A 57,249-nucleotide genomic window follows, 5' to 3' on the forward strand; every position below is an offset into this window, starting at 1 on the left:
GGTGTCTGCGTCCGCATCCTGCAACGCCTGCTTGCGCTCACCGCCGCGATCTGGCACAACGACACCACCAACGCACCGATCCACCGGTCACTGACCGCCTACGATCACTGACCAGCGGTGAGACCCACCGCTTGGAATCATTCATCTAGTGGCCGCTGTGACTGTTCAGTGGCTACGCCGCCTGGGCTCGGAGTCAGATCTACTCTCATCGGCATTACCGAGCACTACAGTTGACAATAGTCAGGCTGGATTGGGCGTTGCGATGAAGGCGGCTGACGTGTGTGGGACACGTCGGCGGCCATGTCGGCGTGTCGGGTGATCACGGCGGTGTCGGGCCGCGATGATCGCGGGTTTGTGTCGATCCGATCCGTGCCGCCGGTGCCGAAGTCGTTGCAGCCCTTGCTGGATGCGTTCCGGCCGTGTTTCACCGCCCCCACCTTCTCCACCTTCGTCGCGCTGACGGTCGAGTTGATCGCCGCCCCGGCGCGGCGGACGGTGTGCGGTATGTTCACAGCCGCCCGATCGGGAGGACATCACGCTCGCGCGCACCGGTTCTTCGCTTCTGCGCGCTGGAACCTCGACCAGGACGGGCTGGTGATGCTCGGCCTGGTGGTCGGCTGGCTCACCCCGACCGGCGCCCCGCTGCTGATCGCGGTCGACGACACGTTGTTTCGGCGCAGCGGTAAGAAGGTGCACGGCGCGGTGTGGGCCTACGACGGTTCCCGTCAGGTCGCCAAAGGTCAGGCCAAACTGTCGCGCGGCACAACCTTCGTGGTCGCTGCGGTAGTGGTGGCGCTGCCCTTCGCCGAGCGTCCGATCGCGTTGCCGGTGCTGTTCAGGCTGTGGCGACCCGGCGGGCCGACCAAAACCGTGCTTGCTCGCGAGCTGATCACCCGGATCGCCGCGGCCCGCCCCGACCGCGTCATCGACGTGGTCGCCGACAGCGCCTACGTGTGCAGCACCCTGCGGCGGCTGCCCATGAACGTGACGTTGACCGGGCCGTTGCCCCGTAACGCCGCCCTGTTCGAGGTGCACCCCGACGTCGACGACCCACCCAACATGCGCGGCCGGCGAGGTCGTCCCCGCACCCGGGGCGCGAGGATCGGCACACCGGCCGATCTGGCCGCCGCGCCCGCGGGTGAGCAGGTCGTCGTGACCCGGTATGGCCGCACCGCGACCGTGACCGTGCACGAACGCCGCTGCCTGTGGTACGGCGCGTTCAGATCCCAACCGGTGCGGGACCTGGTGGTACGCGAGCCCCGCCGCCCCGGCCTGGCGCTGCTGACCACCGACACCACCACACCCGCCGCTGAGTTGATCGAACGCTACTCGAAGAGGTGGTCCGTGGAGCTCGCATTTTTTCAGACAAAGCACGTCACCGGGGCCGGGGAGGCCCGCAACCGCACCCGGGCGGCGGTCGAGCGGACCGTCCCGTTCGGGATGCTCACCCAGACCCTCGTGGTCCTGTGGTACCACCTCGCCGGGCATTCACCCGCTGTCGTCACCGAACACCGCCAGCGGTCCCGCTGGTACCTCACCAAAACCCACCCGAGCTATTCCGACATGCTCGCCAAGCTGCGCCGCACGCTCATCGCCGCTCAATATTGTGCCGACCTACCCTCTGACCCGACCCCCGAACAAATTCGGACTATCCGCTTGGCCTGGGAGAACGCCGCGGCCTGACCGCGAAACACGAGATGGTGAATACGAAGACGAGGTCGAAGAACAGTTCGAGCGTCGAGGCCCGCACCTGCCCGCCGGCGGCGGACAGCTCCGCGCTCTGATTGGTCACGGCGGGAGCCTAGAACGCGGGGCGTCACTCCGCGCGTCGAAGCCGAGGTGACCCTGACTGTCACGAGGCGGACATCGTGCGCGAACCAGGGAAGAAATGGGGATGCTCCCGGATGTGTCGTGGCACCGCCGTTTTCTACCGTCATGCCATGTCGTCGAATTCCCAGCCGCGCACGTGGCGGCGGTTGCTTGTCGTCCTCGTCACGTTCCTGACGTTGCTGGTACTACTGATCGGCGCCGGCGTCACATGGGTGTACATCGAGGCGACTGTGTCCACCGTCGGCAGCACGCGATTCGTCGACGAACTCGCTATCCCTCCGCTGGCGCCCTCGCGAATGGAAGCCGACGGGACCCGCACATTCGAACTCGACATGCGCTCGGGGCGAAAGGGATTCCTGCCCGGCCAGGCCACACAGACATGGGGATTCAACGGCGACTATCTCGGGCCGACGCTGCGGGCCAGGCGCGGGGAGAAGGTGGCGGTCGCCGTGCGCAACAACCTGCCGGAGGCGTCCACCGTGCACTGGCATGGAATGCACCTGCCCGCCGCGATGGACGGAGGTCCGCACCAGATGGTGCAGCCCGGCGCCACCTGGACGCCGCACTGGACCGTAGATCAACCCGCAGCGACGCTCTGGTACCACCCACATCCGCATGGCACGACCGAAACGCACGTCCGGCGGGGGCTGGCCGGCATGTTCCTGCTCGACGACGACGTGTCCGCATCCCTCGCCCTCCCCGACACCTACGGCGTGGACGACCTACCGGTGATCGTCCAGGATGTGAAATTCAACGGCGCGGCGTTCGATTCCTCCCACGCGATCTTCCGAGACGTCGGATTCCTCGGTGATCGGACTATGGTCAACGGGACGCTGACGCCATACCGGAACATCGTCGACGAACTCGTGCGCCTGCGCTTGCTCAACGCCTCGACCGCGCGGACCTACACCTTCGGATTTTCCGATGCGCGCCCGTTCTCCCTCGTCGCCACCGACGGCGGCCTGATAGAGCATCCGATCGCACTGGATCGGCTACGGCTCTCCCCCGGCGAGCGGGCCGAGATCGTAGTACGGGTGCGGCCCGGCGAACGAACGGTGTTGCGCAGCAATGAACTCGACGCCGGACTCGGCTTCTGGACACAGCGATTCTCCGGAGGCGACGACACATTCGACATCCTCGAGCTGCGTGCGGCCGACACGCTGCGGCCGTCACCGGACCTCCCAGCAACGCTGGCGCGCCCCGTCGCGCCGGACGGCACCGATTCGGTGCGGGAACGGCGCTTCGAGATGAATCTCGCCGGAATCAACGGCACGCCGATGGCGATGAACCGCATCGATTTCACCGTCACCCGTGGCACTGCGGAGACCTGGGTGGTGCACAACAACGACGGCATGCCGCACAACTTCCATATCCACGACGTCCAGTTCCGGGTGCTCACGGTGGACGGCGGCGCACCGCCCGCCGCGCTGAGCGGCCCGAAGGACACCGTCTTCCTGCCACCCGACGGCACGGTGCGGCTGGCCATGCGATTCGACGGCCCGGCCGATCCGAACTCGCCGTATATGTATCATTGCCATCTGCTATGGCACGAGGACCAGGGAATGATGGGCCAGTTCGCCGTCGTCGAGCCGGGCGAGAGAGCGGGGACGACACCCACTCACCACGGCCACTGACCTCCGGGGACAACACGCGATCGACGCTTGCCCGTTCGTCGCGCCCGCGCTAAATTCATCACATAGTGAATTCAACACTCGATGAATTGAGGCGACGATGTCGCAACCGATGCGAACCCCGGCCGTCGACGTCCGGAACCTGCGAGTCTCCCGCGGCGGCCGCGAAGTCCTGCACGACGTGTCGCTGACCATCCCGCGCGGCTCGATCACCGGACTGCTCGGCCCGTCCGGCTGCGGTAAGACCACGCTGATGCGCAGCATCGTCGGCACCCAGATCGTCGAATCCGGCGATATCTCCGCGCTCGGCCGCCCGGCGGGCTCGGCGGAATTACGCCACCGGATCGGCTATGTCACCCAGGCGCCGAGCATCTACTCCGACATCAGCGTCCGCGAGAACGTCGCGTACTTCGGCGCGCTCTACGGCCGCGACCGCGACGCCATCGACGACGCCATCGTGGCGGTCGGCTTGAACACCCACGCCCACCAGCGCGGCGACGAGCTCTCCGGCGGCCAGCAGACCCGAGCCTCGCTTGCCTGCGCCCTGGTCGCCCAGCCCGAGCTGCTGATCCTGGACGAACCGACCGTCGGCCTGGATCCCGTTCTGCGCGTGGACCTCTGGAAGCAATTCCGCGAATTGGCCGCGGGCGGAACGACATTGCTGGTGTCCAGCCACGTCATGGACGAGGCCGAACACTGCGACCGACTGCTGCTGATGCGCGACGGGCACCTGCTCGCCCAGCTCAGCCCCGACGAGCTCCGCGCGGAGACCGGCGAACAGAACCTGGAGACCGCCTTCCTCACCCTGATCACGATGGGACAGAACGCATGACCGCCACCCTCGAACCCGCGACGCGGCGCATACCGACGCTGCGACCCTACGCCGCGACCACCGGCCGCATCCTGCGACAGCTGCGCAACGACCACCGCACCGTCGCCATGATCCTGGTGGTCCCCGCGCTGCTGATGTCGCTGCTGTACTTCATCTACAAGGACACCCCGACCAACCCGCTGAACTCGGTCTCGCTCTTCGACCGGGTCGGTATCGCCATGCTCGGCATCCTGCCATTCATCGTGATGTTCCTGATCACCGCGATCGCCATGCAGCGCGAACGCACCTCGGGCACGCTGGAGCGGCTGCTGTCCACGCCGTTGTCGAAGCTCGATCTGCTCGCCGGGTACGGCACAGCCTTCTCGCTGGCCGCGGCCGCGCAGGCGGCCGTCGCCTGTCTGGTCTCGTTCGGCCTGCTCGGGCTCGACTCGGCCGGCAGCCCCGGCTGGGTCGTGCTGATCGCGGTGGTCGACGCGGTGTGCGGCGTCGCCCTCGGTCTGCTGGCAAGCGCCTTCGCGCGCACCGAATTCCAGGCTGTACAGTTCATGCCGGTCGTAGTGGCGCCGCAGATCTTCCTGTGCGGCTTGCTCGTTCCGCGCGGCCAGCTGCCCGATTGGCTGGAGGCGATCAGCAACGTGATGCCGTTGAGCTACGCGGTCGACGCGCTGCAACAGGTTTCCTCGCACCCGGAGGTGACCAGCGAGATGTGGCGCGACCTGGCCATTGTCGCCGGGTTCACCATCGTCGCCCTGTGCCTCGGCGCGGCGACGCTACGACGGCGGACGGCGTGACCACAGACAAGGGATCCGACGGCGCCGACCGCCCCACCCGCTCCGGTCGCAGACCAGGACAGTCCGGCGCCCGCGCGGCGATCCTCGCGGCTGCCCGTATCCGCTTCTCCGACGCCGGTTTCGACAAGACCTCGGTCCGCGCGATCGCCACCGATGCCGGTGTCGATCCGGCCCTGGTGCACCACTACTTCGGCACCAAACAGGGGCTCTTCGCCGCGGTGGTGGAACTACCGGTCGACCCGGACACGACGTTGCGGATCATCGACTCGGTGCCGCTGGACCAGTTGGGCGAGAACATCATTCGTGCGGTGGTCGCCGTATGGGACTCCCCAGCGGGTCCCGGGATCGTCGCGGTGGTCCGCAGCATCCTGGCAGGCAACGACGACCCATCGCTGGCCAGGACGTTCATCCTCGAGGTCGTGTTGGAACGAGTCAGGCAGCGCATCGCCACCGCGGACGACGACGGTCGCGCCCGGGTCGCGCTGGTGGGGTCGCAGATGATCGGCGTCCTGGTGGCCCGCAAGATCATCGGCGTCGAGCCGATGGCATCCATGCCGGCCTCTGACCTGGTCGCAACGGTGGGGCCCACGCTCCAGCGCTATCTCACCGGCGACATCGGTCAGAAATCGTCATGATTACCGTGTGGTTGGCACAGACGCGGCGGACCGGTCACTCCACGACTTCGACAATGTCACCGGGATTCAGATACTCGTAGAACGCCTTGGCACCCTCGTGGAGCATCCGGACGCAACCGTGCGACTTCTTCTCGATCGGTCCCACATGGAAAGCGATGTCGCCGTTGAAGAAGACCGCATACGGCATCGGAGCGTTGTGCATTGTGCTCCAGTGGAACTCACGCTTGAACGAAACGCGGAAGACACCGGGCGGTGTCTCATATCCCGGCATCCCGTGCGAAACCGGGGTCGGGCCGTAGGTCACTCGGCCGTCATCCATCAGCCAGGCGTCGTCGGTCGAGAGCCGCAGGCACGCACGGGCCGCCGAAGAGCAGGGCGCTGTGGCCGGTGGGGGCGGTGGGGACGGAATCAGCCCGGGGATACCGGGAATATCCGGGCCGCCCGGCCAGAGCGGTTCGGCCTGCGCGGGCACCGCCATGGCGAATCCCACTGACACGACACCGAAGACGATCGCACATCGAGCTGTCCAGTTACGTAAACGCAAGCTGCTCATTACGCTCCTGACTTCTCTACCCTTTCGCGGCCTGCATCGCTCACCAGGCTGGTCGGACGCCCCTGCACTGGAGCGTCCGGACCTTCTCGAGGTGTAAATGATCATGGCGGACCCCGCTTCGCCCGGTCAATGGCCGCACTCGAACGTGACGGATCCGTTGCCGAGGGGCGTCCTCGCCCACAATCGCGACAGGCGACTCACGGCGAAACAAGGGTGGATGGGCGGGTAGCGGCAGGCTGCGATCGACCAGGAGATGTCTCGAGCAGGGGTCAGGTGTCGGCCTGCGCAGCGGTGAACGCCTCGTGTTCGACGTCGGTCACGTCCCTTGCTTCGTCGGTGAGCAGCACCGGGATGCCGTTCTCGACGGGGTATGCCCGCCGCAGGCGCGGGTTGTAGAGCAGCGTGCTGCCGTCGGCGGCACGGACCAGGTGTAGCGGGCCCTTGTCCTGCGGGCAGGCCAACAGGCTCAGCAGTGTGGCGTCCAACGTGGTGTGCTCAGGCATACGGTGAACCTACCTCCCGTGCACGTCCGGCCGGGAACCGTCCGCGGTGGCCGCGGGCGCGCGGCGAAACGAGATGTGCCGGTGCCCGAAGAAGCTCGCGGCCGCGACCAGCGCCATCACCACGACTGCCGACGGAATGCTGGGCAGGTGCAGGACCGACACGGCTAGCTGGAGCAGCAACATATTCAGCACCAGCCCACCGGAGTTCACGCCGACGAAAGCGAAGAAATCCCGTACCAGGTGCCCACGCACCCGGAACACCAAGGTCCGGTGCAGCACGAACGCGACGACCACGCTGATGCTGTAAGCCGCGGCGGGCGCTACGGCAGCAGGTAGCCGGTCGCCGAGCACCGCGAGCCACATCACCGTCAGGAGCATGCCGAGGGCGGTGTTCGCCACACCGACCATGGCGAACGCGATCTCCTGCCGTCGCACCATCCGCAACAGCGGCCCTGAATCGACGGCCACGGGCGCGGCGAGGTCGACGCCGTCCGGCTCCGCATCTGCCGATTGCGGCGCATCCGAAGCAGGCACAATCCGCGCCGCCTCGCCCCGGTGCCGCCCGTCCGCCGCGCGTGCGCCGACCGGGTCCGCCGCGCTCATCGGACGGCGTCCGCCAGATCGGGCTCGGTGCGTTCCGCGGCAGCGGTGTTCTCCGGCGTCGGCTCCTCGCTCGGTTCGGCGGACTCGTTCGTGCGTCGCCTGCCGCGCACAGCGGCCCACTCCAGCGCGCCGACGCCGAGCAGCCCGAGCAGTGCGGCTGCGCCGCCGATCTTCCAGCCCGGCGGCCGCCAGGTCAGCACCAGGTCGCCGGCCTTCGTACCCGCCGGGATATCCACAGCCACAAAGGTTTTCGCGACCACCCGGAAGGGGATGTCACGGCCGTCGAGGGTCACGCGGTAACCAGGCCAGCCGAGCCGCGCGAACACGACCCAGCCGCCCTCGTCCGAACTCACGCGCACCCGGCTGGTCATATCCGATTCGGCGACCGATGTGGCGGTGCCACCCTGCACAGTGGCGACCCGGCCGTTCCGGGCCGAGATCAGGCCATCTTCGCGTTCCAGCACCGCGATGTACTTCTCATGCCCCGGGTAGTCGACCCACTTCCAACCGGGCGGCGCAGGCTGGTTTCGCGCGTCGGGGTACAGGGCGCGCTGCAACACGACACGGTCGACCATCATCAGGTCGACGATGGTCCTGCCGGTGGTCGGCTCGATCGCGAAAGCGCGCCGGTAGGCGTCGGGGCAGACGCTGGTGTCCCAGCGCATGCACAGCATGTCGCCGAACCAGTAGTGCCCGTTCGGGGTATATCCGCTGACGTACGTCAGCTCGAGGTCTTTGGCGTAGTTGCCGAACACCAGCGACCCGTACGCACCCTGCAGGGTCCGCTCGCCGGGCTGGATCAGCGCACGATCGGCCAGTTGCAGGGTGGTGCCCGGGAAGTCGGGGAAGGCGGCCTTCATCTCTGACCGGTTCTCCGGCAGGTTCCAGCTCATCGGCGTCGGCTGGGCGGCCCACACTTGCAGATACGCGATCGGGAACACCGAAACGATCACCAGCGCACAGGCCGCGACCGTTCCCCGGCTGCGCCCGAGCCACACCACCGCGGCCCCGAGCGCCACCACCGCCAGCGCCGCGACGACGTGCCACACCACCTCGCGGGGAGCCGCCGAGAACGATCGCGCCCAGAGCAGACCGATGAGCACCGCGGCGGCGACACCGCGCCGCCGCCACCCGTCGAAGGTCGCGAACCGACCGAGCAGCACGCACACCAGCACCAGCAGGCCAAGCGCCACCATCGGCAGCACCCGAGCGGGCCAGCGCAGGGGGCCGATGGTGCCGGGTCCGGCGGTCCACATCAGCGCCATCACCGCGAACAACGCGGGCGCGGTGAGCTCACGCGCCGAATCGAGCGCTTTACGCCAGTCGACGAAGGCCAGCGCCGGAATCAGGAACCAGGCGATGTAAACCACCGGCATCGGCTGCACGTAGCCCCACCAGGAGCTGAACGCGGGCAGCGTGCTGGGCAGGCTCGCGTTGAGCGACTCCGACCACGGCACGGTGAGGAACTGATCGTTGTTGATCTGCGCCGTGCCCCGCCAGGTCACCTTCGCCGACAGCATGCTCGGCAGATAGGTCGCAAGACCGGCCAGCGCGGCACAAACCGCCACCGTGAGCAGGCGCAGCGGCGGACGCCATTTCTTCTGGAAGACGAGTTCACCGACCGCGACGGCGCCGATCATCAGACCGGCCTCGACCGCCGGGAAGATGTACTGCACCGAGATGGCCAGGTAGAGGAAGACGAACGTCGGAATCGGCCCGTTGTGTCCACGCGCGTAGCGCACACCGGAGGCCCACGCGTGCACCAACCAAGCCGTGCCGGTCAGCGCGGTCATCCAGCTGGCTTCGTCGAAGAACAGCAACCATCCGGTGAACGGGATGGCACTACCGGCCACCGCCGCCCACGGTGCCTTCGCGCCGTAGGCCAGACAGATCCGGTAGACGCCGAGCCCGAGGATGATGGCAAAGATCAGTTTGACCACGGTGGCATACAACGCGAGGTTGCCGACGGAGGGCGCGATCAGATCGATCAGCAGCTGCGGCGGATTGAGTAGGCCCGCCTCTTCGATGGCGTAGTTGCCCGCCATCCAGTGTTCGGGAACCAGCGCCGGGAACTGCCCTTCGCGCAGGTGTCTGCCGAGCATCACCCACAGCGGCGCGTACTGCGACTCGGTGTCGTCGGTGTAGAAATGCCGGACGTTGGCCAGCAGAACCGCGCCGTACCCCGCGATCACCCCGAGCGCGGTAATGAAGCCCCATGTGTAGACGTCTCGCGAAGCAAGGGTTCTACTTTCCACCACGAGTCACAGACCCTACAGGCAAGCCCTCGCGATGGCACCGTCCGAGGACGCAAAGTCGATGTCGCCGTAGGCTCGGTGACCGCACCGGCCGCGGCACGGGGCGCGCCGGATCGCGTGTTAGAGTTCACGGCGGCTCGGGCTCAGCCACCAGCGACGAGTTCCTGGCACGCCCCGTCGTCGAAAGTCGATCTCGCAAATGCCGATTCCTTCCGCACATACTCCCCGAACCAACCTGGTGGCGTCGAACGTCCTGCCGCCTGCCGGGTCGGATCGTAATGTTTCGGAGCGGGTGCATTCGGTCTCCGTCGTGGTGCCCGTGTACCGGGGCGAACAAACGATCAGCGCACTGGTCGAAGAGCTGGACCGCTACGGCCGGCCGAGTCGCACCAGTGGTGACATCTCGTTCGTCATCGACGAGATCATCCTGGTCCACGACAACGGACCGGATCGCTCCGATGTCGTTGTGCAACGTCTCGCGCGGGAGTTTCCCCAGGTCCGCGCGGTGTGGCTGAGCCGCAACTTCGGCCAGGACGCGGCGACCATCGCGGGCATGGCCGCGGCCAGGGGCGAATGGATCGTCACGATGGACGAGGACGGCCAGCACGATCCCGTCTTCATCGCCGACTTCCTGGATGCGGCGCTGGCTGGACGCGCCGACCTCGTCTACTCCAAGCCGAGCAACACGCGGCCGCACGGCTTGCTGCGGAATCTCACCTCACGCGGCGCGAAGATCGTGCTCGCCACGGTGTTCGCCTTTCCCGATTCGACCAGATTCGAAAGCTTCCGGCTGATTCGCGGCGACATCGGGCGCCAGCTCGCCGAGGTCGCCGCCAACGGCGCCTACCTCGATGTCGCGCTGACCTGGGTGGTCGGCAACACCATCTCGGTACCTGTAGTGCTGCGTGCCGAGGGGCGTGAGGAGTCCGGCTACAACTACCGACGACTGTTCTCGCTGTTCTGGAAGATGGTGCTGTGCAGCGGAACTCGTGGCCTGCGTCTGGTCAGCCTGCTCGGTGTCACGCTTGCGCTGGCCGGCGGGGTCATGGCGGCGGTCATCATCTTCCAGGCATTGTTCGGCGCGAACAACGACCCCGAAGGCTGGGCTTCGATGATCGTCGTGCTGCTGCTCTGCTCGGGTGCGATCCTGTTCTCGCTCGGCCTGATCGCCGAGTACCTCGGCGTGGCACTGCACATCCTGGTCGGCAAGCCGCTCTATCTCACCGTCGACTCGCCCACTCCGCGCCCGGAGGGCATCGAACGGCCGGACAACTTTCAACATCCTGTGACCGAACAAGACACCGCCGCCATAGCAGCGGCCGCGACGGAGAAGGATCAGGGGGAGTGACGACGGACCGCATCATATTCAGTCGGCCGTTCCGCGCCAGCCGCGAGCTTGCGAACCTCGAGGCGGTCTTGAGTTCCGACCACAGCCATGGTGATGGGCAGTTCACCAAGTCGGTCACGGCGAAGTTGAAGGAGATCACCGGCGCACCGCACGCGCTGCTGACCACCTCGTGCACGCATGCCCTCGAACTGGGCGGGCTGTTGCTCGAGCTGGGCCCGGACGACGAGGTCATCGTGCCGAGTTTCGCGTTCACATCGGCCGCGACCTCGGTGGCGCTGCGTGGCGCGACCTGCGTCTTCGTCGACATCGACGAGGAGACGGGCAACATCGACCCCGCCGCCGTCGCCGACGCGATCACCGAGCGCACCAAAGCCGTGCTCGTCATGCACTACGGCGGCGTCGCAGCCGATATGGAGACGCTGCTCGCGGTGGCCGAGCGGCACGGGCTCGCCCTCATCGAGGACAACGCGCACGGACTCGGCGGCACCTGGCGCGGCCGCAAGCTCGGCACCATCGGCACGATGGGCACGCAGAGTTTCCACGACACCAAGAACGTGCACTGCGGCGAGGGCGGCGCATTGCTGCTCTCCGACGACATCCTGATGGCGCGCGCGGAGATCATGCGGGAGAAGGGGACCGACCGGGCCCAGTTCCTCCGCGGTCAAGTGGACAAGTACTCGTGGCAGGACATCGGCTCCAGCTACCTGCCGAGTGAACTCAACGCCGCGGTACTCGACGCCCAGCTGGACGAATTCGACATGATCCAGCGGCAGCGCCACCGGGTATGGGACACCTACGCGGCCGCGTTACCCGACTGGGCCCGGCGCAGGGATGTCCAGCTCATGCGGGTGCCACCGGATCGCGAGCACCCCGCGCACCTGTTCTACCTGCGGATGCCGACCGAGGCGAGCCGCGACAGCATGATCAGGCACCTGGCCGGGCAGGGCATCGTGGCGCCGTTCCACTACATCCCGCTGGATTCCAGCCCGGCGGGGTTGAAGTACGGCCGCACACCGGTGCCGTGCACACGCAGCGCCCGGTTCTCGGCGACGATCGTGCGGTTGCCGCTGTATCCGATGCTCACGACCCAGCAACTCGACCGCGTCATCGGCGGCGTCACGACCTACACGGGGTGAACCGGGTGCTCTGACCGATCCGACCCCTGCCGCAGTTCCCGGGCAAGGGGTCGGCTTCGTTCCAGGCGCCGACGCGTCAGCCGCCGAGTACGACGCGCGCCTGGTCCTCGGTGAGGACCTCATAGGCCTCCGACGCCCGGTTGTACCACCAGGTGTCGGGCCCTGGCCGCGGCCGACCGGCATCTTGCACCACCCGGGCGGAGGGTCGGTAGGACGCACTGCGCGGGATCTCGTCCACCACGTAGACCAGGTCGGGACGCTGGTCGGGGTCCAGCGCCCGCAGCGCCTCGGTGAGGTCCTCGGGCTCGAGCCGGAAACCCTTGCGCACGGTCACGGCGCCCACCGCGATGCACTGGTCGCCGACGCCGAGCCCATAGGCGCCCTCCATGTCGACGGCGGTGATGTCGTTGAGCACATCGACGATCGGCTGGCCGAAGACCGGCCCGCGGCGGGTGCGGATCACCGTGTCCGTACGGTCCATCAGCCAGTAGTCGCCGTCGCTGTCGCGGCGGAACAGGTTCTCCGTCGGCATCCACGAGTCGCCCGGGGCGAACACACCGCGCAGACCGCCCGCCGAGAGGTCGACGCCCTCGGAGGCCTTACCGATCAGGAGACCGACCTCGTTGTCCGCGCAGCGCAGGGCGAAGCCGGACCGGTCGACCAGGATCCGCTCGGTGACCGGGTCGTAGGCGACGAGTTCGACTTTCGCGGTGCCTGGCACGGGCCTGCCTTTGCAACCGCGCTTGGCACCGGTCACGTTGGCGAGCACCACGTCGCCCTCGATCGAGGCGTAGAACTCGAGCACCCGAGCAGGCTCGAACTGCTCGACGGTGCGCCGCCACAACCCGGGCGGCATGCCGGAGCCGATGAACAGACGGATCGGGTGGCGATGCCCGGCCGGGAAGACCCCCGCATCCAGGATGTCGCGCAGCATTGTCCAGGTGTAAGTCACTACGGTGACGCCGTAACGGTGTACCTCTTCGGCGAAGCGTTCCGGGTCGAGCGAACGGGCCAGCGCGATCCGGCTGCCACCCGCGACCGCCCCGCCGAGGCTGACCAGCAATCCGGACGAATGGTGCAGCGGCGCAAGGCAGTACACCGTGTCCCGGTGGTCGAGGTCGGCGGTGGTCGCGGTGCCGAACGCCGACAGCGCCCAACGGTGGTTGGTGATGTACTTCGCCTCCAGCCGGTTGCCGCTGCCGGCGACGAGCACGAACGCCAGCTCCCGCGCCAGACCGGGATCCGGCCGATACCACGCGGGAAGCTGCACCTGGGTGGGGTCGATCTGCTCCAGGTCGATCACCTCGTCGCCGCTGGGGATCGCCAGCTCGCGGGCGTCGCCGCCACCGAGCACCAGCACCCGGGCTCTGGTCGCGGCGGCCTGCCGCAGGTTCTCCGGGTCGGCGACGAGGGTGTCGACACCGGTGAGCTCGATCGCCCGATCCAGTTCGCTGCCCGGGGCGAGCAGCACCGCCACCGCGCCGAGCCTGGACAGCGCCGCGACCGTGGCGAGCGCGCTGGGCCGGGTCTCCATCACCACGCCGATCCGCATCGCAGGCCGCACTCCGACCGAGATGAGGCCGCGCACCACGCTGTCGATACGCACGTTGACGGCCGCGTTGGTGTGCACCCGGTCGTCGAACAGGAACAGGTCTTTCATCGGTGCGCGGCGCGCCTGCTCGGCCAGCAGCCGCCCGAGCGAGATCCGGGTGTGCGGCTGGATCATGCCGAGGCGGGTCAGCCGGGGCAGCGCCCGCGCGGCCTCACCGGCCAGCTCGATCGACCCGCGCACCGTGTTGCCCGCGATGCCTTCCAGTGCCTTCCCCACCCCGGCGCCCGCCTCGGCGAGGGTCGCGGCGGTGTGCACGACGCGGGTGGCCGCCGAACGTGGACGATTGTTCGCCACGTGCTCGGCCATCGGGACGATCTCTGCCGGCAGCGGCTTGTCGCGGCTCATCCAGTCAACCCACTGCCGAACCAGCGGCCAGGTGTGCTTGGTCGCCATACTTCCCGCCACCAGGCCGAAGTGCCCGGTGGGCAGGGTTGCCTCGTACACCTCCGCGTTCGGGGCCGCCCGCACGATACCGCGGACCGCCGCGGGTTGGCCGATGTCGTCGACCTCGCCGAGGAACGCCAGGATCGGGCATTTCAGTTCGGCCAGCGAGATCGGCTGATCACGGATCACGAATCCGCCGAGCATCAACCGGTTGTGCGCGACGAACTGCTTGAGCAGATCCGCCGCGGCCGGACCCGCGTAACCGACCCAGCCGTCACTGTTGAGGAAGCGGCGTTGGCGCTCCTTCGGCAACAGGGCCTCGCGGTCGTGCAGCTGGCGCAGGAAATCGATCCTGGACTTGGCCGTCTTCATCGGGTCGAGCAGCTGGAAGCCGATCCGCACCATGGCGTCGGTGATCGGCAGCCGCGTGACCACGTGGTCGGCCAGGAAGTCGGCGACGTCGGAAACCATTCCGTAGGGCAGCCCGAACGGCATGCCCGCGACGATGTCGACCGGGCTGCCGAAGGTCACGATGCTGTTCACCCCCTTGCCGTACCGGTAGGCAGTGGTCTGGTAAGCGAACATGCCGCCCTGCGAGTACCCCATCAGGTGCACGCCGCTGCCGGTGGCCTCGGTGACAGTGTCGATGGCACTGCTGACCGCGAGCACGTGGTCGGCGAGGTCGCGTTCCCAGCCGCCCTCCTCGCTCGCCGGCGAGCCGAAATCGACCACCCAGCAGTCGATTCCGCCGTGATGCAGGATGCCCACAGCGCCGTCGTCGGCGTTCACGTCCCAGATGTCGGCGCTGACCATGAGCGGGGGAACGAGCAGGGCGACGGGACGGCCGGGGGTGGTGTCGTCGGGGAAGTAATGGCGCAACCGGTACATGCGTCTGCGCTCCACAACCTCGAACGGAGACGACTCCACGTCATTTGTCAGGCCGCCGAAGCGGATGACCTCGAGGCCGTTCTGCGCGGTCGACATCAACCGCTGCACGGACCCCATCACATCCTTCGCACTGATCTTCACGATCGCTCCTGGCCCTACCCTAGAAAGTGACCCATATCACACACCCTGGTGTGTTCAGACGAGCTTGCCACACCGCATGTCCATTATGTGTCCGCTGTGACCCGATCCATGCCAGATAGCCCATGGTCAAACCGCTCGAGACGTTGATGGACTTGGTTTCCAACGCTTCGGACCACGATCTTCGAGTACCAGGTCGGCTTCACCATCGGTCCGGCTGTGTGGCTGAGGAGGTCTACCGGGTGAACAGATCCCGGCACCTGCTGATCGCCGCCGATATGGTGGGCTGGTGACCGAGACCATCGCCCATCCGATCGCCGACCGGGAAGCCCTGCTCGTCGAGCTCGTCGATGACGCAGGGCGCGCCGTCGGCACGTGCCCGGTCGCCGAAGCCCATCGAGCGCCGGGACGGCTGCACCGCGCGTTCTCCGTGCTGCTGTTCGACTCGACGGGTCGGGTGTTGTTGCAGCAGCGTGCGGCGGTGAAGACCCGGTTCCCTTTGCTATGGGCCAACACCTGCTGCGGCCATCCCGCTCCTGATGAGCCGGTCGCCACCGCGGCAGCGGTGCGGCTTACCGAGGAGATGGGTCTGACCGCCGCGCTCACCGAGGCGGGGATCTACCGCTACTACGCCGAAGACCGGCACACCGGGCGCGTCGAGTTCGAATGGGACCACGTGCTGATCGGACAGCTGGACATCGGCGCGCCACGACCCGAGCCGGCCGAGGTCGCCGACTACGCGTGGGTCCAGCCGGACGCGCTGCGCGACGCACTGGCCAGCGACCCGGACGCTTACACCCCGTGGCTGGCCGGAGTCCTCGACATCGCCGACCACGCTCGGATCACCGGGACGTAGCTTCGCCGGCCTTCCCGACGCCCGCCCGAATTCCGGTGGCGGAGCAGCCCACGTCCTCCGTGCCGCTCTGAATCCCGCTGTACGGGAGCGTGATGTGAGAGCGAGCATCGAGATCGATGTATCAATGCGCATATCGGCGTAACGAAATGTTCCGAACCTGAGAGAACTCATAGGAACGGCACAGGCTTCGACCAGGACCGTTCTACATCCTTGACGGTGTACGAGTTCTCGATGAAGTGAGGTGCCCGATGGTCGAGTTCGAGGTCACGGGAACGACAGTGACGGTCCACGTGGTCGGTGCGCATCAGCTACTCGCGCTGCGCGAGCAGCTGACCTTCGATCTGTCCGACATCATTGCACTCGGCAAGGCCGGGGTGGACCGCCGACCGCCGTGGGTGCGCGCACCCGGTACGTTCTTCCCCGGCGTGATCGCAGCGGGCACGTTCCGCGGCAAGGGCCGTAAGGAGTTCTGGGACACCCGCTTCGACGGTCGCGCGATCCGGGTCGACCTGGCGAATGCGGAGGTCACCCGCCTCGTTGTCGACGTCGCCGACCCGGACGCCGAGCTACGCAAGCTCGTCTCCGCCGTGGCTGCCTGATCTCGGTCAGGAACCGAACGACCGCAGCGGGCCGGTGTACGGCTTTGCCGGCGGCGTGGCGAATTCTCCCCTCCCCGACTTCCGCAGGCCGAGGGTGATCAGCGATTGCACGGTCAGCGTCGCGGCCGCCACGCCGTCGACCACCGGCACGCCAACCTCGGCGCCCAGGAACGCGCACAGTTCGGCCATGCCCGCGCATCCCAGGACGATGGCGTCGGCCCCATCCGCCTCCACTGCCTCCCGGCACGCCTCGGTGACGATCTTGCGCGCCTCCGGATCGCTGTCCAGCGCGAGCACCGGGATCTCACACGCGTGGATACCGCGGCAGAACCGTTGCATTCCATAATGTTCCACCAGATCGGCGGCCCGGCCGACGGTCCGCCCCAACGTGGTGACCACGCTGAATCCGCGACCGAGATGACTTGCCGTGTGCATGGCAGCCTCGGCGATGCCGATCACCGGTCCCCCGGCCACTTCGCGGGCGGCATCGAGGCCCGGATCACCGAAACAGGCAAGCACATAGCCATCGACCCCTTCGGCTTCCCCGCGCCGGATCGCGGCGAGAAGGCCGGGGACGCTCAGCGCTTCGTCGTAGTGACTCTCGATCGAAGCTGGTCCCATCTCCGAGGTCACCGCATCGAGGAGGGTGCCGGGGCCCGCGACGGCCCTGGCGCACTCCTCGATCATGTCGGTCATCGACCGGGTGGTGTTCGGGTTGATCACGCGGATGCGCATCAGGCCGGAATTCCCTGCACCGCCAACCGTGTTCGGGTGGCCAGCGCGTAGTAGGCGACGAACCCGAGGCCGCAGCCGATGAACCAGCTGTACTGCGCCGCGGTGTACATGCCGGTGACGTCCTTGGCCAGCACCGGGATCACGGCGACCAGCGCACCGATCGCCGTCGCGATGACCGCGGCAGGGTTGTACCCCTTGCGGTACCAATAGCTTCCGGTCGTCGACATGGTGAACAGGTCGGCCACTACCACCCGCTGTTTGCGCACCAGGTAGTAGTCGGCGATGAGCACGCCGAACAGCGGGCCGATGAACGCACCGAGCACCTCCAGGGTGTAATGGATGACCTCCGGATTGTTGTACAGGTTCCACGGCGTGATCAGCACCGAGCCGACTGCCGCGATCATGCCGCCCGCGCGCCAGCTGATCCGCTGCGGGCTCACGTGCGAGAAGTCGAAGGCCGGCGAGATGAAATTCGCGACGATGTTGATGCCGATGGTGGCGACGGTGAAGGTCAGGGCGCCGAGCACGATCGCGAACGTGCTGTCGATGCGCGCCACCGTGGCGACCGGGTCGGTGATCAACTCCCCGTAGACCGGGACCGTCAGCGAGGCGGTGATCACCACCAGCAGCGAGAACAGCAGGAAGTTCAGCGGAAGGCCGAGCAGGTTGCCTCGGCGCACCGCGGCGAAGGATTTTCCGTAGCGGGAGAAGTCGCCGAAGTTCAGCATCGGGCCGGAGAAGTAGGACACGACGAGCGCGATAGCGCCGAGCATCACCGGCACCGAATCCCATCCGGTGTACCGCACCGCACCGAGGCTCAGATCGATAGCGCCCCAGCCGGCTTTCGCGAGCAGGTAGCCGCACAGCAGGAACATCACCACGTACACCGCGGGCCCGCAGAAGTCGATGAACCTGCGGATGGACTCCATACCCCGCCAGAACACGCAGGCCTGCACTACCCACAGCGTCAGGTAGCTGCCCCAGCCGAGCAGCGAAAGGCCGAGGAAACCGTAGTCGTCGGCCACCGCGTAGGGCGCGAGCGACGGAAAGAGCTTCACCAGAACCACGTCCAGCGCCGCCGAGGCGAGAAACGTCTGGATCCCGTACCAGGCCACCGCGATCAAGCCGCGAATGATGGCCGGTATGTTGGCACCGAGTACGCCGAACGCGCTACGGCAGATGACCGGATACGGCACACCGGTGACCTGGCTCGGCTTCGCGACCAGGTTGCAGAAGAAGTAGACCACGGTGATGCCGATCAGCAGCGCCGCGAGCACCTGCCAGCTGGCGAGGCCGAGCGCGAACAGGCTGCCCGCGGTGACGTAGCCGCCGACGCTGTGCACGTCCGACATCCAGAACGCGAAGATGTTGTAGGAGCCCCAGTTCTGCGTGTGCAGCGGCGCCAAGTCCTTGTTGGTGAGCCGCGGAGCGTACTTGTCAGGCGGTGCGGTGCGGGCCGGCACGGCGCGTGGCGCCACCGGGGCGATGGTTTCGGTCATTGGCGTTTCCGATCCGAAGGGTGGAACTGTGATCGACACGACGGTAGGAACCGGCTGTTGCCCGTCCGTTGCGCTGTTATTTCCCGGCTATTGCGCCGCAGATATATCTTCCGGCGCCAGCAGCCCCCTGTCGGTCGGCAGCGTCTCGATCACCGTCTCCAACCTGCGGTGATGCCCTTCGGCGATGAGCAGCAGGCGATCGACGTCCCTGGCGAGGAACGCGTCGAGCATCAATGCGTGGTCGGTGTGCAAGCGCACCCGGTCGGCCGGGCCGATGTGCACCATCGACTGCACCGGCTCGGTGACATTCCATGCCGATTCGAGCATGTGCAGCAGCCGGAACATCCGCGACGGCCTGGTCAGCGCGACGTGGAAGACGCGGGACTGACGATGGTAGGCAACCGGGTCGTCGTCACGGATGGCCTGTTCGAGGCGCGCGTTCACCTGCAGCAGCTGCGCACGGTCGGCGTCCGAGTGGTTCATCGCCGCCGCGGCCAGTGACGCCGTCTCCAGGGTTTCGCGCACAATGTACATCTCGCGCAGTTCGGTGGCGGTCAGCTGGGCCACCGTGTACCCGCTGTGCGGCTCGTGCGTGACCAGGCCCTCCCCGATCAGTGTCTTGAGTGCCTCGCGCACCGGGATATGGCTCACCCCGAACAGCTCCGCCACCTCGCGCAGCGGGATGACGGTGCGGGGCGGCACCGCGCCGTCCAGGATCACCCGGCGTAGTTCGCCGAGGATCACTTGCGGCCGGCCGGGTTCATCGACGACCAACCTCGCGAGCAGCGCCGAACGTCGTCTCGATGGCATGGCAACACGCTAGGCGAGCCGTGTTGCGTTCCTGGTCACCTTTGTGACGGTCAGGAAACGTCTTCACAGTACCGACCGGTCGCGTGGAAGGGTGCGCAGCGCCGTGCCGCGGGCATGCGATGCTGGAACGGACCGGTGTCGGCCTTCGGCCACTTCGGGCTCGGCGGCTCGGGCGGTTTTGCCGACCCCACGACCGGGATGTCGCTCGCCTTCATCACCAATCGCCTCGGCAGCAGGGTCACACCGCTCGGCGACGCTCGCATGGCGCGGCTCGGCACACTGGCTCACAACCTCGCCAAGACCGCCTGACACCGAGGCCGTCCACACCCAGGATGGCAGCATGGCGGCATGGAATTGGTCGAGATGGCGAGGGTCGAGGCGGCCGCGGAGTTGCTCGCTCCGGTGATCCGGCGGACGCCGATGGTGGCGTCTCGGGTGTTGTCCGAGCGCGTGGGCAGCGAGGTCTGGCTGAAGTGTGAGAACTTGCAGCGGACGGGGTCGTTCAAGCCGCGTGGTGCCTACAAACGAATCGCGAACCTGCCGCAGGACGTGCGAGCGCGCGGTGTCGTCGCCGCGAGCGCGGGCAACCATGCGCAGGGGGTCGCGTGGGCGGCGACCTCGCTCGGCATCGCGTCGACGGTGTTCATGCCGATCGGGGCGTCATTGCCCAAATTGGTGGCGACCAAGGCGTACGGCGCGGAGGTGCGCCAGGTCGGCGAGACCGTCGACGACTCGCTCGACGCCGCGCTCGACTTCGCCGACCGGACCGGAGCGACGCTGATCCACCCGTTCGACCATCCCGACATCGTGGCAGGCCAGGCGACGGTCGGCAGGGAGATCCTGGACCAACTGCCCGAAGTGGGCACTGTGCTCGTCCCGACCGGGGGCGGCGGATTGCTGGCCGGTGTCGCCGTCGCGCTGCACCACCTGGCACCACACGTGCGCGTGGTCGGGGTGCAGGCGGCGGAGGCGGCCGCGTGGCCGGATTCGCTGGCAGCGGGCCAGCCGGTCCGGGTCGGCCGGATGTCGACGATGGCCGACGGCATTGCTGTCGGACTGCCGGGCGCCGTGCCGTTCGCCCATGTCGCCGAATACGTTTCGACCATGCTGACGGTGGACGAGGAGGCGCTGTCGACGGCGCTGCTGCTGTGCCTGGAGCGCGCGAAACTGATCGTCGAGCCTGCCGGAGCAGCGGCCGTCGCCGCGCTGATGAGTTTCGCGCGGGACGAACTCGATCTCCGCGGGAAAGTCTGCGCGATCCTGTCCGGTGGCAATATCGACCCGCTGCTGCTGACCCGTCTGATCGGCCACGGTTTGAGCGCGGCGGGTCGCTATCTCGCTGTGCGCGTGACGATTTCCGACCGCCCCGGCGGACTGAGCGCGCTGCTCGCGGTGGTCGGCAAGACCGGAGCGAGCGTCGTCGACGTGGCGCACTCGCGGACGGGCACCCGGCTGGCGGTCGACGAAGTGGAAGTGTCCCTGACCCTGGAGACCAGGGGCCCCACCCATCGCGACGACGTCCTCACCGCACTGGCCAACGCGGGATACGCCGTCCGCGTGGCGGATTAGCGCGACAATGATCGGCGCAGAATATCCGGCGGTAAATTGCTGAGCAGGCATAAAAGATCAGCGCCATCGGCACCACCGGCCAATTGAGCGCAACCATTGTCGGTGCCGCGAACACGCCGATCGTTCTCATTCTCAGCAAACGGCGCAGGCATGTCCTGACGGCCTCACGAGCACGTCGATCGACCGCTTCCCGACAGAGCACGAGATAGCGATATGAACGAGGGACAGTGCCGCATACGTCGCCGCTGGCGCGGTGGCCAACGCTATCGGCGATCCACCCGGTGGCGAGCGGGATCAGCGACACTTGGAAGGTGCGCGAAATTCGACCACTCCGGGCCGCGGCGACGCCGCCTGCACACAGGCGAACAGTGGTCGCGGTTGACCCGAATGGTGGCGCCGCGATATCACCTGATTCCGGCCCCTCGCGTGCGTGCGCAGGACTGCCGCGTCGGAGGGGCCTCCGCTCTGTCGCGCCCGCAACGAGCCAAAGCTCGGCCACGGCGTCGGCGATATGTTGGGACAGGATTCGGGCGGCAGGATCATCGCCCCAGCGCTCGATGGCGGTGGCGACTCCAGCGGGGGCGTCGACGCAAGCGCACCCGCCGCGTCGTAGGTATCAGGCGCCAGAGGTAGCGGGTGCCGTTGACGACCGGGTGCAGAACCGACCCTCGGAGGGGTTGCCGCGCCGTGCGATGTCGATCGTCAGCATCCAGACCTGTGTCAGATATTCCGGCTCTCGCTACCTGGACAGACTGCGGGGGAAGACTATTCTTGGCGTCGTGCCGGTAACGCCTGGTGAGCTCGCCCATAATCGGGCATGGGCAGCAAGTGATTTCGTGGGTCGTGAGGATGAGCTGGACAAGATCATCCTCATGTTGGTGCATTCGACGAGGTTGATCACCTTGATCGGTTCGGGTGGTATCGGGAAAACCAGACTGGCAGTGCAGGCTGTCGGCCGTTACCAAATGTCCAGGCATATGTCGGTGCATTGGGCCCGGCTGGCACGTCTGCCCAAGGATTCGGATGCCTCCGCGGTCGAGGAAGAAATCGCCCAGTCGGTGATCGGTCCGGATTTCTCCGGGCGATCGGTCTGGGAGGCACTTGTCGACACATTCACCGAAAAAGACGCAGTGGGGCGATACCAGCAGTCGATATTGGTGGTGGACAATTGCGAGCATGTCCTGGCCGGTGCTGGTGCCGTTATAGCCCGGCTATTGGAGGCAGTGCCGGGGTTGAGCATTCTGGCGACCAGCCGTGAACCGATCGGGTGGGTCGATGAGCATCTGACGGTCGTGCCGCCGTTGTCGCACCGACAGGCTCTGACGTTGTTCCGGCAACGATCCGAGCTCACCGGTCACCCTGTCACCGGCGCCGACCAGATCGGCACAGCAAGCCTGATCTGCCGGCACATGCAGAATCATCCGCTGTACATCCGACTGGCCGCGGCACGACTGGTGCGCCAACCGTTGGCGGCGATCCTCAGAGACCTCAGCGGTGGCGAATCCGACGACAAACGTATGCGATGGTCGCCCGGGCCCAGCGTAGGAGCCGATCCCCGACATCGAGGAGTCGGGGATGTGATCGCCTGGTCCTATGACCTGTGCACCGACAAGGAACGCCTGCTGTTCGAGCGCATGTCGGTATTCGCCGCGGGATACGACACCAATCCCGAAGACGACCACGGCGGCGCTTCCCTCGATGTGGGAGCAGAACTCGACGCGATCGAAGGCATCTGCGCCGACGACCGGCAACCCGGAGAAGACCGTAAACCGGGAGACGACGACGACCCCGCGGCACTTTCCGGTGATGGGGCACTGAGCCTGGCGAGAGAAGAGATCGAGGGTCTGCTCGATCGCCTCGTCGATCGGTCGCTGGTCACAGCGCATTTCACGCCGACCACAGTCCGGTACTCGCTACTCGAAAGTCTTCGGATATTCGCTCGGCGACAGCTCGAGCAACACTCCACCGCTCGAGCCGACGAATCGGCACGACTGGCCGAACGACACCGCCACTACTACCGCGACAAAGTCGCGTACGCCGCAGCCAACTGGCTGGGTCCCGCGGAACACGACCTGCTGGACTGGGCTCGCGCGGCGTGGGACAACATCCTCACCGCTATCGACACCAGCATCACCACACCCGGCGAATCAGCAGTCGGATTGGAGATCTGCTCCGGGCTGCTCACCCTGCGATTTCCCTTCATGAAAGGTCCATTACGCGAGTTGCGGCGGTGGACCATACGCTCCTTGCAGGCCACTCGGGTGTTGGACCCGCAACCCGCCGAACTCCAGATCGGGGCGATGGCGATGATCGTATGGCTCACCCTGTGCCAGGGCGAGCCCGCGGACGCCGAACGGATGCTAGAGGACTGTGTCACCGCCTGCATCCCGGACGCTCACAGTAGACGGAACTGGCGACTGACCGCCGAGACCGATATCGGCCTGCCCGCGGTCGTCGAATTTGCGTGGGGCATTGAATTGCTGCTGGCCCACGGTGATGCACGAGCTATCACTGTTCTGATACGAGCCCGCGAAAAGTGGCATCGCCTCGACAACTATGGCGCCGCCGTAATGGCTGACTTGTGGGCGGCACTGGCGGCGGGTGTACTCGGAACCGCGCAACAAGCTCATCAGATCGCACGACATCACCTCGACGACGCGAACGCTTCGGGTGCTTTGTGGGTGAAGTCCTGGGCTCAGCTGGCTTGGGCGCTCACTTTGACCAGACACGGCAATCCCACCGCGGCATTGGACTTCGAACGGCAGGCACTGACACACCAGCTGCCCGCCCGTGATCCCTGGGGGAGATTCTGGGCGGTCCAGTTTCGGGCTTGGTCATTGGCACAATGCATCACCGACGCCATCGCCGCCGGGAACCCCGACCGCGACGCGCTCACCACATGGGCCACCGAGATCGCGCAACTCGCGGGAGGAACCAGAACGCAACAAGCCAAGTTCGGCATCCGCCTCGAAACGCTGGGGCCCTTTGCCGATGCAGCTGACGAAGCCGTCGCCGTGGCCCGTCGGACACTCGGCCCCGAGGCGTTCACGGCAGCGGAAACCCAAGGATCACGGCTGCGTCCCGAACTCGACGAGGTGCAACAACTCGCGATGGGCACACTGTCCATCAACACTCCGGCAGTATCCCCTCGGGCAGGCGGAGCCGCCTCGCCGTACTGGAACGAGTTGACCACCGCCGAGCACGAGGTCGCGATACTAGCTGCGGCCCGGTGGACCAATGCCGCGATCGCCGCGCGCCGCGGAAACTCCGTCAGAACCATCGACGCACAGATGACCGCGATCCTGCAGAAACTGAACGTCACCTCACGCGAAGACATCATCGAATTCGTCCCCGAAGACATCCTCGACAATGTCCGAGCAGAAACCGCACGGCGCCCACGCCGGCGGCGAACAACTGATTTCGGGGCGTAGTTCGTCCGACCGCGCCGATGGATGCCACATCGCTGGCCCCGGTGACGATGCCGACCGATCGCATGTGCCGACTGGAGCGCGCGGCGCTTCCGGTCGGCACGTTCCCTCATCAGGCAGTCAGCATGTGCGCTTATAGAAGTACCTGGCGTTGGCGTCCATGTCGACATGAGTGATCGCGATCATCGCGGTCTGAATGTTCCTGGTGACCGGCTTGCCCTCGAGGGCGGCGACCGCCTGGTCGACGCCTTCGGCGCCGATCCCCGCCGGGTCCTGGGCGATGAGCGCTTGTACGGTACCGGCTTTCAAATCCTCGACCTGCTTCGGGCTCGCGTCGAAACCGACGAGCTTCACCTGTCCGAGCTTGTTGGCGTTGCGCAGTCCGGTCGCCGCGCCCTCCGCCGAACTCAAATTGGTGGCGAACACACCCGCCAGATCGGGGTGTGCGGCGAGCGTCGCGGTGACGATCGACGCCGCCTGCGCCGCATCGTTGTTGTTGTATTGCACACCGAGCGAGGTGATGCCCGGATAGCTCTTGATCGCCTCTTCGAAGCCCTGCGCCCGCTCATCGGTGGTGGAAGTGCCCGCCTTGGTGTTGATCACCAGAACCGGACCCTTCTGCTCGACCAGCTTCGCCAGCGTCGCGGCCGCGAGCGCACCGCCCTTGCTGTTGTCCGACGAGATCGACGACACCGCGATGGACGTGTCGTCCATCGCGGTGTCCACCTCGACGATCTTGATGCCGACGGCCTTGGCCTGCCGTAGCGGATTGGCCATGGCGGTGGCGTGCGTCGGCGCGATCAGGATGCCGCCGGGTTTGGTGGCCACCACACCGGTAAGCACCGGAGTCTGCGCTCCGGCGTCGAATTTCGTCGGGGCCTGGGTGTCGAGGCGGTAGCCGAGCTTCGCGGCCTCATCCTGCGCGCCGCATTGCATGGAGATGTAGAACGGCTCGTCGGCGACGCCGGGGATCAGCACCAGCCGCTTGTTGTCGCCGCCCGAATTGCTCACCTCCCCACCGCAACCCACCACCAGCGCGCCGATCACGACCAGCGCGCCGATCACGACCGCATTCCGCTTCGCCACCCGCATCCGGCACCTCCGATACTGTTTTCTGTTGTCGAGGAACTTCTACTTCCGGTCCCGCGCCCTGCGACGGGCTTGGTCGAACCAGACCGCGGCGACCAGGACGACGCTCACCGCGATCGGCTGCCAGAACACCGGCACCTGCGCGATAACGAAGCCTTTCTTCAGCACCGACGGGATGAATACGCCGATGACAGTGCCCACGATCGAGCCGACACCGCCGAAAAGGCTTGTCCCGCCGATCACCACGCCCGCGATGGCGTCCAGGTTGTCGGTGCCGTGTCCGCCGATGGTGGTGGTGCCGAAGTAGGCCAGGTTCATGAATCCGGCAAGTCCGGCCAGCAACCCGGTGAGCAGATACACGAGCACCAGATGCCGGGCCAGCGCGATCCCGGAGCGGCGGGCGGCCTCCTGATTGGAGCCGATCGCATAGGTGTAGCGACCGAAGCGCGTAGTGTGCAGGACCCAGGCGGCCAGCACCGTCACGGCGGTCGCGACCAGTACCAGGTTCGGCACTCCCCCCAGCGACGTGCCGAAACCCAATGAATCGCGCAACTTTTCGGGCACGGTCCTGGTGTCCACGCCGCCGGTGATCAGCTGGGCCGCACCCAGCGCCGCGCCGAAGGAACCGAGCGTGACGATCAGCGGCGGAATCCCGGCCTTGGCCACCAGAAGGCCGTTCAGCAGGCCCCAGAATCCGCCGCCGGCGACCGACAACAGCAACCCGACCGCGATGACGCCCCAGCCCGCGCCGGTGGCGTCCTCGTGCGGGCTCAACCACTCCATGGATTTCGCGCCGAGCACACCTGCGAAGATCAGCACCGTCCCGACCGAGAGGTCGATGCCGGAGGTGATGATCACGAAGGTCATACCGACCGAAAGCACCAGCAGCACCGACGTTTCGATCAGCAGAGTCTGCACGGTGAACCGGGTGGGGAAGGCGTCGGGCCGGATGAGGCTGAACACCACGCACAGAACCACCAGCACGACGCCGATCCACACCGTGCTGGCGCCCAGCAGTCGCTGCAGGACCGTGCGTTCGGCCGGTGCGACGGCCTCGATATCCCTCATGCCGCATCCTCGTGGGACAGTGCGCCGGTCATGGCGCCGACCAACTGCTCCAGCGTGGCATCGGCGGCGAACCGAGCCACCCGCTTGCCGAGCCGCAGCACCTCGACGCGGTCCGCGACCGCACGAACCTCCGGCATGTTGTGGCTGATCAGGACTACCGCGACGCCCTGGTCGCGGACCCGGCGGATGACGTCGAGGACGCGCTCGCGCTGCACGACACCCAGTGCCGCGGTCGGCTCGTCCATGAATACGACCCTGCTCGCCCAGAGCACCGCCCTCGCCACGGCGACGCTCTGACGCTGTCCGCCGGAGAGCGCGCCGATCGGGACGTCGGCGCTCTGCAGGGACACCCCGAGGCGACCGAAGTGTTCGATCGCTCGGGCTCGCATCGCGGCCTTGTCCAGCATGCCGAGCTTGCCCAGGAGCCCGGGGCGGACGAGTTCCCTTCCGAGGAACAGATTCGCGGCGGGGTCGAGGTCCGGCGCGACGGCGAGATCCTGATAGACGGTTTCCACGCCGAGTTTTCGTGCGGCCGTCGGCGAATTCAACTCGACCGGAGCGCCGTCGAGCACGATGGTTCCGGCATCCGGTTGCTCGGCACCGGAAAGACATTTCACCAAGGTCGATTTCCCGGCGCCGTTGTCGCCGATCAACGCGACGACCTCCCCCGCGCGCACCTGAAAATTGGCGCCCCGCAACGCCTCCACGCCGCCATAGCGCTTCACCAGTCCGACGGCTTCCAACACGACCGCGGATTCGCCGGTCGACTCGGCCCGTTTTTCGGAATCGTCCGAGGTCATCGGACACATCCACCTAAAATCCGCTGAGCGAACGTCCAATCCATTGCCCGATGGTACGTTCGCCGGCTCATCCCACGGGACGTATTCGGAAAAGTGCAAGGGCGCAACGGAGCCGCCCTGCGCGACCATTCTTTACGGCCGGGAAAACAACGAACAAAAGGCACGGCGAGCCGACGCATACGATATTCGCAGCCGGGCCGAATGTCAGTGTGCGCCGCCGAGTTCCAGCGCCAGCACTCCGACGATCACCAGCCCGATTCCGCCGACCTGCACCAGGGTCAACCGCTCGTCCAAGAACAGCACGCCGATCGCCGCGATCGCGGCGACACCGACCGCCGACCAGATACCGTACGCCACCCCGATCGCCATGCCGCGCTTCAACGCCTGGGAAAGGAAGAAGAACGCCGCGCCGTAGCCGACGACCACCACGAACGAGGGCATGAGCTTGCTGAACCCGTCGGAGAGCTTCAGCGAAACGGTCGCGGTCACCTCGGAGGCGATGGCCAACGCAAGCAGCAACAAGGTCATCGCCGCAGCGTAACCGGTACCGCGCAGCACACAGAGCGATCCCCTGCGTCGGACGGCACGTAGCTCCCCAAGGTGGGGAAGACCAGTCCGACCGGGGCTACGGTCGAGCATACGATCTGGCAAATGAGCGGCAGTCAGAACGTTGCGGTGGTTGAGTTTCCCTTTGAAACATTGACCTGCAACGAAATATCCTTCGCGGAACGCGACGAACGCTATCGACAACTGCACGAATGGCCGGAGCCGACCTATCGGCACCCGTCCGGACTACGCATGATCTGGAAGTACGCCGACGTGCGCGAGGTGCTGGACGCGACCACGCCCGGGTTGTCCAACGCGAATTCGCTGGATCCGTTGGTGGGTTACGCGCGGATCGCGGCAACTCCCCGTGCCATTCCGCATTTCATCCGGCACCTGGTTCCGCCGCCCGCCAAGGCGACCGCCAACTTGACCGACGACCACCTGCACAAGCGTGTGTGGAACACCATGGCCGGTCCTTCGGGGCACTTCACGATCTCCCCCGGCGACCGGCCGCGCCGTGCCGCCGCTATGGTCGAGCACTTCCACGACGCGGTGCGCGATTCGGGCTACCGGCCCGGTACCCACCTCGACGTCACGGCATTGTCGATCACGTACGCCGCACGGACGTGCGGTGCGGCCCTGGGGTTGCCCGAGTCGGACTGGCCACATGTCGCGACGTGGAGCGGCGCGCAATCGGGACTACTCGGCCGCGTCATGCGCGGTCGCGAATTGGCCGAGGCGGTTGGCGCACTCGGATGGTTGTTCACCGTGAGCAGCCGGGCGGTCCGGGAGGGCCGCGGCAGCGAGGCGACCGGATTCGCACGCAGGCTTCGCGATGCAGGATTATCCCACCGAATCGCCGTGTCGGCCATGGCGAATTCGCTCGCCGCCGGTGTGCACACCGTGAGCGGCAGCATCCAGCAAGGGGTGCAGCGGTTGCTCGCAGACCCGGATCGGGCGTGGTGGGATCTGCTCGCCGACCCGGACGGGTCCGGACGGGTCGCCGCGAAGATCCTCCAGCTCGACCCAGGACTCGTGGCGTGGAAACGTCGCGTCGAGACACCGGTCGTCCTGGGGAGCGGCACTCGACTCCCCGCGGGACCGGTGCTGGTGATGTTCGCCGCGGCCAACCGCGACCCGGAGGCGTTTCCCGACTGCCTGAATCTGCAGGGAACCGGCAAGCTGCCGTTGACCTTCGGATTCGGAAGGCATGTCTGCCCGGGCAAGAGCATGGCCACGCTCGCCGTCGAGGTGTTCCTCCGGCAGCTGCGCGAGCTCGCGCCGGAGGCCGAGCTCGTACCGGAGGCGGGTCGCACCGCGCGGCGGAGCGATCTGTTGTTCAGTGGAGCCGACATCACCATCACCTGGTAGGACCGATCGACTCGAACTCATTCGGGAACAGGGCATTCGCTCCGAGCGCCGGATCCGCACGGCCTCGCTGGGTCAGCCCAGCCAAGCGCGTGCTTCGACCGCCGCCCGGCGCACCTCCTCGAGCTGCGACGCGACCTGCACGCCCGCGGTTCCGCCTCGGGCGTCCCGAGAGGCGATGGAGCCCTGCACGGTCAGGACCTCACGCACCTTTCCGGTGAGCGCGGGGTCGATGGCGGCGAACTCCTCGTCGGTGAGTTCGTCGAGGCCGACGCCGCGGGATTCGGCGGTACGCACGCAGGCGCCCGCCGCCTCGTGCGCGACGCGGAACGGAACACCCTGGCGGACAAGCCATTCGGCGATGTCGGTGGCAAGGGTGAAACCGGCAGGGGCGAGTTCGGCCATGCGATCGGTGTGGAAGGTCAGCGTCGAGACCAGGCCCGCGATGGCCGGGAGCAGCAGCTCGAGCTGCGCGACCGAATCGAACAAGGGCTCCTTGTCCTCCTGCAGGTCACGGTTGTAGGCCAGGGGCTGCGCCTTGAGGGTGGCCAGCAGTCCGGTGAGGTTTCCGATCAGCCTGCCCGCCTTGCCGCGGGTGAGCTCGGAGACGTCCGGGTTCTTCTTCTGCGGCATGATCGAAGAGCCGGTGGACCACGCGTCGGCCAGGGTGAGGTAGCCGAATTCCGGTGTACTCCAGAGGATCACTTCCTCGGCCATCCGGCTCAGATCTACGCCGATCATGGCGAGCACAAAGGCGGCCTCTGCGGCGAAATCCCGCGCCGAGGTGGCGTCGATCGAGTTGGCGGCGGCAGCGTCGAAATCCAGGTCCGCGGCGATCGCCTCCGGGTCGAGCCCGAGCGAGGATCCCGCCAGCGCGCCGGAACCGTAGGGCGACACCGCCGCCCGCTTGTCGAAGTCGCGCAGCCGGTCCAGGTCGCGCAGCAGCGGGTGGGCGTGGGCGAGTAGATGGTGGGCCAGCAGCACCGGCTGGGCGGCCTGCAGGTGCGTCTTGCCCGGCATCACCGCGTCCGGGTGCGCCGCGGCCTGGTCGACCAACGCATCGACCACCGCGAGCACACCCGCCGCGACCCGGCGCGCACCGTCGCGCAACCACATCCGGAACAAGGTGGCCACCTGGTCGTTGCGCGAGCGGCCCGCACGCAGCCTGCCGCCGAGATCGGCGCCCACCCGCTCGATCAGCCCACGCTCCAGCGCACCGTGCACGTCCTCGTCCGAGTCGGCGGGCCGGAACACACCCGAATCCACGTCCGCCGCAAGCCGATCCAGCCCGGCCAGCATCCCCGACAGGTCGCCGTCGGAGAGCAGCCCCGCCTTGTGCAGCACCCGCGCGTGTGCTTTCGACGCGCGGATGTCGTACGGGGCCAGAGCCCAGTCGAAATGTGTCGACTTGCTCAGCGCGGCCATTGCCTCGGCGGGCCCGGAGGCGAATCGCCCGCCCCAGAGCGCACCCTGGTTCGTGCTGCCGCTCTGCGTCACTGGTCCGCCTCTCCGAGCCTTCAGGCCGTGCTAGTTGGGTGATGAGGATTTGCGTTCAGGTCCCGCATCGGGTGCCCCTCGGGTTCTGTGAGTTACCCATGTTCTTGCGAGATCAGTTGTTGCGTTCGTGTGGCGGCTATCGGCCCCGCCGTTTCCGCCCGCCGTTTCCGCCCGTCGAGAACAGTGCGGTCGTGCCCAGGAACAGTGGGCTTGCGCCTCTGCGCGAAACGTAGTGTCTGTCCCGTGGTGGCGTACTCGCAGCCCCGACCAGACGCACACCGAATCGTCCGACTCCAAGACTACGACTGCGGCGGTAGCCGACAGCGCGCCGGTGCGCGTCCGTGCACCGGCGCGCGGGGGGCTACTTCTGGCTCAGGTCGCGGCGGGCGGCGACCTTGGAGGACAGGCCGTGGATCTGCACGAAGCCCTTGGCCAGCGACTGGTCGAAGGTGTCGCCCTCGTCGTAGGTGGCCAGGTTGAAGTCGTAGAGCGACTGCTCGGAGCGGCGGCCGTTGACCACGGCGGAGCCGCCGTGCAGGACCATCCGGATGTCGCCGGAGACATGCTGCTGGGTGTCGCCGATGAAGGCGTCCAGCGCCCGCTTGAGCGGGGAGAACCACAGGCCGTCGTAGGCCAGCTCGCCCCAGCGCTGCTCGACCTGCCGCTTGTAGCGACCCAGCTCACGCTCGATGGTGACATTTTCGAGGGCCTGGTGGGCGGTGATCAGCGCGATGGCGCCCGGCGCCTCATAGATCTCGCGGCTCTTGATGCCGACCAGCCGGTCCTCGACCATGTCGAGGCGGCCGACGCCTTGGCGGCCCGCGCGGTGGTTCAGTTCGACGATCGCCTCGAGCACGCTGACCTGGCGGCCGTCGATGGCCACCGGCACACCTTTGTCGAAGGTGACGATGAGCTCGTCCGGCGCCTCGAAGTTGACGGTCGGGTCGGAGGTGTAGTCGTAGACGTCCTTGGTCGGAGCGTTCCACAGGTCCTCGAGGAAGCCGGTCTCGACGGCACGGCCCCAGACGTTCTGGTCGATCGAGAACGGGGATTTCTTGGTGACATTGATCGGCAGCGTGTTCTCCTCGGCGAAGGCAATGGCCTTCTCCCTGGTCCATGCGTAGTCGCGGACCGGGGCGATCACGTTCAGGTCGGGCGCGAGCGCGCCGATGCCGACCTCGAAGCGAACCTGGTCGTTGCCTTTGCCGGTGCAGCCGTGCGCAACGGTGCTCGCCCCGTGGAACTTGGCGGCCTCGACCAGGTGCTTGACGATCAGCGGGCGGCTGATCGCCGAAACCAGCGGGTACTCACCCATGTACAGGGCGTTGGCCTGGATGGTGGGCAGGCAGTACTCGGTGGCGAACTCGTCACGGGCGTCGACCACGATCGCCTCGACGGCGCCGCAGTCCAGCGCTCGCTGACGCACCACGTTCATGTCCTCGCCACCCTGGCCGAGGTCGATCGCCACGGCCACCACCTCGGCACCGGTCTCCTTGCCGATCCAGCTGATCGCCACGGAGGTGTCCAGCCCACCGGAGTAGGCGAGTACGACGCGCTCGGACATGTTCTGTGTGCTCCTCGGTTTTCGGTGCTCGTCTGCGTGGTACGGACCTGCATCCCGCCACAGCGGCCCGCACCGTCCTACAAATGATTATGCATGACGATGCAAGCCCATTCATAATCGGGTGGCGACGTCCCAACGCTGGGCCAACAGCCACGGTTACACCCTCGCACAGCCACCGCCTCCGCGCTCGCAATGGTTGCCCGCGCCCATGCCGCGTCCCCGGTGGACCAGTCCGGATGGGTCCGCGAGCACGGCCGAACCCGGGGCGAATCCCGAACCTGTACGGATACCCACTGTTTGGGACCAGGCAGGAACGAGGTTCCCGGGCCTGCTCAGCACGCGCGAGAACGCCGGGCATTCCCCCACAGTGCCGATCCCCTCGCCGTGCGAACGCAACAACTGATCTCGCAAGAACATGGGTAACTCACCTGGTACCCAGAACTCGAGCGGCACCCAACGCAGGACCTGAACGCATGCCCTGCGCCACCCGACTCGTACGGCCTGAAGGCGCGGAGCGGCGCAGGAGCAAGGCGGGGGAGTTCAGGCGAGCCGTTCGATCTTCGCGGCCAGCTCGGCGCCGGTCAGCGGCTCGCGTGCGATCACAGCAATGGTGTCATCGCCCGCGATGGTGCCGACGATGAAGGGCAGGGCGGCGCGGTCGAGGGCGCTGGCCAGGAAGTGGGCGGCGCCCGGCGGGGTGCGCAGGACGGCGATGTTGCCGCTGGCATCGGTGGAGACCAGGAGGTCGCCGAGCAGCTTCGACAGCCGGTCGGTGCCGCCGATCACGCCGCGGACGGGGCTGCCGTCCTCGGGAACGACATAGACGCCGGCGCCGCCATCGGCGGCACGCAATTTCACCGCACCCAGTTCGTCCAGATCGCGCGACAGCGTCGCCTGAGTAATCTCGATACCCTCGGCAGCGAGCAGCGTCGCCAGCTCCGTCTGGCTCCGCACCGCGTGCGCGGACAGCAGCTCGACGATGCGCGACTGCCGCCCGGCCCTGGTGCGTGCGATCGCGGCACCGCCCTTGCCGGACTCCGACTGCGAGACACTCACGACGGCACCTCGACGACGCTCGGCTCGGTCACAACCGAGCGATACTCGGTTGTGACCATGGTTCGCTCGCTGCATTCGCTCACGCCGCGCTCCCCTGTCGTCGCTCCAACAGCCAGACCAGCAGCGCCTTCTGCGCGTGCAGCCGGTTTTCCGCCTCGTCCCACACCACGCTGTGCGGACCGTCCAGCACCTCGTCGGTGACCTCCTCGCCGCGGTGCGCGGGAAGGCAATGCAGCACAACGGCGTCCGGCTGCGCGTGCGCGAGCAGATCGGCGTTGAGCTGGAACGGCCGGAACGGGCCGACCCGGTCCAGACCGTCGTTCTCCTGTCCCATGGACGTCCAGGTGTCGGTGACCAGCGCGTCGGCGCCCTCGGCGGCGGCGACCGGATCACCGGTCAGCGTAATGGTGGCACCGGTGTCGGCGGCCCGCTTGCGCGCGGCCTCCACGATCCAGGGCAGCGGCTCGAAACCGGCGGGCGCGGCGATGGTCACGTTCAAACCCGCGGTGACACCGCCGAGCAGCAGCGAGTGCGCCATATTGTTGGCGCCGTCGCCGAAGTAGGTGAGGTTGCGGCCGGTCAGGTCGCCCTTGCGCTCGGCAAGGGTCTGTAGATCCGCGAGCACCTGACATGGATGGAATTCGTTGGACAGCGCGTTCACCACCGGGACCGTTGCGCTGGCGGCCATCTCGTCCAGCCGGACCTGCTCGAAGGTGCGCCACACGATAGCGTCGACATAGCGCGACAGCACGCGACCGGTGTCGCCGAGCGTCTCCTCCCTACCCAGCTGGGTGTCGCGACCGTCGACGACCACCGCGTGCCCGCCGAGCTGGGCGATGCCCATCTCGAAGGAGAACCGGGTGCGGGTGGAATTCTTCTCGAAGATCACGCCGACGCCGCGCGGACCCGCCAGGGGGCGCCGGGAGAACGGTGCCTTCTTGAGTTCGGCCGCGAGCGCGAGGATTTCGGCCTGCTCGGCCGGGCTGACGTCGTCGTCCCGCAGGAAATGCCGCAAGGATCCGGAGTTCATTGCGCCGCAACCCCTTTCGCGTCCGCTAGCGCGCCGTCCAAGATCTCCGGCAGGTCGGCGACGAAATTGTCGGCCTGGGTCTCGGTGAGCACCAGCGGCGGAGCGAGCCGGATCACGTCGGGCTTGGCCGGATTCACCAGGTATCCCGCCGCCCGGGCCCGCGCCTCGACCTGCGCCGACAGGTCATCGGTGAGCACTATGCCCAGCAGCAGGCCCGCCCCGCGCACCCGGTCGACCAGTGGGTGCTCCAGCAGTTCGATGCCGTCGCTGAGCCGCTTGCCGACGGACTGTACATGCGACAGCAGATCGGTGTCGTCGATCGTGCGCAGCACCGCGAGGGCGGCCGCTGCGCACACCGGGTTGCCGCCGAAGGTGGTGCCGTGCAGGCCCGGCGTGAGCAGTTCGGCCGCCCGGCCGTTTGCCAGCACCGCGCCGATCGGGAGCCCCCCGCCGAGGCCCTTGGCCAGGGTGATCACGTCCGGCACGATGCCGACGGCTTGGTGCGCGTAGAACGTCCCGGTCCGGCCGATGCCGGTCTGCACCTCATCGAGCACCAGCAGCGCTCCGTGGCGCGCGGTGATCTCGCGCGCCTTGGCCAAGTAGTCGAACGGCGGAACCACCACGCCGCTCTCACCCATCATCGGCTCCAGGAACACCGCGGCGGTGTCCTCGTCTACCACGGCGTCCAGCGCCGCGGCGTCACCGTAGGGCACGTGCACGACGCCCGGGGGCATCGGCTCGAACGGCGTCCGCTTGGACGGTTGCCCGGTGAGGGCGAGCGCCCCCATGGTGCGGCCGTGGAACGCCTCGTCGCAAGCGATGATCTTGCGCCGCCCGGTCAACCGTGCGATCTTGAACGCCGCCTCGACGGCCTCGGTGCCGGAGTTGCAGAAGAACGCCCGGCCCTCGCCGTCGCCGAAGTGCGCGAGCAACCGCTCGGCCAGCTCGATGACCGGCTCGCTGGCATACAGATTCGAGACGTGCCCGAGCGTGCCGAGTTGCTGGGTGACCGCCGCCAGGATCGCCGGGTGCGCGTGCCCGAGGCTGTTGACCGCGATGCCCCCGAGAAAATCGATATAGCGGTTCCCATCCGCGTCGTAGACCACTGCGCCTGCGCCGCGCACCAGCGCGACCTTCGGGGTGCCGTAGTTGTTCATCAGCGCGGCGGACCACCGCTTCTGCAGTTCAGCTGTCGTCATTGTTTCGTTCCGTCCAGTGGCCGCGACCCGTTCGGGGCGGGCGTCACCATCGTTCCGATTCCTTCTCCGGTGAACAGTTCCAGCAGCACGGCGTGCGGGACGCGACCGTCGATCACGTGGGCGGTCGGCACCCCGGCTTGCACGGCGCGCAGGCAGGCTTCCATCTTGGGCACCATGCCCGTATCCAGGCTGGGGAGCAACTCCGTCAGTTCGGCCGTGTCGATGCGCGTCGCGAGCGACGACCGGTCCGGCCAGTTCGTGTACAGGCCCTCGACGTCGGTGAGGATCACCAGTTTCTCGGCCCCGATCCCCTCGGCGAGCGCGGCGGCGGCGGTGTCGGCGTTGATGTTGTGCACAACGCCGTCGGCATCCGGCGCGATCGTCGATACCACCGGGATCCGGCCTGCGCCGATCAGGTCGAGCACGGCGTCCGGGTTCACCGCGGTGACGTCGCCGACCAAGCCGATGTCGGTCGGCTCGCCGTCCACGTCGACGGTGCGGCGGGTCGCGGTGAACAGCCCCGCATCCTCACCGGAGGTGCCGACCGCGTACGGGCCGTGCGCGTTGATCAACCCGACCAGTTCGCGGCCGACCTGACCGAACAGCACCATCCGCACCACGTCCATCACCTCGGGTGTGGTCACCCGGAAGCCGCCGCGGAATTCCCCGTCCATGCCGAGCTTTTTCAGCATCGCGCTGATCTGCGGTCCGCCCCCGTGCACCACCACCGGGTGCACGCCGACCGTGCGCAGAAAAGCCATGTCGGCGGCGAAGGCCCGCTTGAGTTCCTCGTCGACCATGGCGTTGCCGCCGTACTTCACCACGACGATCTTGTCCCGGAACCTCTGCAGCCACGGCAGCGCGTCGGCCAGGACGTGCGCCTTGTCCAGCGCCGAGAGCGTGTGCAGCACCTGACTGGTCATGAGCTGTAGGCCGAGTTCTCTTCGACGTAGCCGTGCGAGAGGTCCGTGGTGCGGATGCTCGCGCGCGCGGCGCCGACGTTCAGCTCGATCAGCACCTCGATGTCGGCCCCGGACAGGTCCACCTCGCGGGCGCCCGGCGCACCGACGCCGTCGACGCACACCGGGTTCCCGTTGAACGACACCGAGATCCGGTTCGGGTCGAGGGTGACCGGCGCCATGCCGACCGCGGCGAGCACCCGGCCCCAGTTCGGGTCGGAGCCGAACAGCGCCGTCTTGACCAGGCTGTCACGGGCGACGGTTCGCGCAGCGGCCACCGCCTCGTCCTCGCTGACCGCGCCCGCGACGGTGACCAGCACCCGCTTGGTGACGCCCTCGGCGTCGGCCATCAGTTGGGCGGCCAGGTCGTCGCAGACCGCGAGTACGGCGGCATCGAGTTCCGCCTGGCTCGGGGTGACCTCGCTGGCGCCGTTGGCCAGCAACAGCACGGTGTCGTTGGTGGAGCAGGAGCCGTCCACGTCGAGCCGGTCGAAGGTACGCCCGGTGGCGTTGCGCAGGGCGTGGTCGAGCTGGTCCGCGGTGACCGCGGCGTCGGTGGTCAGCACCACCAGCATGGTCGCCAGCGCGGGGGCCAGCATGCCCGCCCCTTTGGCCATGCCGCCGACGTTCCATTTGTCGCGGTGGTGGTAGGCCGCCTCTTTGGGCACGGTGTCGGTGGTCATGATCGCGTACGCGGCGTCCGAACCACCGGAGAGGCCACCGCCCATCTCGTGCACGATCTCGGTGACGGCGGGAATCAGCTTGTCCATCGGCAGGCGGTCGCCGATGAGTCCGGTCGAGCAGACGGCGATCTCACCCGCGCCGGTCTCGGTACCCCAATTGCTCAGCGCGGCGGCGAGTTCCTCGGCGGTTCTGTGCGTGTCCTGAAATCCGGCGGACCCGGTGCAGGCGTTGGCGCCGCCGGAGTTCAGGATCACCGCGCGCAACCGCTTGCTGGTCAGCACCTGCTGCGACCACAGCACCGGAGCCGCCTTGACCTTGTTGCTGGTGAACACGCCCGCGGCCGCGTATTCGGGGCCTTCGTTGAACACCAGCGCCAGATCCGGCTTGCCGTTGGCCTTGATGCCCGCGGCGATGCCCGCCGCACGGAAGCCGAGCGGGGCCGTGACGCCCTGGTTGCGCACCAGCTTGCCGCCCGCGCTCTCGGTCGATGTCCCAGCGGTTGTCGTCACGGTGCCACTCCTACGGTGGAAAGTCCTGCGGTCTCGTCGAATCCGACGGCCAGGTTCATCGATTGCACCGCGGCGCCCGCGGTGCCCTTGGTCAAGTTGTCGATCGCGCCGATCACGACCAGCAGGCCCGCGTCGGCGTCCACCGCCACCTGCAGCGTGACGGCGTTCGAACCGAGTACCGAACCGGTCTGCGGCAGTGCGCCTTCCGGCAGCAGGTGCACGAAAGGCTCGTCGGCATAGGCCTTTTCGTAGACGGCGCGCGCCTGCGTGGCGTCGACACGGGTGGGTGCGGTACAGGTGGCGAGAATGCCGCGCGGCATCGGCGCGAGCACCGGGGTGAACGATACGGCCACGTCCGTGCCGGCCGCCGCCGTCAGGTTCTGCGCGATCTCCGGGGTGTGCCGGTGCGCGCCCGCGATGCCGTAGGCCCGCGCCGAGCCCATCACCTCGGTACCGAGCAGCGCCACGTCCAGCTTGCGGCCCGCACCGGAGGTGCCGCTGACCGCGACCACATGCACGGCGGGCTCGACGATGCCCGCCGCCACGGCGGGGGCCAGCGCGAGGCTGGCCACGGTCGGGTAGCACCCGGGAACCGCGATCCGGTGCGCGCCGCGCAGCTTGTCCCGGCCGCCGGGCAGCTCGGGCAGACCGTAGGGCCAGGTCCCCGCGTGCGGGCTGCCGTAGTACTTCTCCCACGTTTCCGGGTCGGTGAGGCGGAAATCGGCACCGCAGTCGATGATCACCGTCGACTCGGGCAGCTCCTCGGCGATGACCGCGGACCGGCCGTGCGGCAAGCCGAGAAAGACCACGTCATGTCCGGCCAGCTCATCCGCCGTGGTCGGCGCGAGTATCCGATCGGCAAGCGGCAGCAGATGCGGCTGCAACTCCCCCAGCGTGGCTCCTGCGTTCGATCCCGCGGTCAGCGCCCCGATGACGAGGCGCCCGGTTCGGTAGGCCGGATGCCCGAGAAGCAGGCGCAGCACTTCGCCGCCCGCGTATCCGCTCGCACCAGCCACCGCGACCCGCACGACGGGTCCGGGCGGGTTGGGCATATCCGAGGAAGCAACCATGTGATGATTATGCATGACTATGCAATCTCATTCACAGACCGGGGTCCGTCCTGGTCGGCCACGCGCCCGTGATACCCGGCCCGGGGTTCCCCAAACAGCCCGCCACAAAGCACCGGACGACGCCGGGAGCACGGCATCGAGCACCTCCGGCGGCGGAGTACCCACCCCGCCGGCGCATCGGATGCCGGCTTACCGTCGCGCCGGACGCCGCACCCCGGTGGGTCCCTGTCGCCCGTACGAATCGGCCCTGCGGCGGTATGTCGAGCCCGGCACAGCAGCAACCTGCGCCGGCTCAGCGCAGCGCCGCCGGGTCGATGCCGAGTGCGTCCGCCAGCCCGGCTTCACCTTCCGGGGTGACGCGCACGGCACGTCCGGTGCCGACGCGCGTGATCCAGGCCAAGTCCCGCAACCGGCGGCACAGCTGCGCGCCCGCCGAGCCGCCCAGGTGGGTGCGGCGCTCGGTCCAGTCGAGGCAGGGGCGTACGACCGGACGCCGAGTGGCGCGCAGCGCCGCCGGATCGACGCCTATCGGGCCGGTGAGCCAGGCAAGCCCCGTCGCGGTGAGCACGAAACCGCCGTCGTCGTCGAGCAGGCCGCGCGCGATCATGGCCCCGGTGACGGCGACGCCGAGACGACCTGCGAGGTGGTCGTAGCAGGTGCGGCCACGGGCGAGCGCGGCGGCAACGCTGACGGTGCGCAGTCCGGTCACCGCGGCGCCGGGCGGGCCGAGATGGGCGACCATGGTCTCCAAGAGTTCCGCGACGTGCGGGCCGGCCAGCTGGACGTAGCGGTGGCGGCCCTGGCGGCGTTCGATCAGCAGGCCGCCGTCGAGCAGGCGGTCCAGGTGCTCGGTGGCGGTGGACGGCGCGACACCGGCGTGGCGCGCGAGTTCGCCCGCGGTCCAGGCCTGGCCGTCTATCAGGGCGAGGCACATGTCGGCGCGGGTTCGGTCGGCGAGCAACGTGGCCAGGCCCGCCAGTTCGGCTCCTCTGGTCGGCACCACACCATGATCGTGCACAGTTGTTTCGGCAGGCGCCGAAATGATCGCGGGATAGCGTCGCGGTATGACGCGGACATGCCCATTGATCAGCGAGCCCGAGCAAGTGCGTGCGGTGCTCGGGGTTCCGTCGACCTCGACCGGTATGACGTGGGTGCGCGTGCACGTCGCCCAGTTCTGCGACGAGGCGCAGCATCAGCGGCGGGCATTGGTGCAAGCCGAGTTGGGGCGGCTCTCGCCTGCCGAGGCGAGTGCGCACGCCCGCGCGGCGGCGGGCAGCCGTCGATGACCAGAGCCGAGACATTCCATGCGCTGCATTGCCGCGCCGAGCCGCTCGTTCTGCCGAATGCCTGGGACTTCGGTTCCGCGGCAATGCTTGCGGCCGAAGGGTTCCCAGCGATCGGCACCACCAGCCTCGGGGTGGCGGCCGCGGCGGGGCTCGCCGACGGCACCGGGGTCACCGGCGACGAAACCCTCACGTTGGCGCGACGGCTCGCCAGGCTGCCGGTGCCGGTGACCGTCGACATCGAGGGTGGGTTCAGCGACCGTCCGGCTACGGTCGCCGAATACGTCGGACGGCTGGCCGAATTCGGTATCGCCGGAGTGAATCTGGAGGACGGCCGGGCGGACACCGCGCTGGCCGAACCAAAACATCAGGCCGAGCTGATCTCCGCGATCAAGGCATGTTCGCCGGAGCTGTTCGTCAATGCCCGCGTCGACACCTACTGGTTGAACCTCGAACACAGTGCGACCCTCGCCCGCGCCGAGCGGTACATCGCCGCCGGAGCCGACGGCATCTTCGTCCCCGGCCTGGCCGATCCGGAAGAGATCGGCCGGTTGGTCACCGTGATACCCGTGCCCGTCAACATCCTCTACTCGGCGACCGGGCCGTCGATCGCGACGCTCGCAGAGCTCGGTGTCCGCCGGATCAGTACCGGCTCGCTGCTGTACCGCGCTGCCCTGGCCGCAGCCGTCGACGTCGCGCGCGCGGCGCGCGACAGCACGCCTGTCACCACCGAGGTTCCGAGCTACCGCGAGATTCGCACCATCACCCGACCCGACTGAGACAACGGCCGGACGGCCCGCGACAACTCGGTATGGACGTCCGATGGTCGGCATTCTCGTGATGAGGGGCGCTCGCGGGGAGGACACCCGCTGGGAATCCGCCGAGCAGTGCCGCACAAAGTTCGGTCGCCGCTGTCGATCTCCCGGGAATCCGTTCGGGTAGGAGGTGAAGCCGGCACCAGGCCGGCCCCACGAAGGAGCGGACATGAGCAAGATCATCGCGGTGGAGCACCTGACCCTGGACGGTGTCATGCAGGCTCCCGGACGGACGGACGAGGACACCAGGGACGGATTCGCGCACGGGCCGGAAAGGCCGATCCTGCACGAGCATGTCGGTGGTGACCACGAATCGGCCGTCCGGCGCGGCCACCATCGCCGCGTCGGGCTGGGCCCACCGCTACAACGATCCGGTACAGGCCGAGGTGATGGGCAGGCACATGGCCGCGCACCGCGGCGCGCTGCTGTTCGGCAGACGCACTTACGAGGATTTCGCCGGGTACTGGCCGCGACAGGTCGGCAACCCGATCAGCGACGTGCTGGACAAGACCGAGAAGTTCGTCGCCTCCCGCACCGCGACCGCGCCGCTGCCCTGGCAGAACTCCACTTTGCTCCCGCGTGACGCCGTGACGGCGGTACCGGAACTACGGATGGTGGACGAGCTGGCACTGGCGCACCGAGAACGCCGCCGAACGGGACTTCCTCGCCCGTCGCCGAACCGAGGTCGGCGGGAGCGAGTCGAACTGATAGCGGCACAATGCATTCCGTTCTTTGCGCCATCTGGACAGTCGTCGCTCGAACGGGTGAGGCCGACGGCGAGCGGTTCTCCCTGCGATCGGGCGCAGCGGACAACGACCCGCTACTCAGCAAACCTGCCTGTTGCAGGAAGGTCAGGTTGTCCTCCAGGTGCCAGTCCTCGCACGCGCTGCGGTGGCCGCCGCGAGTCGGGCACCGTACCTCAGTGTTTACGCACCACGCGCTCACCCTCGCCCGGCTTCCAGATGGTGACGTCGAGGTGGTTGTCGACGACTTCCACCGTCGAAGCGCCGATGAGATCGGCGACGTAGAAGTGGTCGAACTCCTGGCCCCGGATGTCGAACCCGCTGTCGTCGAAGAGTTTCTGGGCGAAGCGGGCGTGCACGTCCTTGTCCGGAAGGTCGACGACGGTGCCGAAGAGCTTGGCGTCACCGTCGGACACATTCGTGTCGACGGTGGCGGTGTGCAGGCAGAACCGCGGATCACGCGCCAGATCACGGAACTTGGTCGTCCCCGGCATACCGGCGATCACGAGCATCCCCTCGAAGACGCTCGGCTCGATCGGACTGATCCGCGGGAATCCGTCGGAACGGAGGGTGCCGAGCATGCAGAGATTGCCCGCGGCCCGGTGCCTGCGGGTGAAGATCTCGGCGACGCGGGGGGCTTCTTCGACGAATGCGCTCCAAGTGGTCATGGCGACGACGGTACGGCGTATTCATGACATCTTCTGTCAGGTTTTCCGGCTAGTCTCGCGACATGCGGGCGAGTCGACTGGTGCAGCTGCTGTTGCTGCTGCAAACGCGGGGCCGCACCACCGCGCCGGAACTGGCCGAGGAACTGGAAGTGTCGGTACGCACCGTCTACCGGGACGTCGAGGCGCTCTCGGCAGCCGGCGTACCGGTCTACAGCGAGCCGGGCCGCAGGGGCGGCGTGCAACTGGTAGACGGCTACCGGACCCGGCTGACCGGACTCACCACCGCGGAGGCCGACGCGGTGCTGCTGGCCGGATTACCCACTGCCGCAGCAGATCTCGGGCTCGGCACGGTGCTGGCCACCGCGCAACTGAAGATGCTCGCCGCATTGCCGCCCGAACTGCGCGGGCGTGCGACGCGCATCGCCGAGCGCGTGCACGTCGACGCACCGGGCTGGTTCCACCAGCCCGACGAGACACCGACGCTCGCCACCGTCGCCGACGCGCTCTGGCACGACCGCAGGCTGCACGTGCGCTACGGCCGCAAGGACAAGGTTGTCGAACGCCACCTCGACCCGCTCGGCCTGGTCTTGAAGGCGGGCACCTGGTACCTCGTCGCACGCGGCGGATCGAAGGTCCGCTCCTACCGGGTGGGCCGGATTCTCGCGGCCGAGCCGACCGCCGAGATCTTCGTCCGTCCCGCGGACTTCGACCTGCGGGCGCACTGGTCCGACGCCGCCGACGATTTCGCACACTCGATGCTGCGCGTCCGCGCGCGCTGCCGGATCGCGGCCACGCATCTGCGGCTGCTGCGACTGATGAACGATCCGGTCGCGGTCGCGGAGGCGATGGCGTCAGCGGGCCCGCCCGATGCCGAAGGGTGGGTGGAGGTGATGGTGCCCTCGGAGTCCTACGAGGTGCTCGCACACGGCATTCTGCCGCTCGGTGAATTCCTGGAGGTCCTCGAACCTGCCGAATTGCGCGCCCGGCTCGCGGCCACGGCCGCGGCCATGCACGCCCGCTACTCCGGCGCGTAGACCGCTGCCGCCCTGGGCGGGCACCCGGGCGGCGGCGGAACACCCGAGCGGTCAGCGCAGCGACCGGAAGAACTCCCGCACGTCCACGGTCAGCAGATCCGGCGCCTCCATCGCCGCGAAATGCCCGCCGCGGTCGAATTCGGTCCACCGGACGATGTTGTGCTCGTTCTCGGCCAGCTTGCGGATGGACATGCTCCCGGGGAAGATCGCCGCCGCGGTCGGCACGCCGGACTTCTGCAGCGTCGCGCCCCACGCCGCGGACTCGCTGTAGAGCCGAAGCGACGAGGCAAAGGTCCCGGTGAACCAGTAGAGGCTGATGTTGGTCAGCAGCGCGTCCCGGCCCACCGCGTCCTCGGGCAGTTCGATCGCCGGATTCGTGTACTGCCGGAACAGGTCGGTGATCCAGGACAGCAGCCCCGCGGGCGAGTCGTGCACGCCGATCGCCAGCGTCTGCGGCCGCGTGGATTGCACCATGGCGTAGTCATAGCGGGAATGGCCTTCCGGGCCGGTCAGTGCCGCCAGCTTCGCCTGGTCCTCGGGGCTGTACTCGGATTCGCCATCGCCCCGAAACGATTCGCCTGCGGTCGTGGATTCGTCCGCGCCACCACAGGGTTCGGCGTCGCCGCTGTCCCATCCTGGGATGGTGATCGGCCCGTTCACGTGGATCCCGGCGAGGTGCTCGCCCGCGATGTGGCCCAGCCGGCTCGCGACGAAGAAACCTGCGTCGCCACCGTGCACGCCATAGCGGTCGTAACCGAGTCGCGCCATGAGTTTCGCGACCACTTCCGCGAACTGCTCGGTCGCGCCCGCCCCGACGGCGGTTGCCACCTCGGAGAACGCGAAACCGGGCAGCGAAGGGATCACCAGGTGGAAGGCGTCGGCCGGGTCGCCACCGTGCGCACGCGGATCGCTCAGCGGTCCGATCACGTCCAGGAACTCGACGAACGAGGCCGGCCAGCCATGATTGAGCAGCAACGGCAGCGCATCCGACTCCGGCGACCGGACATGCAGGAAATGCACCTGCTGCCCATCGATCTCGGTGGCGAACTGCGGCAGCTCGTTCAGCCGGGATTCCGTCGCGCGCCAATCGAATTCGGTGTGCCAATATTCGGCCAGCGGCCGCAGATACGACACGCGCATGCCCTTGTCCCAGCCGACACCGGGCAGGTCGTCCGGCCACAGCGTATTCGCGAGCCGGTGGTGCAGATCGTCGATCCGGTCCTGCGGGATGTCGATGCGGAAGGGGTGGATGTCCTGTTCGGTGCTCATGGCGACCAGGTTAGGAACCGCTTAGGACAGTTTTGTTCCTAACGTCCTGGCATTCTGGACGTCATGCTGGAAACCTCGGCGCGATTGCTCAAACTGCTGGGCCTGCTGCAGACCCATCGCGACTGGACCGGCGCCGAACTGGCCGAACGGCTCGGCGTCACCGGACGCACAGTGCGCCGCGATATCGACCGGCTGCGCGAACTCGGCTACCCGGTGCACGCCACCCGGGGCGCCGCGGGTTATCGGCTCGGCGCGGGCGCCGCGCTGCCGCCGCTGCTGCTCGACGACGACGAGGCGGTCGCGGTGGCGGTCGGCCTGCGCAGCGCCTCCGGTGGCACCGTGACCGGCATCGAGGAGGCATCGCTGCGGGCGCTGACGAAATTGGAGCAGGTGCTTCCGCCGCGGTTGCGCCACCGGGTCCGCACGCTGCGCGGCGCCACCCTGCGCGTCGCCGCGCCCGGCGCGACCGTGCCGCCGGACACGCTGATGGCCATCGCGGAGGCGTGTGATCGGCACGAACGCCTGCGGTTCGACTATCGCGCGCACAGCGGCGCGTCCAGCGTCCGCTCGGTCGAGCCGCACACCCTGGTGCATTTCAGCAGGCACTGGTACCTGGTCGCCTGGGATGTGGACCGCGCCGACTGGCGCACCTTTCGTGCCGACCGGATCACGCCGCGAATCCCCACGGGGCCCCGGTTCTCGCCGCGCGAACCGCCGGAAGGTGATGTGGCCACGTATCTTTCGATGCGATTGTCCGCCCGCTCGTGGCCCTATCAGGCGACGGTGCTGCTGCACAGTTCCGCCGAGGACGCCGCCGACAGCGTATGGCCCGGCATGGGTGTCGTGGAGGCCGTCGACGACCGAAGCTGCCGGCTGTACGTCGGCGGCGAGTCCCCAGAAGGGCTGGTCTGGATGATCACCTCGGTCGACATCGATTTCACCCTGCTGACCGGTCCACCGGAACTGGTCGGCGCGATCCGCGCCCAGGCCACTCGCTGCGACCGTGCGGTGCGCGACTTCCCCGTACCGTAATTCCGCGGTGTGCCACACGACCATCACATGCGTTCGGGCGCAGCGATTCCCAGCAAACCGAGTCCGTGTTCGAGCGTGCGCGCGGTGAGTTGGCACAGTGCGAGCCGATTGGCGCGGGCCGGTTCCTCGGCCTTCAAGACCGGGCAGGTGTCGTAGAAGGCGGTGAAGTCGCGGGCCAAGTCGTAGAGGTAGCTGCACAACCTGTGTGGTTCCAGCGTGGCGCCGACTTCGGCGACGGTCGTGCCGTAGACATCCAGCTCCAGCGCCAGCGCGCGTTCGGCCGGCGCGAGGGCGATATCGACGTTCACCGCGGTGACGAGCTGATCTGCCTTTTGGAGGATGGATCGAATCCGGGCGTGCGCGTATTGCAGGTACACCGCGGTGTTGCCGTTGAGTGCCACCATGCGGTCGAGGTCGAACGTGTAGTCCTTGATCCGGGAGGTGGACAGGTCGGCGTACTTGACCGCACCGATGCCGGACTGTTCGGCGATCTCGTCCAGGTCCGCCGAGGGGAGATCGGGGTTTTTCTCGGCGACAATCCGCCGCGCCTTCGTGACAGCGTCGTCGAGCAGGTCCATCAGCCGGACCGTGCCGCCGGCCCGGGTTTTGAACGGCTTCCCATCGGGGCCGAGCACCGTGCCGTAGGCGATGTGCTCGGCGTCGACGTCGTCGATGAGCCACCCGGCTCGCCGGGCGGCCTCGAATACCAGCTGGAAGTGCAAGGCTTGCCGCGAGTCGGTGACATACAGCAATCGATCCGCACGCAGGGTGTTGATGCGGTATCGAATCGTCGCCAAATCGGTTGTGTCATAGCCGTATCCGCCATCGCGTTTGCGGACCATCAACGGAACCGGTTGGTCGTCGGGACCGGTGACCTCCTCGGAGAACACGACCAAGGCACCCTCGCTGTCGACGGCGATGCCCTTGCCGATGAGCTCGTCGATCGTCTCGGCGAGCATCGGGTTGTAGAACGACTCGCCGACGTAGTCGTCGGCGGTGAGCAGCACACCGAGCCGGTCGTAGATGTCGCCGAACGCCTTCTCCGATTCGGTGACGATCTCGCTCCACCGAGCCAGCGTCGCCGGGTCGCCGGACTGCAATGCGACCACGCGCGCTCGCGAGCGGTCCGCGAACTCGGCACCCGCGTCGAAAGCCGCGCGTGCCGCCTTGTACAGCCTGTCCAGCGCGGACACCGCTGAGGCGTCGCCGGTGAGGTCGTCGTGACGCCACTGCGCGTCCGGGTGTTCGTCGAGGTATTGAATGAGCATTCCGAACTGGGTTCCCCAGTCCCCGAGGTGGTTCTGGCGAATCACCTCGGCACCGAGGAAGGCAAGCACACGAGCGAGACTGTCACCGATGATCGTCGTGCGCAGGTGTCCTACGTGCATCTCCTTGGCGATGTTGGGCGCCGAATAATCGACCACGATCCGTCGGCCGACCGCGGAGGCGTCGACGCCGAGACGTCCGTCCGCCAGCCGGGCCGCCGCCTGCTCCCAGACCACCTGGTCGGGCATCGTGATGTTGAGGAACCCCGGCCCGGACAACTCCACCGACGCCAGCCGCGGATCCGAGGCGGACTCGAGCGCCGCGGCGAGCTCACCGGCGAGTACGGCAGGCTTCATCTTCAACCGTGCGGCGAGGGCGAGAGCAGCGTTCGCTTGGAAGTCGGCGTGCGCGGATCGTCGGACAACCGGGTCTGCTCCCGCCGCTTCGGGGCGGGTTCGGCTGATCGCGTCGGAGACAGCGGCAGCAACCTGATCGAGCAGCGGGAGTACCCCGGAACGGCGCACGGGCAGATTCCTCCTCATGGTAAGGACTCACCAGTATTTCAGGTACATCTGCGCTGTCGCGGTTGATCGCTTCGAGTGTTCGTTGTGGCTGTTGCCTGAACCGTGTGCCATCGAGCTCGTCAGCGCTGTGCCGGCTATCGCCGACCTGCCCCGGAAAGCTGAGCGTCAGCATGCACCGACACGCACCGCCTCAACCGGCGCCGCGATGCGCCGACGACCGACCAGGACGACAGCCACCGCGGCAAACATGAAGGCGCTGCTGCACCACAGCGCCGTCGTGGGGTGGGCGGTGTGGTCGACGACGACGCCGGCAGCGGCGGGGCCGAGGACGGCACCGACGTTGAACGCTGTGGTCGCCAGTGCGCCCGCGATGCGCGGCGCGGCGGGCGCAGCGGTCTGCATGATCGTTGCGATCAGGGTCGACCCGACACCGAATGCGACCGCACCCGCCGCCGTCGCCGTGATCGACACGCCGGTCAGTGTGTGCGCGGTCAGAGCGGCAAGCAGCCAGACTCCGACGAGCACAATCGTTCCGACAGTGACGATCCGGCTGCGATAGCGGTCGACATAGCGGCCGGTGAGAGTCACACCGACGAACGAACCGATGCCGAACAATGCCAGCACGACCGGAACCCAACGGCCCGTTGCCCCGGGTATGTCGCCAGTGATCGTGCCCAGGTAGGTGAACCCGGCGAACGTTGCCGCGTTGACCAGCACACCGACGATGACCGCACTACCGACCGGCCGTCTGACCACCACGGCCCACTCTCGCCACATCGACGGACCCTGCGCGTCCGGGCGGTCACGCTCGGGCACGTCACGACGAACCAGCGCCCACACCGGCACCAGCGCCGCCCCACCGACAATGGCAACAGACCAGAACGCCGAACGCCATCCCCAGACCTGTCCGAGCAATGTTCCGGCAGGCACACCGGCAATGCAGGCGACCGTCACCCCGGACACAACCACAGAGGTGGCACGTCCGACCATGGCCGGGCCGACCCACCGCGGCAGAGCCGCCAACACTGTCGCCAAGAATCCGGCATTGGCGACCGCCGCGACGCCCCGGCTCGCCAGCAGCGCCGCGAAATCCGTTGTAACAGCACCGACGACATGAGCGACACAGAACAACGCCAAAAATGCTGCTGTCGAATACCTGACCGGCAACCGGCCTGCCGCCATCGCCATTACCGGCGCCCCGAGCACCATGCCTGCCGCGAACAGCGACGTCAGCAACCCCGCGGCCCCAGGCGAGACCCCGACGTCGGCAGCGATCTGCTCCAGCAACCCCGACACCATGAACTCGGACGTGCCCTGGGCGAAGACCGCAACAGCCAGCACGAACACTACAACGGGCATAGAAAGACAACTCCCCGGATAGCGAGGGCACCACGCACAAACATGGGACCCGAGATCGTCGCAGAATCGGGCGAACCATCACCCGACAGCAAGAAACCAACATCGCCCGGCGTTGCGAAATACCCACCCGCCACCAGTCGCTCAACGACCGGGCAGGCCACGCACTCACAACGCCGCCCAGCACACAGGCCGGACGGCTACCGTCTGGACGACTCCGGAGAATTCACGCCCACACCATAACAACCCACCCACGTCCAGCCAACGCGGTAACTACAACGGCATAACCCGCAACAGCTGATTGCAGGTCCAAACCCACATCGGCGCAAGCGATTTCATTTGCGCCGAGGCAGGAAGTACGCGGACCGGCGTGGTGTGGATCTCGGCGGCGGGCGCGAACGAAAGCTGCGCCACCACGCCGATGCGGCGCGACTGGGTCGCGACCATCTGGGCGCGCGGCCTGCGTTCGCGGCCGTAGCGGGTCACGCCGCCGCCTTCGGCCGCCACTGGCCTGCTCGACAGGGGCGAGCTGTCATGACCCACGCAGGACCACGGATGCAGTGTCGAGCAACATCGCTGTAGCACGCGTCACTACCGATGTAGTATCACTATGTGCCCGCGAAGCGCGAACTCCTCTTGGACGCGGCGATCGACCTGCTGGGGTCGCACGGCACACGCGCGCTCACCCACCGCGCGGTCGACAAGGCCGCAGCCATGCCCAGCGGGTCGGCTTCCAACTACTTCCGCACTCGCGAGGCGCTGCTGATCGGCATCGCCGAGCGGCTGGAGGAACGCGACTACGCGGACTGGGAGGCGCTGAACCGGACACCAGCACCGCGCACGATCACCGAGCTCGTCGACGCTATGGCGGGCTTCGTCGCCCACGCGGTAGCGGCCGATCGCACCAGGACACTCGCCAGATACGCCCTCTTCTTGGAAGCGCAGGCAGTGCCCGCGCTGCAGGAAACCGTGCGACGCGGGCACCATCGGCCGACCGAATGGGCGGCGACCCTGCTGGCGAACGTCGGCGCCGAGCGGGCGGCGGCGAAGATCCTCGTCGACTACCTCGATGGCGCGATCCTGCACCAGGTGGTGAGCCCCGTGCCGGACTTCGACCCGCACGGCGCGTTGAACCGTGCGGTACGCGCGCTGGTCGGCGCCGAGCTCAGCTGACGAGGGCGAACAGAATCGCGGCCACCGCGAAACTCACCACCGACAACACCGTTTCGAGCACGGTCCAGGTCTGCAGCGTCTGCTTCACCGTCAGGTTGAAGTACTTCACTATGATCCAGAACCCGCCGTCGTTGACGTGGCTGAGGATGATGGAGCCCGCCGCGATGGCCATGGCGATCAGGGCAATGGCCACCTGCGAGTATCCCTGCCCCGCGACCAGCGGGGCGACGATGCCGCCGGTGGTGACGATGGCGACCGTGGCCGAGCCCTGCGCGATACGCAGCCCGCAACTGATCAGATAGGCCAGCACGATCACCGGCAGCCCGGCCGCGGACATGGTGTCGGCCAGCGCGGTGCCGATCCCGGTGGCGGAGATGACCTTTCCGAAGAACGCGCCCGCGCCGACAACCAGCAGCAGCATGCCGACCGGCCGCAGCGACTCCGCGGTGAGGGTGCTCAGTTCCTGCACGGTGGATCCGCGCCGGACACCGAGGACGAAGAAGGCGACGAGCACCGCGATGAGCAGCGCGACCGCCGGCGTGCCGAGGAAGGTCAGCACCGACAGGAGCGTGGAGCCACCATCCAACAGCTGGGTGCCGAAGGTGGCGCCGAGGATCAGCAGCAGCGGGATCGCGATAATCGCCCCGATCACCCAGACCGACGGCGGCCGCACCTCGGTGCTCGTCGCCCCCGCTGCCTGCAGCGCGCCAGGCCCGTCACCGGCGTTCGCGGCGACCTTGCCCTCGGGCCGCACCAGGAACTCGGCGGGTACCTCGACCTGTACCCGCTTGCCGATGTAAGTCCCCCACACCAGACCGGCAGCGATGAATCCCGGAATGCCGCAGACGAATCCCATCAGGATCAACCATCCGAGGCTCACATCGAGCAGCCCGCCGAGCGCGACCGGACCGGGATGCGGCGGTAGGAACGCGTGCGTCATGGACAATCCGGCCAGCATCGGCATGGCGTAGAGCACCAGTGACCGGCCCCCTCGTTTGGCGGCCACGTAGATCAGCGGCGCCAGCACGAAGATGCCGATGTCGAAGAAGACCGGGATGCCGAAGATCAGCCCGAGCAGGCCCATGGCGACCGGAGCGCCCTTGTCGCCGAACAGACTCAGCAACCTGCCGGTCAAGACATCCGCGCCGCCGGAGCGTTCGAGGATCGCGCCGAGCACCGTGCCGAGCCCGATGATGACCGCGATGTGCCCGAGGATGCCGCCGAATCCGGTCTCCAGCAACGACTCTCCGGGCTTGATTGCCGTTCCGACGATCTTGGTGACTGGCAGCCCGGCGGCGAGCGCCAGCCCCAGTCCGGTCAGCAGCAGCGCGATGAACGGCTCCAGCTTGAGCTTGATGATGGCGAGCAGCAGTACGGCAATCGCGAGACCGCAGAGCACCAGCAGCCCTGGGGTGGTGGTGCGCAGCCAGTCGACGGTGGCGCCCATGGGTACCTCTCAATTCATGGATCGAACGAATGACGCCGCACGCGAGGCGATGGCGAACCAGCGGCCCGCGGCGACGTCGGCGGGGGCAACGACATCGGTTCCCGCGCTCACTGCGACGGCGCCGCAGGCGAGGAATTCGGCGGCATTGCCCGCGTTGACGCCACCGGAAGGGATGAACGCCACGTCGGGGAAAGGACCGCGCAGGTCCTTCAGGTAGCCGGGGCCGAGGGCCCCGGCCGGGAAGATCTTCACCGCTGCCGCGCCGAGATCGAGCGCCTGCATGACCTCGGTGGGAGTGAACGCGCCGAGGACGACGGGGATGTCTCGACGCACCGCGACGGCGGCGACGTCCACGCGCAGGCCAGGGGTGACCAGGAATCGGGCTCCGCTGTCGATGGCGGCCTCGGCCTGTTCGGCGGTCGTCACGGTGCCGACGCCGACCACCGCCTCCTTCACCTCGGCCGCGGCGGCGAGATGGCCGAGCACGCCCGGCGTGGTGAAGGTGAGTTCGACGGCGCGAATTCCCGAGCGCGCCAGCGCATCCGCCAGCGACACCGGATCGGGGATCTCCGGCGCCCGGACCACGCTGAGCACCCGATCGGCCCGTATCACGTCCACGGCGCTCGCAGCGGTGGTCACACTGTCTCCTTCCGTACGGCATCCCTGCGCAGCGCGCGGCCGGCGAGATGACCGGTGGGTGCGCCGTTCTCGATCGCGAACTCGCCGTTCACGAGCACATGCCGGATGCCGCGCGCCTGCTGTTTCGGGTTGTCGAAGGTCGCCGTGTCGGCAACGGTCGCCGGATCGAACACCACGAGATCGGCGGCGTAGCCCGGCCGGACGAAGCCGCGGTCGCGCAGCCGGAGCCGCTCGGCAGGCCGTCCGGTCAGGTGGTGCACGCACTCCTCCAGCCCGAGCACGCCGAGATCGCGCGCATAGCGGCCGAGGTACCGCGGGAAAGTGCCCCACGCCCGCGGATGTGGGCGGTTGCCGACGAGCAGCGCGTCGCTGCCGCCCATATGACCGGGATGCACCATGATCGCGCGCACGTTCTCCTCGTGCCCGACGTGCTGGAGAATCGTGGTGGCCAGCTGATCGCGGCGGAGCAGATCGAAGAACACCTCGACCGGCGCGATGCCGCGGTCGGCGGCGATCTGATCGACCGTCTTGCCGACGTACTCGTCGAGCGCCGCGTCTGCGACGCCGCTGATCTGGATGGTCTCCCATTCGACGGTGACGCCATGGCAGCCGTCGGAGCCCTTCACGTTGACGTCCACCGCGATTCGCGCCCGAGCCGCCGGATCTTCCAGCCGCGCCAGCGCAGCGTCCGGACCACCCGACATCGCCCAGCTCGGCAGCAACGCCGAGAGCGTGGTCGAGCCGGGCAGATACGGATAGGTGTCCAGCGTGATATCACAGCCCTCGGCCCGCGCAGCGTCGACGAGCGCCAGGAATTCCGGTGCGCGCCCGCGGTTCACGCCGAAGTTCATCGTGGCGTGCGTGAGATGCAGAGCGCATCCGGTGGTCCGGGCCACTCCGATCATCTCGGCGTAGGCCGCCAACGCGCCCGCGCCGTAGGAGCGGGTGTGCGGCGCGTAGAACCCGCCGAAGTCGGCGACCACCTCGCACAGCGCCGCCAATTCGCTGGTGTCGGCATACATTCCAGGCGTGTAGGTGAGTCCGCTCGACATGCCGACCGCACCTTCGCTCAACCCCCGGGCGAGCAGCTCCCGCATGCGCTGGATCTCGGCCGGGGTGGCCGCGCGCTGTTCGGCACCGACGACCAGCAATCGCAGCGTGCCCTGCGGCACCAGGTAGGCGGCGTTCGGCGTGATGCCCTGATCGAGCCGGTCCAGGTATTCCGCGACGGTGCGCCAGGAGAAATCCAGGTCGGCGGGATTGCCGTTCCAGCCCGCGATCTGGCGGCGCACCACCGCGAGGGCGGCGTCGTCGACCGGGGCGTAGGACAATCCGTCCTGCCCGAGCACCTCGGTGGTGATGCCCTGGCTGATCTTCGGGAAGTGCCCCGGTTCGGTGAGCAGGTGCAAGTCCGAATGGGCATGCATGTCGATGAAGCCCGGGCACAGCACCGCGCCGGGTCCGGCATCCACGACCCGATCGGCGTCGGAAACAGCACCGGGATCGGTGATCCGCGCGATGCGCCCTCGCTCGATGAGGACGTCGCCGCGAAACCGCGGCGCGCCGGTGCCGTCGATGATGTCGACAGCGCGAAACAGCAAGTCGGTCATGGGTTTCGGCTCATCAGAAGAAGGTGTGCAGGAAGTCGACGACGCGCGGCGTCGGTGCGTCGGCGTCGTCGATCACCGGAATGAGCCGCCATTTGTCGAAGGCGGTGCACGGATGGGACAGGCCGAGGCGCACGACCGTGCCGATCGGTAGCTCCGTCGCGTCGCCACCCGGTAGGCGCAGGAAGGTGTGCTGGTCGTTGAGCGCCGACACCGTGGCGGCCGGGTCCAGTGGAGTGCCTTCCGGTCCCGCAACCCGTTGCGGGACCGGAAGCCCCTCATCGAAGGGAAGATCACGCTTCCCCGCGTCCAGCAGGGCGAGACCGGGCTCCGGGCGCGAGAGCGTACGCGCCCAGCCGTGCATCGCCGAGCGCAACGGTTTCTCGCTGCGCGGCGCCGCCAAGGGTGAAATGCCCGCGTAGAAGCCGTCGTCGTGGATGAGATACGCCCCGGACCGCAGGACGACAGTGGTCGAGACACCCTGTGTGCCCTGCTCGTCGGCGAGCAGCGCGAGGCGTTCGACAACCAGGTCGGGGTAGGCGCTGCCGCCCGCGGTAACGATCGCCGGGCCGCGATACAGCCCAGCGGCGTCGATCTCGCGGTGCAGGCGCGCGAGGTCATCCAGGTAGTCGCGCACCGCATGGATGCGGGCCGGTGTGCGGTCGTGCGCGAGCGCGCCCTCATAACCGCCCACCCCGGCCAGCGACAGTCGCGACGCCGCATCGATCGCCTCCGCCACGGCGAGCGCCTGGCCGACGGTGCGCGCGCCGGTACGGCCGTGCGGCCCACCGAGTTCCACCAGCACACGGACCCGCTCCGAACCTGGGGCCGTGTTCAGATGCTCCTGCATCAGCGCGACCGTTTCGACGCTGTCGGCCCAGCAGACGAACTCGAACGACGGATCGTTCGCCGATTCCGCCGCCACCCAGTGCAGTCCGACCGGATCGACCAACGCGTTGGCCAGCAGCACCCGCGCGACACCGAAGGACCGTGCGACCTGCGTCTGCCAGATGGTGGCCAGGGTGATCCCCCAGGACCCGGAGGCCAACTGTTCGGCCCACAGCTGCGGGGCCATCGTGGTCTTGCCGTGTGGCGCCAACCGCACGCCCGCCGCGCTCACCCAGTCGGCCATTATCGCGACGTTCGCCGAGACGGCCGACCGGTCGACGGTCAGGATCGGTGTCTCCAGCTGGTCGAGAGTCGGGGTGGTCGCCAGGAATTCGCGCACGGTGTGCCCCCAGGACACGGGCGGCATGCCCTTGTGCTCGGGCCCGATCGTGCGGTCCCCGAGTGCTGCTACGACTGCTTGGTCGATCGACACGGCATTCCTTCCAGGCCAGGCCCGTGCACACATCCGATGGCAATTGCACTATGTGCAACGCTTGTTGCACATAGTGTTTGGTCTGGCTATTCTGCACGGGATGGCCGGTGGCCGCAAGAGCAGAGAGGAGATCGGTGTGACGTGGCTCGAGCCGCCCGGGACGACGGGCGTTCGACCGTCGGCCGGCCTGCGGGCGGTGACCGTCGGCGAAGGACTCGCGGTGCTGGTGGCCCAACCGGGCCCGCTGGAGGAATCCGAGACCTTCGAGCGGACCGCGGGCGGCGCCGAGGCAAACGTGGCCACCGTACTGACCCAGCTGGGTGTGGACACGGCCTGGCTGTCCCGAGTCGGCGACGATGGGTTCGGGCGGTATCTCGTGCACCACCTCGCCGATCGCGGCGTCGACGTGTCGGCGGTCGGCACCGATCCGCGGCGACCGACGGGGGTGTACGTCAAGGAACGCGGCGGCGGCTCCGGCCGGGCCACCGATCTTGCCGAGCGGGCGAGCCGAATGCTCTACTACCGCACCGGCTCCGCGGCCAGCGCGCTGTCGGCGGCCGATCTCGCCGCACTGCCCGCCGCCCAGCTGCTCGACGGCTGCGAACTGATCCACTTCACCGGCATCACCACGGCACTGTCGGAATCGGCGACCGAACTCACCGAGGCGCTGATCAGCCTCCCCCGCGACGGCAGACTCGTGAGCTTCGACCTGAACTACCGCCACGCGTTGTGGACCGGCCGCGGCACTGCGGTGGCCGAGATACTCGCGCGCCACGTGCGCGGCAGTGATGTGGCGTTTCTCGGCGCCGACGAGGCGCTCGCCGTGTTCGGCACCGGTCACGCCGACGAGTTGCGCGCGTTGTTCCCCGAGCCGCGGCAGCTGATCGTCAAGAACGACAGGCACACGGTCACCGGCTTCGACGGAACGCAGCGCATCGAGGTGCCCGCACTGACTCTCGACGTCACCGAGCGCATCGGGGCCGGAGACGCGTTCGCGGGTGGCTACCTGGCCGCGCTCCTGCACGGCAGGCCGCTGGAGCAGCGCCTGCGCCTCGGGCACCTGTGCGCCGCGGCCGCCCTCACCGGATCGGGTGACGTGGCCGAGCTCCCGCCGCGCCCAGTGCTGGAGCGGCTTGCCGACATCGACGAATCCACCTGGGCCGAGCTGTATTACAGCGACGCCGTGGTCACCGAGAATAGGGCGTCATGAGCCAGAGTTTGTCACGTGCGTTGACCATCCTCGTGTCGCTGGGTGAGGACTCCCAGTCGCTGGACCAGTTGGCGGCGCAGCTGGGCGTGCACAAGTCGACCGTGCTTCGCCTGTTGCAGACCATGGAGGCGCAGCGGTTCGTCACCCACGACAGCCAGCACCGGTACATGCTGGGTTCGCGACTGTTCGAACTGGCCAACCGCACGCTCGAGCAGCGCGACGTGCGAACTGTGGCGCGCCCGCACCTCGCCGCACTCAACGCCGCGACGAAACAGACGATCCACCTCGCCACCTACGAGTCCGGCGAGGCGGTCTACATCGACAAGCTCGATGCCACCCAAAGCGTGCGCATGTACTCGCGCATCGGACGCCCGGCCCCGCTGCACTGCACCGCCGTCGGCAAGGTGCTGGTGTCGTCGCTGCCGCGCGCGCAGTGGCAGGCGATCGCCGCGAAGATCGACTATCACCCCTTCACCGAACACACCATCCGCACGCCTGAGCACTATGTGCGGGAACTGGAAAAGGTTGCGGCACAGGGCTATGCGGAAGACCACGAAGAGCACGAAAGCTTCGTGAACTGCATCGGCGTCCCGGTCCGCGACGGCACCGGCGCCGTAGTCGCTGCGGTGTCCATGTCGGTGCCGGACATGTTGCTCGACCGCGACCAGGTGCTGGCCGAACTGCCGCGGGTCCACGCGGCGGCCGAGGCCATCTCCGCCGAGCTCGGCTGGATACCCGGCCGGGTCACGACCGCGACGAAAGGCCGACCATGAGCGAGAAGATCGCCG

51 protein-coding genes and 2 pseudogenes (1 of these 53 only partly in view) are annotated in these 57,249 nt (G+C 67.8%); 23 read left to right on the forward strand and 30 right to left on the reverse strand.

Translation table 11 applies throughout. The features are described 5' to 3' along the window. The 6 genes and pseudogenes from AB4Z47_RS22545 to AB4Z47_RS22570 all read left to right on the forward strand — a co-directional run. Nucleotides 1-111, forward strand: a pseudogene (locus AB4Z47_RS22545) (IS982 family transposase); the annotation flags it as partial. A 243-nt stretch (nt 112-354) separates the two neighbouring features. Beyond that, complete coding sequence (locus AB4Z47_RS22550; RefSeq protein WP_441953303.1) at nt 355-1,683, forward strand: IS701 family transposase; 1,329 nt, start codon at nt 355-357, stop codon at nt 1,681-1,683. Nucleotides 1,684-1,940: 257 nt separating this feature from the next. Beyond that, nucleotides 1,941-3,464, forward strand: a complete 1,524-nt coding sequence (locus AB4Z47_RS22555; RefSeq protein WP_441953304.1) for a multicopper oxidase family protein — start codon at nt 1,941-1,943, stop codon at nt 3,462-3,464. A gap of 97 nt (nt 3,465-3,561) precedes the next feature. Further along, nucleotides 3,562-4,293, forward strand: coding sequence for an ABC transporter ATP-binding protein (locus tag AB4Z47_RS22560; RefSeq protein WP_441953305.1), 732 nt, complete (start codon nt 3,562-3,564; stop codon nt 4,291-4,293). Then, nucleotides 4,290-5,084: an ABC transporter permease gene (locus tag AB4Z47_RS22565; protein ID WP_441953306.1), complete on the forward strand. Its 795-nt coding sequence runs from the start codon at nt 4,290-4,292 to the stop codon at nt 5,082-5,084. The genes AB4Z47_RS22560 and AB4Z47_RS22565 overlap by 4 nt, the downstream gene beginning before the upstream one ends. Then, entirely contained in the window at nt 5,081-5,719 is a 639-nt protein-coding gene (locus tag AB4Z47_RS22570; protein ID WP_441953307.1) for a TetR/AcrR family transcriptional regulator, read from the forward strand. The genes AB4Z47_RS22565 and AB4Z47_RS22570 overlap by 4 nt, the downstream gene beginning before the upstream one ends. A gap of 34 nt (nt 5,720-5,753) precedes the next feature. Here the strand turns inward: AB4Z47_RS22570 and AB4Z47_RS22575 are convergent, their stop codons facing one another. From AB4Z47_RS22575 to AB4Z47_RS22590, 4 genes are all read right to left on the reverse strand, one after another. Then, entirely contained in the window at nt 5,754-6,272 is a 519-nt protein-coding gene (locus AB4Z47_RS22575; protein WP_441953308.1) for a L,D-transpeptidase, read from the reverse strand. A 269-nt stretch (nt 6,273-6,541) separates the two neighbouring features. Then, nucleotides 6,542-6,775: a Trm112 family protein gene (locus tag AB4Z47_RS22580; protein ID WP_441953309.1), complete on the reverse strand. Its 234-nt coding sequence runs from the start codon at nt 6,773-6,775 to the stop codon at nt 6,542-6,544. A 9-nt stretch (nt 6,776-6,784) separates the two neighbouring features. After that, complete coding sequence (locus tag AB4Z47_RS22585; protein WP_441953310.1) at nt 6,785-7,378, reverse strand: GtrA family protein; 594 nt, start codon at nt 7,376-7,378, stop codon at nt 6,785-6,787. Further along, entirely contained in the window at nt 7,375-9,633 is a 2,259-nt protein-coding gene (locus tag AB4Z47_RS22590; RefSeq protein WP_441953362.1) for a hypothetical protein, read from the reverse strand. The genes AB4Z47_RS22585 and AB4Z47_RS22590 overlap by 4 nt, the downstream gene beginning before the upstream one ends. Before the next feature lie 292 nt (nt 9,634-9,925). On the opposite strand from AB4Z47_RS22590, the gene AB4Z47_RS22595 reads away from it, so the two are divergent. Both AB4Z47_RS22595 and rffA read left to right on the forward strand, forming a co-directional pair. Continuing rightward, complete coding sequence (locus AB4Z47_RS22595; protein ID WP_441953363.1) at nt 9,926-10,981, forward strand: glycosyltransferase; 1,056 nt, start codon at nt 9,926-9,928, stop codon at nt 10,979-10,981. Continuing rightward, nucleotides 10,978-12,117, forward strand: coding sequence for a dTDP-4-amino-4,6-dideoxygalactose transaminase (gene rffA, locus AB4Z47_RS22600; RefSeq protein WP_441953311.1), 1,140 nt, complete (start codon nt 10,978-10,980; stop codon nt 12,115-12,117). The genes AB4Z47_RS22595 and rffA overlap by 4 nt, the downstream gene beginning before the upstream one ends. 76 nt (nt 12,118-12,193) lie before the next feature. Here rffA and AB4Z47_RS22605 read toward each other — a convergent pair whose 3' ends face one another. Beyond that, nucleotides 12,194-15,142 (reverse strand): acyl-CoA synthetase, encoded by a 2,949-nt coding sequence (locus tag AB4Z47_RS22605; RefSeq protein ID WP_441953312.1) that lies wholly within the window; start codon nt 15,140-15,142, stop codon nt 12,194-12,196. Between the two features lie 286 nt (nt 15,143-15,428). Between AB4Z47_RS22605 and idi the strand changes: the two genes are divergently transcribed. Next, nucleotides 15,429-15,995, forward strand: coding sequence for an isopentenyl-diphosphate Delta-isomerase (gene idi / locus AB4Z47_RS22610; RefSeq protein ID WP_441953313.1), 567 nt, complete (start codon nt 15,429-15,431; stop codon nt 15,993-15,995). 248 nt (nt 15,996-16,243) lie between these two features. Continuing rightward, entirely contained in the window at nt 16,244-16,594 is a 351-nt protein-coding gene (locus AB4Z47_RS22615) for a hypothetical protein (RefSeq protein WP_441953314.1), read from the forward strand. 6 nt (nt 16,595-16,600) lie between these two features. Here the strand turns inward: AB4Z47_RS22615 and AB4Z47_RS22620 are convergent, their stop codons facing one another. From AB4Z47_RS22620 to AB4Z47_RS22630, 3 genes are all read right to left on the reverse strand, one after another. Next, complete coding sequence (locus tag AB4Z47_RS22620; RefSeq protein WP_441953315.1) at nt 16,601-17,329, reverse strand: aspartate/glutamate racemase family protein; 729 nt, start codon at nt 17,327-17,329, stop codon at nt 16,601-16,603. Next, nucleotides 17,329-18,828 (reverse strand): NCS1 family nucleobase:cation symporter-1, encoded by a 1,500-nt coding sequence (locus AB4Z47_RS22625; protein WP_441953316.1) that lies wholly within the window; start codon nt 18,826-18,828, stop codon nt 17,329-17,331. Before AB4Z47_RS22625 ends, AB4Z47_RS22620 begins: the two co-directional genes overlap by 1 nt. Nucleotides 18,829-18,915: 87 nt before the next feature. Then, the gene (locus AB4Z47_RS22630) at nt 18,916-19,638 is read right to left on the reverse strand and encodes a GntR family transcriptional regulator (RefSeq protein WP_441953317.1); all 723 of its coding nucleotides are present in this window, start codon (nt 19,636-19,638) and stop codon (nt 18,916-18,918) included. Nucleotides 19,639-19,770: 132 nt separating this feature from the next. Here AB4Z47_RS22630 and AB4Z47_RS22635 point away from each other — a divergent pair. From AB4Z47_RS22635 to AB4Z47_RS22645, 3 genes and pseudogenes are all read left to right on the forward strand, one after another. Next, nucleotides 19,771-19,947: pseudogene (locus AB4Z47_RS22635) on the forward strand (esterase); the annotation flags it as partial. A gap of 39 nt (nt 19,948-19,986) precedes the next feature. Further along, nucleotides 19,987-21,207: a threonine ammonia-lyase gene (ilvA, locus tag AB4Z47_RS22640; RefSeq protein WP_441953318.1), complete on the forward strand. Its 1,221-nt coding sequence runs from the start codon at nt 19,987-19,989 to the stop codon at nt 21,205-21,207. 779 nt (nt 21,208-21,986) lie between these two features. Then, nucleotides 21,987-24,638, forward strand: a complete 2,652-nt coding sequence (locus AB4Z47_RS22645; protein ID WP_441953319.1) for a hypothetical protein — start codon at nt 21,987-21,989, stop codon at nt 24,636-24,638. 117 nt (nt 24,639-24,755) lie between these two features. Here the strand turns inward: AB4Z47_RS22645 and AB4Z47_RS22650 are convergent, their stop codons facing one another. The 4 genes from AB4Z47_RS22650 to AB4Z47_RS22665 all read right to left on the reverse strand — a co-directional run bounded on the left by AB4Z47_RS22650 (nt 24,756) and on the right by AB4Z47_RS22665 (nt 28,120). Continuing rightward, nucleotides 24,756-25,727: an ABC transporter substrate-binding protein gene (locus AB4Z47_RS22650; protein WP_441953320.1), complete on the reverse strand. Its 972-nt coding sequence runs from the start codon at nt 25,725-25,727 to the stop codon at nt 24,756-24,758. 39 nt (nt 25,728-25,766) lie between these two features. Further along, nucleotides 25,767-26,792, reverse strand: a complete 1,026-nt coding sequence (locus AB4Z47_RS22655; protein ID WP_441953321.1) for an ABC transporter permease — start codon at nt 26,790-26,792, stop codon at nt 25,767-25,769. Continuing rightward, nucleotides 26,789-27,592: an ATP-binding cassette domain-containing protein gene (locus AB4Z47_RS22660; RefSeq protein WP_441953322.1), complete on the reverse strand. Its 804-nt coding sequence runs from the start codon at nt 27,590-27,592 to the stop codon at nt 26,789-26,791. The genes AB4Z47_RS22655 and AB4Z47_RS22660 overlap by 4 nt, the downstream gene beginning before the upstream one ends. A gap of 204 nt (nt 27,593-27,796) precedes the next feature. Beyond that, nucleotides 27,797-28,120, reverse strand: a complete 324-nt coding sequence (locus tag AB4Z47_RS22665; protein ID WP_441953323.1) for a DMT family transporter — start codon at nt 28,118-28,120, stop codon at nt 27,797-27,799. Between the two features lie 123 nt (nt 28,121-28,243). Here AB4Z47_RS22665 and AB4Z47_RS22670 point away from each other — a divergent pair, with 123 nt between their 5' ends. Further along, on the forward strand, nt 28,244-29,509 hold the full coding sequence (locus AB4Z47_RS22670) for a hypothetical protein (protein WP_441953324.1): 1,266 nt from the start codon (nt 28,244-28,246) through the stop codon (nt 29,507-29,509). Between the two features lie 72 nt (nt 29,510-29,581). Here AB4Z47_RS22670 and argH read toward each other — a convergent pair whose 3' ends face one another. From argH to AB4Z47_RS22715, 9 genes are all read right to left on the reverse strand, one after another. Continuing rightward, a complete protein-coding gene (gene argH, locus AB4Z47_RS22675; RefSeq protein WP_441953325.1) occupies nt 29,582-31,003 on the reverse strand; it encodes an argininosuccinate lyase in 1,422 nt (473 codons plus the stop codon). Nucleotides 31,004-31,364: 361 nt separating this feature from the next. Then, nucleotides 31,365-32,567 (reverse strand): argininosuccinate synthase, encoded by a 1,203-nt coding sequence (locus tag AB4Z47_RS22680; protein WP_441953326.1) that lies wholly within the window; start codon nt 32,565-32,567, stop codon nt 31,365-31,367. A 540-nt stretch (nt 32,568-33,107) separates the two neighbouring features. Then, nucleotides 33,108-33,623 carry an arginine repressor gene (locus AB4Z47_RS22685; protein ID WP_441953327.1) on the reverse strand — a complete coding sequence of 172 codons (516 nt, stop codon included), beginning with the start codon at nt 33,621-33,623 and terminating at the stop codon, nt 33,108-33,110. Between the two features lie 79 nt (nt 33,624-33,702). Beyond that, on the reverse strand, nt 33,703-34,653 hold the full coding sequence (gene argF, locus AB4Z47_RS22690) for an ornithine carbamoyltransferase (protein WP_441953328.1): 951 nt from the start codon (nt 34,651-34,653) through the stop codon (nt 33,703-33,705). Beyond that, entirely contained in the window at nt 34,650-35,852 is a 1,203-nt protein-coding gene (locus tag AB4Z47_RS22695; protein ID WP_441953329.1) for an acetylornithine transaminase, read from the reverse strand. The genes argF and AB4Z47_RS22695 overlap by 4 nt, the downstream gene beginning before the upstream one ends. After that, complete coding sequence (argB, locus tag AB4Z47_RS22700; protein ID WP_441953330.1) at nt 35,849-36,775, reverse strand: acetylglutamate kinase; 927 nt, start codon at nt 36,773-36,775, stop codon at nt 35,849-35,851. The genes AB4Z47_RS22695 and argB overlap by 4 nt, the downstream gene beginning before the upstream one ends. Then, nucleotides 36,772-38,004 (reverse strand): bifunctional glutamate N-acetyltransferase/amino-acid acetyltransferase ArgJ, encoded by a 1,233-nt coding sequence (gene argJ, locus AB4Z47_RS22705; RefSeq protein ID WP_441953331.1) that lies wholly within the window; start codon nt 38,002-38,004, stop codon nt 36,772-36,774. Before argJ ends, argB begins: the two co-directional genes overlap by 4 nt. Next, on the reverse strand, nt 38,001-39,074 hold the full coding sequence (gene argC / locus AB4Z47_RS22710; protein ID WP_441953332.1) for an N-acetyl-gamma-glutamyl-phosphate reductase: 1,074 nt from the start codon (nt 39,072-39,074) through the stop codon (nt 38,001-38,003). The genes argJ and argC overlap by 4 nt, the downstream gene beginning before the upstream one ends. A gap of 292 nt (nt 39,075-39,366) precedes the next feature. Then, nucleotides 39,367-40,074 (reverse strand): ArsR/SmtB family transcription factor, encoded by a 708-nt coding sequence (locus AB4Z47_RS22715; protein WP_441953333.1) that lies wholly within the window; start codon nt 40,072-40,074, stop codon nt 39,367-39,369. A 64-nt stretch (nt 40,075-40,138) separates the two neighbouring features. Between AB4Z47_RS22715 and AB4Z47_RS22720 the strand changes: the two genes are divergently transcribed. The 3 genes from AB4Z47_RS22720 to AB4Z47_RS22730 all read left to right on the forward strand — a co-directional run bounded on the left by AB4Z47_RS22720 (nt 40,139) and on the right by AB4Z47_RS22730 (nt 41,755). Then, nucleotides 40,139-40,360 (forward strand): hypothetical protein, encoded by a 222-nt coding sequence (locus AB4Z47_RS22720; protein ID WP_441953334.1) that lies wholly within the window; start codon nt 40,139-40,141, stop codon nt 40,358-40,360. Further along, the gene (locus AB4Z47_RS22725) at nt 40,357-41,136 is read left to right on the forward strand and encodes an isocitrate lyase/PEP mutase family protein (RefSeq protein ID WP_441953335.1); all 780 of its coding nucleotides are present in this window, start codon (nt 40,357-40,359) and stop codon (nt 41,134-41,136) included. Before AB4Z47_RS22720 ends, AB4Z47_RS22725 begins: the two co-directional genes overlap by 4 nt. A 205-nt stretch (nt 41,137-41,341) precedes the next feature. Next, a complete protein-coding gene (locus AB4Z47_RS22730) occupies nt 41,342-41,755 on the forward strand; it encodes a hypothetical protein (RefSeq protein WP_441953364.1) in 414 nt (137 codons plus the stop codon). Between the two features lie 336 nt (nt 41,756-42,091). On the opposite strand, the gene AB4Z47_RS22735 is transcribed toward AB4Z47_RS22730, so the two are convergent. After that, nucleotides 42,092-42,583: a pyridoxamine 5'-phosphate oxidase family protein gene (locus AB4Z47_RS22735; RefSeq protein ID WP_441953336.1), complete on the reverse strand. Its 492-nt coding sequence runs from the start codon at nt 42,581-42,583 to the stop codon at nt 42,092-42,094. Between the two features lie 62 nt (nt 42,584-42,645). Here AB4Z47_RS22735 and AB4Z47_RS22740 point away from each other — a divergent pair, with 62 nt between their 5' ends. Next, nucleotides 42,646-43,617 (forward strand): helix-turn-helix transcriptional regulator, encoded by a 972-nt coding sequence (locus tag AB4Z47_RS22740; RefSeq protein WP_441953337.1) that lies wholly within the window; start codon nt 42,646-42,648, stop codon nt 43,615-43,617. A gap of 51 nt (nt 43,618-43,668) precedes the next feature. Here the strand turns inward: AB4Z47_RS22740 and AB4Z47_RS22745 are convergent, their stop codons facing one another. Further along, entirely contained in the window at nt 43,669-44,886 is a 1,218-nt protein-coding gene (locus tag AB4Z47_RS22745) for an epoxide hydrolase family protein (RefSeq protein WP_441953338.1), read from the reverse strand. Between the two features lie 63 nt (nt 44,887-44,949). Here AB4Z47_RS22745 and AB4Z47_RS22750 point away from each other — a divergent pair, with 63 nt between their 5' ends. Next, nucleotides 44,950-45,918 carry a helix-turn-helix transcriptional regulator gene (locus AB4Z47_RS22750; RefSeq protein WP_441953339.1) on the forward strand — a complete coding sequence of 323 codons (969 nt, stop codon included), beginning with the start codon at nt 44,950-44,952 and terminating at the stop codon, nt 45,916-45,918. A 23-nt stretch (nt 45,919-45,941) separates the two neighbouring features. Here AB4Z47_RS22750 and argS read toward each other — a convergent pair whose 3' ends face one another. From argS to AB4Z47_RS22765, 3 genes are all read right to left on the reverse strand, one after another. After that, nucleotides 45,942-47,726, reverse strand: coding sequence for an arginine--tRNA ligase (gene argS / locus AB4Z47_RS22755; protein ID WP_441953340.1), 1,785 nt, complete (start codon nt 47,724-47,726; stop codon nt 45,942-45,944). Nucleotides 47,727-47,873: 147 nt separating this feature from the next. After that, the gene (locus AB4Z47_RS22760; RefSeq protein WP_441953341.1) at nt 47,874-49,067 is read right to left on the reverse strand and encodes a Cmx/CmrA family chloramphenicol efflux MFS transporter; all 1,194 of its coding nucleotides are present in this window, start codon (nt 49,065-49,067) and stop codon (nt 47,874-47,876) included. 270 nt (nt 49,068-49,337) lie between these two features. Then, a complete protein-coding gene (locus tag AB4Z47_RS22765; RefSeq protein ID WP_441953342.1) occupies nt 49,338-49,550 on the reverse strand; it encodes a hypothetical protein in 213 nt (70 codons plus the stop codon). Between the two features lie 126 nt (nt 49,551-49,676). Here AB4Z47_RS22765 and AB4Z47_RS22770 point away from each other — a divergent pair, with 126 nt between their 5' ends. Beyond that, nucleotides 49,677-50,237, forward strand: coding sequence for a TetR/AcrR family transcriptional regulator (locus AB4Z47_RS22770; protein WP_441953343.1), 561 nt, complete (start codon nt 49,677-49,679; stop codon nt 50,235-50,237). Here the strand turns inward: AB4Z47_RS22770 and AB4Z47_RS22775 are convergent. Genes AB4Z47_RS22775 through AB4Z47_RS22790 form a run of 4 tightly spaced genes read right to left on the reverse strand, consistent with a single transcriptional unit; the run spans nt 50,230 to nt 55,284 of the window. Beyond that, on the reverse strand, nt 50,230-51,684 hold the full coding sequence (locus AB4Z47_RS22775; RefSeq protein WP_441953344.1) for a GntP family permease: 1,455 nt from the start codon (nt 51,682-51,684) through the stop codon (nt 50,230-50,232). The genes AB4Z47_RS22770 and AB4Z47_RS22775 overlap by 8 nt on opposite strands. A 9-nt stretch (nt 51,685-51,693) precedes the next feature. After that, nucleotides 51,694-52,323, reverse strand: coding sequence for a bifunctional 4-hydroxy-2-oxoglutarate aldolase/2-dehydro-3-deoxy-phosphogluconate aldolase (locus AB4Z47_RS22780; RefSeq protein WP_441953345.1), 630 nt, complete (start codon nt 52,321-52,323; stop codon nt 51,694-51,696). Next, a complete protein-coding gene (locus tag AB4Z47_RS22785; RefSeq protein ID WP_441953346.1) occupies nt 52,320-53,933 on the reverse strand; it encodes an N-acyl-D-amino-acid deacylase family protein in 1,614 nt (537 codons plus the stop codon). Before AB4Z47_RS22785 ends, AB4Z47_RS22780 begins: the two co-directional genes overlap by 4 nt. A gap of 13 nt (nt 53,934-53,946) precedes the next feature. Then, nucleotides 53,947-55,284, reverse strand: a complete 1,338-nt coding sequence (locus AB4Z47_RS22790; RefSeq protein WP_441953347.1) for an amino acid deaminase — start codon at nt 55,282-55,284, stop codon at nt 53,947-53,949. A gap of 103 nt (nt 55,285-55,387) precedes the next feature. Here AB4Z47_RS22790 and AB4Z47_RS22795 point away from each other — a divergent pair, with 103 nt between their 5' ends. The 3 genes in view from AB4Z47_RS22795 to AB4Z47_RS22805 are tightly spaced (each overlapping or abutting the next) and all read left to right on the forward strand, a layout consistent with a single transcriptional unit that may run on beyond the window. Continuing rightward, a complete protein-coding gene (locus AB4Z47_RS22795; protein WP_441953348.1) occupies nt 55,388-56,461 on the forward strand; it encodes a sugar kinase in 1,074 nt (357 codons plus the stop codon). Continuing rightward, nucleotides 56,458-57,234, forward strand: coding sequence for an IclR family transcriptional regulator (locus AB4Z47_RS22800; protein WP_441953349.1), 777 nt, complete (start codon nt 56,458-56,460; stop codon nt 57,232-57,234). Before AB4Z47_RS22795 ends, AB4Z47_RS22800 begins: the two co-directional genes overlap by 4 nt. Continuing rightward, a protein-coding gene (locus AB4Z47_RS22805) for a RidA family protein (protein WP_441953350.1) crosses the window boundary here: on the forward strand, nt 57,231-57,249 show its start. It continues 389 nt past the right edge of the window; 19 of the gene's 408 nt are visible here — the first part of the coding sequence; it begins with the start codon at nt 57,231-57,233; its stop codon lies off the right edge, out of view. Before AB4Z47_RS22800 ends, AB4Z47_RS22805 begins: the two co-directional genes overlap by 4 nt.

It is taken from the genome of Nocardia sp. 2TAF39 (assembly GCF_052114905.1).
GTDB lineage: Bacteria > Actinomycetota > Actinomycetes > Mycobacteriales > Mycobacteriaceae > Nocardia.

Excerpts from the sequence above, each read along its gene's own strand:
- AB4Z47_RS22555 (WP_441953304.1), top strand. The coding sequence starts at position 1,941 with ATGTCGTCGAATTCCCAGCCGCGCACGTGGCGGCGGTTGCTTGTCGTC.
- AB4Z47_RS22560 (WP_441953305.1), top strand. The coding sequence starts at position 3,562 with ATGTCGCAACCGATGCGAACCCCGGCCGTCGACGTCCGGAACCTGCGA.
- AB4Z47_RS22565 (WP_441953306.1), top strand. The coding sequence starts at position 4,290 with ATGACCGCCACCCTCGAACCCGCGACGCGGCGCATACCGACGCTGCGA.
- AB4Z47_RS22575 (WP_441953308.1), bottom strand. The coding sequence starts at position 6,272 with ATGAGCAGCTTGCGTTTACGTAACTGGACAGCTCGATGTGCGATCGTC.
- AB4Z47_RS22580 (WP_441953309.1), bottom strand. The coding sequence starts at position 6,775 with ATGCCTGAGCACACCACGTTGGACGCCACACTGCTGAGCCTGTTGGCC.
- AB4Z47_RS22585 (WP_441953310.1), bottom strand. The coding sequence starts at position 7,378 with ATGAGCGCGGCGGACCCGGTCGGCGCACGCGCGGCGGACGGGCGGCAC.
- AB4Z47_RS22615 (WP_441953314.1), top strand. The coding sequence starts at position 16,244 with ATGGTCGAGTTCGAGGTCACGGGAACGACAGTGACGGTCCACGTGGTC.
- AB4Z47_RS22620 (WP_441953315.1), bottom strand. The coding sequence starts at position 17,329 with ATGCGCATCCGCGTGATCAACCCGAACACCACCCGGTCGATGACCGAC.
- AB4Z47_RS22625 (WP_441953316.1), bottom strand. The coding sequence starts at position 18,828 with ATGACCGAAACCATCGCCCCGGTGGCGCCACGCGCCGTGCCGGCCCGC.
- AB4Z47_RS22630 (WP_441953317.1), bottom strand. The coding sequence starts at position 19,638 with ATGCCATCGAGACGACGTTCGGCGCTGCTCGCGAGGTTGGTCGTCGAT.
- ilvA (WP_441953318.1), top strand. The coding sequence starts at position 19,987 with ATGGAATTGGTCGAGATGGCGAGGGTCGAGGCGGCCGCGGAGTTGCTC.
- AB4Z47_RS22650 (WP_441953320.1), bottom strand. The coding sequence starts at position 25,727 with ATGCGGGTGGCGAAGCGGAATGCGGTCGTGATCGGCGCGCTGGTCGTG.
- AB4Z47_RS22655 (WP_441953321.1), bottom strand. The coding sequence starts at position 26,792 with ATGAGGGATATCGAGGCCGTCGCACCGGCCGAACGCACGGTCCTGCAG.
- AB4Z47_RS22660 (WP_441953322.1), bottom strand. The coding sequence starts at position 27,592 with ATGACCTCGGACGATTCCGAAAAACGGGCCGAGTCGACCGGCGAATCC.
- AB4Z47_RS22665 (WP_441953323.1), bottom strand. The coding sequence starts at position 28,120 with ATGACCTTGTTGCTGCTTGCGTTGGCCATCGCCTCCGAGGTGACCGCG.
- AB4Z47_RS22670 (WP_441953324.1), top strand. The coding sequence starts at position 28,244 with ATGAGCGGCAGTCAGAACGTTGCGGTGGTTGAGTTTCCCTTTGAAACA.
- AB4Z47_RS22680 (WP_441953326.1), bottom strand. The coding sequence starts at position 32,567 with ATGTCCGAGCGCGTCGTACTCGCCTACTCCGGTGGGCTGGACACCTCC.
- argF (WP_441953328.1), bottom strand. The coding sequence starts at position 34,653 with ATGAACTCCGGATCCTTGCGGCATTTCCTGCGGGACGACGACGTCAGC.
- AB4Z47_RS22695 (WP_441953329.1), bottom strand. The coding sequence starts at position 35,852 with ATGACGACAGCTGAACTGCAGAAGCGGTGGTCCGCCGCGCTGATGAAC.
- argB (WP_441953330.1), bottom strand. The coding sequence starts at position 36,775 with ATGACCAGTCAGGTGCTGCACACGCTCTCGGCGCTGGACAAGGCGCAC.
- argC (WP_441953332.1), bottom strand. The coding sequence starts at position 39,074 with ATGGTTGCTTCCTCGGATATGCCCAACCCGCCCGGACCCGTCGTGCGG.
- AB4Z47_RS22720 (WP_441953334.1), top strand. The coding sequence starts at position 40,139 with ATGACGCGGACATGCCCATTGATCAGCGAGCCCGAGCAAGTGCGTGCG.
- AB4Z47_RS22725 (WP_441953335.1), top strand. The coding sequence starts at position 40,357 with ATGACCAGAGCCGAGACATTCCATGCGCTGCATTGCCGCGCCGAGCCG.
- AB4Z47_RS22730 (WP_441953364.1), top strand. The coding sequence starts at position 41,342 with ATGAGCAAGATCATCGCGGTGGAGCACCTGACCCTGGACGGTGTCATG.
- AB4Z47_RS22735 (WP_441953336.1), bottom strand. The coding sequence starts at position 42,583 with ATGACCACTTGGAGCGCATTCGTCGAAGAAGCCCCCCGCGTCGCCGAG.
- AB4Z47_RS22740 (WP_441953337.1), top strand. The coding sequence starts at position 42,646 with ATGCGGGCGAGTCGACTGGTGCAGCTGCTGTTGCTGCTGCAAACGCGG.
- AB4Z47_RS22745 (WP_441953338.1), bottom strand. The coding sequence starts at position 44,886 with ATGAGCACCGAACAGGACATCCACCCCTTCCGCATCGACATCCCGCAG.
- AB4Z47_RS22750 (WP_441953339.1), top strand. The coding sequence starts at position 44,950 with ATGCTGGAAACCTCGGCGCGATTGCTCAAACTGCTGGGCCTGCTGCAG.
- argS (WP_441953340.1), bottom strand. The coding sequence starts at position 47,726 with ATGAGGAGGAATCTGCCCGTGCGCCGTTCCGGGGTACTCCCGCTGCTC.
- AB4Z47_RS22760 (WP_441953341.1), bottom strand. The coding sequence starts at position 49,067 with ATGCCCGTTGTAGTGTTCGTGCTGGCTGTTGCGGTCTTCGCCCAGGGC.
- AB4Z47_RS22775 (WP_441953344.1), bottom strand. The coding sequence starts at position 51,684 with ATGGGCGCCACCGTCGACTGGCTGCGCACCACCACCCCAGGGCTGCTG.
- AB4Z47_RS22785 (WP_441953346.1), bottom strand. The coding sequence starts at position 53,933 with ATGACCGACTTGCTGTTTCGCGCTGTCGACATCATCGACGGCACCGGC.
- AB4Z47_RS22790 (WP_441953347.1), bottom strand. The coding sequence starts at position 55,284 with ATGTGTGCACGGGCCTGGCCTGGAAGGAATGCCGTGTCGATCGACCAA.
- AB4Z47_RS22800 (WP_441953349.1), top strand. The coding sequence starts at position 56,458 with ATGAGCCAGAGTTTGTCACGTGCGTTGACCATCCTCGTGTCGCTGGGT.